Consider the following 49,314-nt stretch of genomic DNA (forward strand, 5'->3'; position numbering starts at 1 on the left):
TCTTTTCCAAAAGTGACCCGCTGTAAAAGCGGAACCAATATCAGCCGTTACCACAGGAATGGATATGTACTCGGTATAACTGTGTTGGCTGTCAGGCCGTCATCGCAGGCAAGCCAGCTCCCACATTTGGATCGCGTCGCATCATTTAGGTAGTCGCTGGCAGTCAAGCCGCCATCGGGAGCAAGCCCCCTCCCACATTGGTACTCGGAGCAGCCAGGATTATTGAGCCGGCCGCAACAGTTGCATCTGCTGGCGATAATCATCAGTCACCTGCCGTGCCTGGCTGCTGCTGGTAATGACTCTTGGCGTAATGAGCACTATCAACTCTGTACGGTCCTTGGACTTGCCAGTATTGCCAAACAACCACCGCAACCCCGGTATCTTCCCCAGATAAGGCACGGCACTGACACTCTCGGCGTTGTCCTGTTTGATCAACCCACCAAGCAATACCGTCTGCCCACTCTGCACCGCCACCTGAGTCGACACCGAGCGTGTGGAAATGCGCGGGTTCACCGGCGTCTCACTGCTGCCCGCCGGGTTCTGGGCATCACTGACCTGCTGCTGGATATCCATGTACACCAGCCCGCCCGGATTGATGCGCGGCACCACATCCAGGATCACCCCGGTCTGCACGTATTCGACACTGCTCAAGGTGGTGTCGGCGTCACCGGTGTTGACGGTGGTCTGGCTGATGGGAATGTTATCCCCCACCTGGATCTGCGCCGGCTGGTTGTTCATCACCACCAGCGACGGCGCCGACAGTACCTGGGTGCGGCCGTTGGTTTCCAGCGCGTGCAAAGCCACTTGCAGGTTGGAGCTGACAAAGGAGTAGAACAACGAATCCGCCGCCCCCAGCCCCGCCCCGCCACCGCCCAGGGCGCCTTGGCTGCCGGAGGCGTTGGCCACCGTGGTGCTGGTGGAATTGCCCGCCAGGCGGCCGAGATACCACTGCACACCCAGGTCCAGTTCACCGGTGAGTTTGACCTCCAGGATGCGGGTCTCGATCTGCACTTGCAGCGGTGGGTTGTCCAGGCGCTTGATCGCCGCTTCGATCTCTTTCCATTGTGCCGGACGGGTGCGCACCAGCAGCTGGTTGCTGCTCTTTTGCGCGGTGATGCGGGTGCCGGCTTCGAGGTCGCTGGTGGGGGGCGCCTGGGTATTTTCGGCAGGTTCGGATTCGGGTTCGTCGGGTGCAGGCGCTGGGACATTGGCCTGCAGCCCAGCGCTGGTGGACGAGGACAAGGTGGTGGTACGCAACCCCGGCGCGACCTTGGCCGGTGCGTCGTCCTTGATCACGCCATTGCCGTAGATCTGCCGCAAATATTTGGCCAGGTCGGCGGCCTTCATATTGCGCACGTCGTACACATACATCTGCGGCTCGTTGCCGCCGCCCTCGTCGATGGTGCGAATCCAGTCACCCACCTCGCTGAGGTACTCGGGCTGAGACGAAATCGCCACCACCGAGTTGGTGCGCTCGACCGGCAAAAATCGCAACATACCCGCCAGGGGCGTGCCGCTGTCGGCGCCGAACATGGCTTGCAGCTCGGGCATCAGTTCGGCCACCGAGGCGCGTTGCAGGCCGAAGACCGCCACGGACATGCCCTTGAGCCAGTCCACATCGAAAGTGTCGATGGTGTCCTGGTAGTTGGCCAGCTCTTCCGGGGTGCCGGCCAGGCTCAGTACATTGCGCTCCGGGTCGACCAGCAGAAACGCATTCTCTCGGGCGAAGGGCTTGAGCAGTTTCTGCATCTCGGTGGCAGAGATGTAGCGCAGCGGGAAGAGTCGCGCCGAGAGCCCGCTGGAGGGCTGCGTCACGCGCATCTGCGGCACCAGCTTGCCCGCCACCGCCTGGCTGGCCGGCAGGATCACGTAGCGGCTGCCCTGCTTGATCATGGCGTTGTCGGTCCAGGACAGCAGGGTTTCGAGGATCGACAGGGCCTGCTGCTTGTCCACCGGTTTTGACGTGGAGAAGCTGACATTGCCCTTCACGCCCTCGGCGATGCTGTAGTTCTCGTGCAGCAAGTCGCCCATTACGCTGTTGATCACCGCTTCGATGGGCTGGCCCTGAAAGTTGAAGACGATGTCGCCGCCCTCCTCCTGGGCTTTCATCGGCGCAGTGGGTTTACGCACGAACGTCTGATTGCCACGAATCAACTGGCGCTGCGGCGGCGACTTCGCCTCGGGCAGAGCGCTTTGCATCGCAGGCGCCGTATTCGGCGGGCGTTGCGAACCGGTGCCTTGCAGCGCCTCGTTCAGCAGCTGGTCGTCCGGATCAAGGCGGTCGGGTAAGGATCCACAACCGCCCAGGGAGACGGCAGTGGCCAGGCAAAACAGCGAAGTGCGCATATCGATCAAGGGAGGGGCTCGCGGGGATGGGAAATCAGGGGTAACCGCTTGCCGTACAGGCTCAGGGTCTGGGTACGCCCGTTGAGGGCGAATCGGGCGTATTGCGGGGTCAGGTGTTCCAGGCGCCAGCCGTTGGGCAGCGTCTGGCCCAGGCGCACCGTCAGGGGTGGGCCGCCGGCTTGCTTGAGCATGGCCATTTGCAGGTTGCCGGTGATCATGATGCCGCTGAGGGTCAGGTTGGCCAGGCTCGCCACCTGGGTCTTGCCGACCACGCTGTCCGGGCGGCGATCGGGGCTGAACAGCGGCGTCTGCCAGGTGCTCGCGAGCTCTTGCAACGCCGGCGCCGGTGCGGCCTGCACAGTGACGGAGGGCTGCGCAGGTGCAGGCGCCTGCGGCAACCATCGCGGTTGATCACCGATGCTGCTGAGGATCACCGCCATCAGTACGCCCAATAGCCCGGCCAAGCCGAGCAAGCCCCACTCCAGGGGGCGCAGTGCACCGATCATGGCGCCACCTGCGCCGGTTGCAGGTAGCCACGCACCAGCAGTTGCACCGCCAGCTTGCCCGCCCCGCCAGTGGCCGGTGCCTGTTTGCTGCGGCGAATGCGCAACTCATCGACAAACAGAAACGGCGGCTGGTATTCCAGCGCGTGCAGGATCGCGGTCAGCGGTTCGATGGCGCAGTTCAGCGTAAGGCTGACCTTGACCTGCCGATAGGGCTCGCTGCTGTCCTGTTCAGTGGTGATGGGTTTGCGCTGGGTGAGGTTGCAGCCGCCGCCCAGGTTGGCGTGGCTGTTGATCAGGTCGGCCAGACGCTGCATCAGATCGGCGGCGACCACATCGGGGTCATCGCCTGGCAACAGGCTGGCGCTGCTGGCCGGGTCTTGCCGCGCCAGCTCAAGCTGTTCGCGCAATGCATCGCCCTGACGCAACACGGCGGCGTAGCGTTGCTGCTGCTCACGCAACTGCTGGGCTTGTTCGCCCATGGTGCGCAGCGGGCCGGCGAACCAGCTGTCGATCAGCAACCAATAGGCCGCACCGAGTACCACGGCCAGGAGCAACAAGGCCCCGCCACGACGTTCACGGGGTGTGAGGGGTCGGCGCATCGGCGGCCTCCGGGCGTAAGTGGGCACGCAAGGCAAACTGGTCCTTGCCGGTGCGCGCATCGGGTTGAATCACCCCTTCGAACTGGGCGTTGTCCAACCGCCGGCAGCCTTTGATGCGGGTGATCAGGCCACTGGCCTTGGCACTTTGCCCGGAGAAGGTCACCTCAGCGTCCTTGACGTCCAATTGGTCGAGCCAAGTGTCGGCGGGCAGACAAGTGGTCAAGTCATTGAGCAGCGCAGCCAGCGGCGGTTGCGCCAGTTTGCGCTGGGTGAGGTACTGCGCCGCGCCGCGGGTATTGAGCAGTTGCTGGCGCAGGGCGTGCACCTGGGCGACCTGGGCTTTTTGCTGCTGCACGGTGGCGTGCATGGCGTCGAGCACACGCTGGCGGTCGTTGAGCCACAGCAACATGGCGGCGATCAGCAAGGCACCGCACAGCCATGGCAGGCTGCGCTGCAAATCCTTGCCCGTTCGGCGTTGGCGCGAGCGTAACGGTGCCGGCAGCAGGTCGATGCCCAGGCCCGCCACATCGACGCGATGGGGATGCAGACCAAGGGCAGCGCAGTCACTCAGAATCCGATCCAGACGCTCGCGCAGGATCGCCACCAGCGTGACCTCAAGGTGGGTGGGTGTGCGCTGCTCCTGACGCGCCACGAAGTACAACTGCTCGGCGTCGAACGGGGTGTAGCGGTCCAGTTCATAGCCGACCACCGCCGTGAGATTGCGCGCGGCCGCCAGGGGCAATTGCAGGCGTTGCTGCAGCACCACGTCAGGGTCGAGCATCAGCACCTGGCAGGCGCTGCCGGGGATAACCGGCGCCGTCAGCGGCCAGTAATGGACCTGTTCAGGCGGCTCTTGCGGGGCCAGCCAGCTCGGCACACAGCCGCGCAGCTCGGTGAGCCACAGGTGCCAGCCTTGTTGCAGCAGGCTGCCGCGCCACTGGCGGGCGATAGGTTCAAGTCGATTCATTCTTGCCACCGCACCACCCGATAGGGTTGTGCACGGTCCTCCGCGGGGCTCAATAAGACGGTGAGTTGCAGGCGTGCCTGATAGCCGCCGGGGCGCTCGGCACGGCTGTCGATTTCCAGCACCTGGCCGGGGTCGGCGCCCTCGGCGTTTTGGCGTGGCAGGTTCAATGCCTTGCGCATCAAGGGGCTGGCAAATGCCGGATCGGGTCGATCCAGGTCGCTCCACAAAGTAATTTCCGGCACTAATTGGCTGTACAGCTCCTGGGTCATACCGGGCAGTTGCCGCACTTCTTCCAGCACCCGAAACGGCGCCAGGCCCTGATGGCGCCGAGCCTCAAGCGCCTGGACCAGCTGATGGGCCTGGGCCGGGGTAGCGCCGCAAGCCAGGGCCAGGTGCAGCAAGTCATCGGGGTCGGCGTTGACCAGGTACAGCTTGCCGCGCTCACTGCGCAGGCGGACCTGTAGGCGGGCGTCGTCGAAGGTCAGCGCGATGGCACGCCCGTCCGCCACCCAGTGCCGATCAGCCATGACCTGGGCAATACCGGCTTCGGCGGCCAACAGCGTCTGGGTGTGCTGGCGGTACCACAGCGCCTGGCGACTTTGCAGTTGCACCCAGGCAGCCAAACCGCCGAGCAATAGGCTGAGTAAAGCCAGCACCCACAGCACCAGCAGCAACGCCGCTCCGCGTTGGCGCTTCATTGTTCACTGCTCGCGCTGCCGAGGTTCAGGCGCAGGGCAATCACTTGCGTCAGCCACGGCACCGGCCCGTTGACGCTGGCGTCGATGCGTACTGCGACGGGCAAGCGCCGGGGCCAGGGCCACGCGCTCAACCAGCCGGTGGGCTGGCCCAAGGGCGATACGCCGCGATAACTCAATTGCAGCGCCTCGACGTTATGCAGCAGCACTTGCGGTTCAGCGCGCTGGGCGTTGGCAGCGGATTGCAACTGCGAAAACGCCACCTGAAAATCCTGTTCTACCCGTTGCAAGGTAAAGCGCTGGATGCCCCCGCCGAGCACGCCGGGCAAGGTCGCCACAAACTGCAAGCGCTCTGCCGTACCGATAAAAAAACCGTCGGCCTGGCTGTCGTCTTCAATGATATTCAAGGGCAACGCCTCGCTGATCGCGGTGCGTAGAAACTGTTGGGCGGTGCGCATTTCATCCAGGCTCACGGTGTAACTTTGGGCCTTGGCCACCGCCCGATTGGCGCCCAGCAACGCAGCGCCCACCAGCAATAACAATATCGAAAGCAGGCTGAGCACCACCAGGATCTCCAGTAAGGTGAAGCCCTGCTCGCGGCGCCTCACAGGCGGGCCTTCAAGGTGCTGAAGCGGGCCTGATGCACGCCTTCGCGCAGGTTCAGGTCGAGACGAAACAGATGGGGCTGTTGCCGGGTACTGGTCAATTGCCAATGGATGCCATCAAGTTCGCCTTGCAAGGTGCCTTCGCTCAGCGGGCCGGCCGCTTCCTGGTCCAGCAGCGTGAGCGCGGCCTGGGTTAGCCGGTCGCTGTGGGCAACCTGGGCCAACGAGCGCGCACTCTGGCCGAAGGCAACCAGCAACACGCTGCTGCACACCGCCATCAACGTCAGGGCCGCGAGCATTTCCAGCAGGGTAAAACCGGCCTGATGCTTCATGGCAGCGCCCTGGACTGCACGCTGCCGGTGAGCCAGCCAATGTCGATACGCCAACGCCGGGCGCCGCTGGCCAGCAGCAGGTTGCCGCCGGTGGAACTGCCATCGGGGTAGAACACCACGGCGGCGCCCGCCTGCTCGGCACTGTGCAACGTCACCTGCAACGGTGCCTGCCACTGTTGCGGGGCACGCCCTGGAGCCCGGAACGTCAGACGTTGCAGGTCGAATTCGGTGCGCGCCGCCTGGCCGCTGACGATCGCCCCCGCCCGCGTGGCGCGCAGTGCCTCGACCATCTGCCCCACCACCCGCCGCTCCTGAGCCACTTGCAGCCCCTGGCGCACACCCAGCCCCAACAACCCGGCGGCGATGCCGATCAATACAATGACCACCAGCATCTCCAGCAAGGTAAAGCCGCGCTGGGCCATGGGCGGGTTACTCCCAGTTACCCAAATCGGCACTGTAGCCCTCGCCGCCCGGTTGACCGTCCTGGCCGTAGAAGATCAGGTCGAAGGCGCCATGCTGCCCGGGGAAGCGATAACCGAACCCGTGGCCGAACGGGTCCTTCAACTCCGAAGGCTTGGCATAGGGGCCCGCCCAGCTGGAGGCATTGGCGGGCTTGTCGAGCAGCTGTTGCAGGGTGCTGGGCGGCGCCCCCACATCCAGGGCGTAGCTGTCGATCTTCATGCTCAAGCTCGCCAACTGCGCCTTGCCTGCGCCGTATTTGCCCTTGTCCACATTGCCGCCGACCTGGCGCACGACAATGGTTGCGACGATGCCCAGCAGCACGATCACCGCGAGCATTTCCAGCAGGGTGAAGCCGTTTTGGCGGTGCCGGGTTCTCATTGATTCCACTCCATGAAGGTTCATATATGGCTGGTGAGGCTCATCAGCGGCAGCATGATCGCGAGCATGATTACCGCCACCAGCACCGCCATGATCACGGTCAGCGAGGGCACCAGCGCAGCGAGCAGGCGGTCGATCGCACGCTTGGCCTCGACGTCGAAGATGTCGGCGACCTTGAGCAACATGCCGGGCAGTTCACCGGCGTGTTCGCCGACCTCGATCATTTGCAGGGCCAACTGCGGCAACAGCGGTTGACTGCCAAACGCCTCGGCCAGGGTGCCGCCGCCTTTGACCTGTTGCGCCGCCAGAGCCACTTGCGCCTGCAATGCATGGTTGCTGCAGACCTGCCGGGCGATCACCAGCGCGGGCAGCAATGCCACGCCATTGCAGAGCAAGGTGCCGAGGGTGCGAGTCAGGCGTGCGGCTTGCACCCGTTGCAGCAGCGGGCCGACCACACGGATGCCCAGCAGGTGACGGTCGTAGCGTTCGCGGCGGCTGGGGTCGCGCAGGCGCGTCGCCAGGAGCCCGGCACTGATCGCCAACCCGGCCAACAGCACCAGGCCATAGGCCGACAAAAACTCGCCAAGCCCCAGGATCACTTGGGTGATCAACGGAATCGGCACGCCCAGATCCTGAAAAATCGGCACGAATTGCGGCACCACATAGGCCAGCAACAGCGCCAGGGAACCCAGTACGCCCACCACCAGGAACGCCGGGTAGATCAGCGCGTTGATCACCTCGCCACGCAGTCGCTGGCTGCGCTCCAGGTAGTCGCTGAGCTGGCGCAGGGTGTCTTCCAGCGCACCACCGGCTTCGCCCGCGCGCACCATGCTCAGGTACAGCGCAGAAAACGTATCGTCCTCTTCCTCAAGCGCAGCCGACAGCGGCTTGCCGGCCTTGACCTGGTCACGGATGCGCTCGATCAAGGCCCGCACCTGGGGTTGGCCGGGTTGCTTGAGCAGCAGGTTCAACGAGCGTTCAAGGGGCTGACCGGCGCCGAGCAGCGTCGCCAGTTGCTGGGTGAAACTCACCAGCGCGGCCCCCTTCAACGGCCCGCGTACACGACGTAACGAGGCACTGCCCGTCGTTTCAATATGCAGCAGCAACCAGCCACGCTTGTGCAAGATGGCGACGGCGGCGGCCTGGTCGGCAGCTTGCAGCGTGCCGCTCTGGGCGGCGCCCTGGCTGTCCAGGGCACGGAACTTGAACAGGCTCACGCATCCTCTCCACGGGTGACGCGCAACACTTCTTCCAGGGACGTGACGCCCGCCAGCGCCTGACGCAGGCCGTCTTCATACAAGGTGCGCAAACCGCCGCGGCGGGCGGCTTGCTCAAGGGTGGCGGCGTCGGCGTGGGCCATCAGCAGGCCACGCAACTCGTCGTTCATCACCAGCAATTCGGTGAGGGCGCTGCGGCCGTGGTAGGCGCCGTGATACAGCAGGATCGGGCGCTGCTCGGTGAGGCGATCCAGCCCGTGTTCCTTGATCAACGCCGGCGGCGCCTGGAACGCGACCCGTGTGGCCGGGTCCAGGCGCCGCACCAGGCGTTGGGCGAGAATGCCGCTGACGGTGGAGGCGATCAGGTAGCTTTCCACGCCCATGTCCAGCAAGCGTGTGATGCTGGCGGCGGCGCTGTTGGTGTGCAGGGTTGAGAGCACCAGATGGCCGGTGAGTGAAGATTGGACGGCGATGCGGCACGTTTCCAGGTCGCGGATTTCACCGATCATGATCACGTCCGGGTCCTGGCGCACGATGGCGCGCAGCGCTCCGGCAAAGTCCAGGCCGATGGCGGGCTTGACCTGGATCTGGTTGATGCCCTCAAGCTGGTACTCCACCGGGTCTTCCACGGTGATGATCTTGCGTTCGGCGGTGTTGAGCCGCGCCAAGGCGGTGTACAGCGTGGTGGTTTTACCCGAGCCTGTGGGCCCGGTGACCAGCAGGATGCCGTGGGGCCGCTCGAGCAAATCAAGGAAGGCTGCCAGGCGCTGGCCATTAAAACCCAGGCTTGGAAAGTCGAACTGCACGGTTTGCCGGTCCAACAGGCGCATCACCACCGACTCGCCGAAGCTGGTGGGCACCGTGGACACGCGCAAATCCAACGCCTTGCCCTGGATGCGCAGCATGATGCGCCCATCCTGGGGCAGGCGCCGCTCGGCGATGTCCAGGCGCGCCATGATCTTGACCCGCGAGATCACCGCCGCCGACGAACTGGCGGGCGGTGCTTCGGCGTCGTGCAGCACGCCATCGATGCGGTAGCGCACCTTGAGCTGGTTTTCGAAGGGTTCGATATGGATATCCGACGCCCGTTGTTCCACGGCGCGTTGCAGGATCAGGTTGACCAGGCGAATCACCGGCGCTTCGGAAGCCATGTCCTTGAGGTGCTCGATATCTTCGAGGGCACCACTCTGCTCATCTAGGTTTTCGATCAGCGTGCCCATGGCCGAACGGCCCTGGCCGTAGTAACGCTCGATCAGGCCCTCTACGTCGGTATGTGCACCGATGGCCAGCCAGACAGGAACTTGGCAGGCATACGCCAGGGCTTGGAACGGGTACAGCTGCGTCGGGTTGGCGGCCAGCACGCGCAGACCGCCCTCGTCCCAGCCCATGGGCACCAGGTGGTAGTGACGCAGGAAACGCTCGGTAACGGCGGGTAATGGGTCGAGCAACGGCGGCGCAGCGTCGGCCGCCAGCAATGGTGCAACCAGCAGATCGGCCCAGGCGCGGGCCAGTTCGATTTCGGACACCAGGCCCAGGCGCGTGAGTAAACCCAGCAGGTCGCGAGGGTCATCGGATAAGCGCCGGGCGCGTTCCAGATCCAGCGTTTTAAGCCCGGCGTGCTGCATCAGCCACGCACACACCTGGTCGGTGTGCGGGATGTGCATCTTGCAAGCATCGATGGGGGCTGAAGACATCATTGAGGAATATCTAACGTTGCGAAAAGTATGGCTATTTGGAACTACCGAACAATGCCATTAGTTCGCCACAGCCGATGCAGGAGTTAGCCGGGGGTATCGACTGGAAGTTATAGCTCTAGTTCCGGCTGGCGGGAAATTAAATACAAAACATTGCCAAGTGCACTGATTTAGAGCGTTAGCAGCCAATAGCCACTAGTTGCACTTAGCCATACCCCGTAATGACTAGGTACTTTCCCTTTCAATTAACTGACAGTGCAAAAGATTCAAGCGTGCAACTTCACCCTCGATCGGTAATACACCCAGACTTTGCAGAACGCGGGTGGCGGCTAATACACCAATCTGCAGGGCCGGTGGCTGGATCGTGCTGAGGCTGGGCAGCAACATCTGTGCGAAGGGGTAATCGCCAAAGCCTAATACGGCGCAGTCCTGCGGGATGTTCAGCCCCGCTCGTTGACCGGCGAGCAAACCACCGGCAGCCAGGTTGTCGTTGGCAAAGAAAATCGCGTCGGGCCTGGTCACCGCCCCCATCAGCGCCTCCATGGCCTGCTTGCCCGCCTCGAAAGGCGCACGGTCGGCGTCGGGGACGAAGACCCACGGCTGCACACCTAGCTCGCTGAGGGTCGCAGTAAACTATCACGGCGCTCCGGCACGTAGTCCCAGGTTTCCACCACCGGGATGTCCACCTCGGCGATCATCTTTTCGATGCCTGGGCTATGGAAGCGACTGGTCAGCACCAGCGCGGCCGCCAGCAACTGCGGAGCGAACTGGCCCAGCGCGAACAGCTGACACTGGCGCAACTGGGCCGACGCATTGCCGGCGGACGCGGTCATTACAGCTTGATCGGCACGCCTGTGCAGATCGCCGATGAGCTGCAGCGCTGGTTCGAAGAAGGCGCGGCGGATGGCTTCAATATTCTGGTGCCACACCTGCCGGGCGGGCTGGAGGATTTCGCCCGCCTGGTCGTTCCCGAGTTACAGCGGCGTGGCTTGTTTCGGCGCGAATACACCGGCACCACACTGCGTGAAAACCTTGGTTTGGCGCGCCCGGCCAACCGTTACAAGGCGGCTCGATCATGAAGAACACGGTCCGCTCGCCGAGCAAAGGTGGCCTGAGCGACTACTGTTTTGTCGCCAACACGAACCGGTGCACCAGCCCACCAAACACGCCACCGAGTAAAGGCACCACCCAGAACACCCACAACTGAGCCATCGCCCAATCGCCTTGAAACAGTGCTACGCCCGTACTGCGCGCCGGGTTAACCGATGTATTGCTCACTGGAATACTGATCAGGTGAATCAAGACCAGGGCAAAACCGATGGCCAGCGGCGCAAAACCGGCCGGTGCCTATTTGTCGGTGACGCCCAGGATGATCAACAGGAAAAACGCCGTGAGTACAAACTCGGTGACCACTACCGAAAGCAGCGAGAAGCCCCCGGGTGAATGCTCGCCATAACCATTGGTGGCAAACCCCGCCGTCACATCGAACCCGGCCTTGCCGCTGGCGATCAGGTACAGCACGCCGGCCGCCGCAATCGCGCCCAGAACCTGAGTGAAGATGTAGGGCACCACATCCTTGCCGTCAATACGCCCGGCGGCGAGCAAACCCAGGGTGACCGCCGGATTGAAATGCCCGCCGGAAATATGCCCGACCGCGTAGGCCATGGTTAATACCGTCAAGCCAAATGCCAATGCCACACCGGCAAAACCAATGCCCAACTCAGGGAATGCGGCCGCCAACACGGCACTGCCGCAACCGCCCAGTACCAGCCAGAACGTGCCGAAGAACTCGGCGGCGAGACGTTTTGTCATCAGGAAACTCCTTGAAGTCAGGTCAAAGAGTTGGAGCCTAACAACAGGGTACGGGCATTGGATGTGGGAAATTTCCTTAGCGCGTAACTAATGAGCAGGTGTGATTCGCGATGAAGATTGTTCACGCGGGAAGGCATTTATTCCCGGCATGAAAAAGCCATAATTAGCAACAACAGTGGCGCATCAAGACAAAGCCGGCCTCTTGCTGCTCAGCGTGGCGCCCCTCTGGATACTCTCACCGTAGCGCGCCCGCCTTGGCGATCAACTCACGCAATCGGGAATCCTTAGGCTCAAACACGTCGAGGAGCCCGATCGCCTTAAGAGCGGGCAGAGATTGAATAATTTCTCGCTCAGCCAGCAGTTGATCATCCATGCTCGCGCCTGGATTACTCCAAACTCGTACGTTTGCCAAAAAGGCACCCACCGTCCCTTTACGTACGGTCACTCCCTCAAATGTTGCTTCGTTTGTGTCGTCGGCAAGAACGTCTTCGGCACGCATATCCGTCTCCGCAGTTGGGTTGCTTTAACTTCTCGGCCTTTCGGAAAAGGGCATCACGCCGACAATAACGTAATTATCTTGCGCTGACATTTAAATGAAAACCCGGCGCTTGGCCGGGTCCGTTGATGCTCAGTTGTCAGGATGCTCACTGGCTACTGAATCGGCAGCGTCCACGTCCGACATATCTTCCTCGAGGGGTGCCTCGTCGTCCGGTGGCAGCGGGATATGATCCTCATCGCGCTTTGGATCATGACCGGCCTCATTGTCCGTTCCACGCGTTACTGCCTGCTGTGAAATATTGCCTGGGGCGTTCTCGTTGATTTCCATGCTGTCTCTCCGCTCTAAAGCGCGACAAATACGCACTTAAACATTGGAGCAGGCGTGTAACAGGGAGTGCCGAACTTTGGACGAACGGAAAATCCCGAGACGGTGTTGGGCGTAAGGACGCCAGCACCAGCAGCCATAACGGCGACTGAGGATCCCGCCAAGGGCTCACGCAGTAGCCCTGTATGTCATCCGCCATGGCCTGATTGAGTAGTTTCAGCCAATCAATGACTTCCTTGTCGAGGCCCCTTATGGCACTTCCTCACACCGCCTGCATCTTCCTGTATTTCCTGTTGCTCAGCACTGTCTGGCCCAGCCATGCCAGAGATCTGGCCGAGGGCCTTACCGAGCAGTCACCGTCTGTGGCCCTTGAAAATAAAAACCACCGTTATCCGCAATGGACCGGCATCGGTTCACTGGAAAACGCCTTAGGCCAGACCTGCAATGCCGTTCTGCTCGACACGCGCAATCGCCAAGGTAAGGCCATCGGGCCGGCTTATGTGCTGACCGCCGGGCATTGTGTGTTCTACAGCTACGGTACAGCGTGCGTCCACCAGACGCTCACCGCCGACGTGACCTTCAACTACTTTCATGACACACCCGAACGGCGTATCACCTACGCCGTCAAGACGGCGCATTGGAGCAGCATGGCGGGCACTGACCTGGCCGTGCTCGAACTGGATACGTCACTGGCGGTGCTGGTGGCCAAGGCGATCATGCCACTCAAGCTGGCCTCCCAGCGTCATACATCGGATCGAGAGGTGATCAACGTGGGAGCGCCGACTGGCTTTCTGAAAAAGGGCCTACGCATGAGCGCCTGCGTGGAGTCGACCCTCAACAGTTTTGCCGAACATCCCGGCGTGTTCCCCAGCGCCTTGCGCAACCGCTGCAACGGTCTGCGCCCAGGCAGCTCCGGCAGTCCGATGCTGGACCGGAACACCAATGAAATCACCAGCATCATCAGCAAGGTCGCGTCTGCCATTCAGAAAGACATTCTCAATAGCTGCCAGAACAACTCGGCGTGCGAAGCCGCCAAATTCAACTACAGCTACCCCGTCAACGACTTGTACTACTGCTTTGTAGACGGTGTTTTCCGTAACGACACCCCAACCTGTCAGCTCAAGGCGGTTGAAATCACGCTGGATGAGCCGTGGAACCTGAAGCCCTATGTGCATTTAAAACGTGACGCCACCGACCAAATTACCCGTCCGACTTGGAACCTGAGGTTCTCGATCCAGGAACCGTTCTACCGATTCAAAGCCGTGAATCACATCAGCGATTGCGCACGCACACACGGCTACCAAGTCGCTGCCGCTTCTGACGAGGCCTACATCAACCAGCCCATCGGTCCAGTGCTGGGGCCGCATGTGTTATGCATACTCGGGGTGCAAACGGCCGAACAGCCGCTGACCGAAGCGCTGCTGCGCAATGCGTTCACCCATTCGGTATTCCTGACCAACCCGGCACCGGCACCGCAGCTCAAGCACCGCTATCACATCGCCTGGGAAAACCAGCAGGACGGTTTTAGCCAGCATTATTACTACAGCGTGAACTCGGCGATCAGCACCATCTGCGAAGATATTGACGACGATCGCTACATCTTGGCCATTGACGGCATATTCCTTGATATAGCAGAGCTGCCGGTCACGTTATGCAGTTATGCACGCAACAACGCCGGGCAACCGTCGGCCATTCGCACAGACATGATCACAGGCGCAACGGTTCGCTCGCAGCGTCAGGCCAGGTGAGGCAGGAAGATGTTTTAAGCAAATGTTGATGAGTCAAGTCAGCGCAATCGACGGCAATGCCTGAAAGGCACGACTTGAGCGGGATCACTGGGGCTCTCCCCCGCCGAACCGCAGCGGGGGCGACCCGATTACCATTGACCAGAGAGCAAACAGGTTGCTGCCTCAATCATGCTGAAGTGGTACCACGGCTGAGAATCCTGGCAACTGGTGGCGAAAGACGCATGCGCACTTGAGGTCGCTAACAGGCAGGCTGCAGCCGTCATATAGACGTATTTTTTTATAGTCATCTTCACTCCCCTTCCCATCGTTAATACATTGGCTTGCGCTTCAAACTCTACTGCCGGGTTCGTGCAAGGATCAATTAGGGCAGGTGTGCTAGTGGCGTATCGACATGCGCGCGACAATGCCTATCGACGTCACGCCAGTCATTTCAGGGGAGTGTCGTAGCGATTGCATGTTCGCTGTACCCCACCGGCAGATCACAGAGGTGAAACAGGCTCTCGGGCCCATAACAGCCCACGGCGCGGTAGGGGGTAGGGGGTATTTTTCAGACATGAAAAAGCCCAATCTTTTCAGATTGGGCTAAGCCATTGATAAATATGGTCGGGACGGAGTGATTCGAACACTCGACCCCTAGCACCCCATGCTAGTGCGCTACCGGACTGCGCTACGCCCCGACTAGGCGTGTTACTGGGTTCGCTTCTTAACGAAGCGAACCAGAATATACCGCAAGCTTTTGAAATGTGGAAGTATTTTTAAAGCTTGAATCATTTCTTCAGCACCACCAGCACATCTTCCAGTTCGGAGATCATCTGGCGGATCAGTTGCTTGTATTGGGTGGTGTCGTCTTTGGCTTCATCACCGGACATACGCTGGCGTGCGCCGCTGATGGTGAACCCCTGGTCGTACAGCAATGCACGGATCTGTCGGATCATCAGTACGTCCTGGCGCTGATAATACCGACGGTTCCCGGTGCGTTTGACGGGGTTGAGTTGAGGAAACTCCTGCTCCCAATAGCGCAGCACGTGCGGTTTTACCGCACACAGCTCGCTGACTTCACCAATGGTGAAGTAGCGTTTGCCTGGGATGACGGGTAGTTCGTCGTTATGACTTGGTTCCAGCATAAGCCTCAACTCGGGCCTTCAACTTCTGCCCTGGACGAAAGGTGACCACACGGCGAGCCGTGATCGGGATTTCTTCTCCCGTTTTTGGATTGCGGCCAGGCCGCTGGCGTTTGTCCCGCAGGTCAAAATTGCCGAAACCGGACAATTTGACCTGTTCGTTGTCTTCCAGAGCGTGGCGGATCTCTTCAAAAAACAGCTCGACCAATTCCTTGGCCTCGCGCTTGTTCAGACCCAACTCTTCGTACAGACGTTCCGCCATCTCAGCTTTCGTCAAAGCCCCCATACGTCACTTCCTTAACGTGGCGTTCAACCTTTGTTCGAGCGAGGTGAGGATATTTTGTGTCGTGGTATTCACCTCATCGTCATTAAGAGTGCGCGATGGATGCTGCCAGGTCAAGCCGACTGCGAGGCTTTTTCTATGCGGATCAATGCCTTTACCCTGATAGACGTCAAATAGCCTGAGGTCTGTCAGCCATTCCCCTGCATTTTCACGGATTACATCCAGAACGGCAGTGGCGGCGACGTCACGGTCGGCGATCAGCGCCAGGTCGCGACGCACTTCAGGAAAGCGCGACAACTCGCTGAATTTAGGCATCTTGCCCGACGCCACTTCAGCCAAGACTAGCTCAAACACGAAGACTGGACGGTCCAGCCCCAACGTTTTCGACAGTTCCGGGTGAATGGCGCCCACAAAACCTACCAGGCGACCTTCGCGCTCGATACGCGCAGTCTGGCCTGGATGCAAGGCTGGGTGACTGCCCGGCACAAACGTAAAGGCATCCAGCGCGCCGGCAAAGCCCAGTACCGCTTCCACGTCAGCCTTGACGTCGAAGAAGTCTACGACGTCGCGGCCCTGCGCCCAGCCTTCCGGCAGGCGGCTACCGCAGACCACGCCAGCCAGCATCGGCTCTTGCTTGAGGCCATCGAGCTGACCCACGAAACGCAGGCCGCTTTCGAACAGGCGCACGCGGTCTTGCTGGCGGTTCAAGTTGTGGGAAAGCGCTTTCACCAGACCCGGCCACAGCGAAGAACGCATGGCGGCCATGTCGTTGGAGATCGGGTTGGCCAACAACAGCGGTTCAACACCCGGGTTGAACAGCTCAAATTGTTTTGGATCGATGAAGCTATACGTCACGGCTTCCTGGTAACCACGAGCAACCAGCAGGCGGCGCAGCTCAGGCAGGTGCGCACGCGCTTCGGCCTTGGGTTGCGGCGCGAGGCGCGCTTGCGGGTAGCGAACCGGCAGGCGGTTGTAGCCATACAGACGTGCCAGCTCTTCGATCAGGTCGACTTCCAGGCTGATGTCGAAGCGATGGCTAGGAACTGCAACCTGCCACTGCCCTTCCCCACCTGCAGAAATACCCAGGCCGAGCGCGGACAGCAGTTGCTCGATTTCAGCCGGCTCGATGACTAAGCCGAGCATCTGCTCAACGCTTTTGGCACGCAAGGTGATCGGCGCAATCGACGGCAGGTACTGTTCGCTGACGGTTTCGGTGATCGGGCCGGCTTCGCCACCGGTGATTTCCAGCAGCAGGCCGGTGGCGCGCTCCATGGCTTCACGGGCGAGATTCCAGTCCACGCCACGCTCATAGCGGTGCGAAGCATCGGTGTGCAGGCCATAGGAACGGGCCTTGCCTGCGATGGCGATCTGGTCAAAGAACGCGCTTTCAAGGAATACGTCACGAGTGGTCGCGGATACACCGCTGTGCTCGCCCCCCATCACGCCGGCAATTGCCAGGGCGCGAGAGTGGTCGGCGATAACCAGGGTGTCGGCACGCAGGCTGACTTCCTGACCGTCGAGCAGCACCAGCTTTTCGCCTTCCTCGGCCATGCGCACGCGGATGCCACCGTTGATTTCGGCGAGATCGAAGGCGTGCAGCGGCTGACCCAGCTCCAACATCACATAGTTGGTGATGTCGACGGCGGCGTCGATGCTGCGCACGTCGGCGCGACGCAGGCGCTCGACCATCCACAGCGGGGTCGGCCTGGACAGGTCGACGTTACGGACCACACGCCCCAGGTAACGTGGGCAGGCGTTCGGCGCGAGCACTTCGATGGAGCGAACTTCGTCATGCACCGGCGGCACAACAGCAACCGCCGGACGGGTGACAGGAGCGTTGTACAGCGCGCCCACTTCACGGGCCAGACCGGCCAGGGACAGGCAGTCGCCGCGGTTCGGGGTCAGGTCGACCTCGATGCTGGCGTCTTCCAGTTCCAGGTAAACCCGGATGTCCTGACCCACAGGCGCGTCGGCCGGCAGCTCCATCAGGCCATCATTGCCCTCGCCTACCTGCAACTCAGCCTGAGAGCACAACATGCCGTTGGACTCGACACCACGCAGCTTGGCCTTCTTGATCTTGAAGTCGCCAGGCAGTTGGGCACCGATCATGGCAAACGGGATCTTCAGGCCCGGGCGCACATTAGGCGCTCCGCACACGACCTGAAAGGTTTCCGAACCGTTACTGACCTGGCACACACGCAATTTATCGGCATCAGGGTGTTGCTCGGTGCTCAGCACCTCGCCCACTACCACGCCGCTGAAAACACCGGCGGCCGGGGTAACGCTATCGACCTCAAGACCGGCCATCGACAGACGCGCAACCAGCGCGTCGCGATCTACCTGCGGGCTTACCCAGCCACGCAGCCATTGTTCACTGAATTTCATCCTGCTCTCCTAAAGATTCGTTACGACTAGCGAAATTGCGCGAGGAACCGCAAGTCGTTGTCGAAGAACAGACGCAAGTCGTTCACGCCGTAACGCAGCATGGCCAGACGCTCAACGCCCATGCCGAAGGCAAAGCCCGAGAACTCTTCCGGATCGATCCCGGACATGCGCAGCACGTTAGGGTGGACCATGCCGCAACCCATGACTTCCAGCCAACCGGTCTGCTTGCAGACGCGGCAACCTTTACCGCTACACATCACGCATTCCATGTCGACTTCAGCGGACGGCTCGGTGAACGGGAAGAACGATGGACGGAAACGCACCGCCAGCTCTTTCTCGAAGAACACCCGCAGGAATTCTTCGATGGTGCCCTTGAGGTCGGCAAAATTGATATCGCGATCCACCAGCAGGCCTTCGACCTGGTGGAACATCGGCGAGTGGGTGATATCCGAGTCGCTACGGTACACACGGCCTGGGCAGACAATGCGGATCGGCGGCTTGTTCGCTTCCATGGTGCGGACCTGTACCGGCGAGGTATGGGTGCGCAACAGCATGTTCGCGTTGAAATAGAAGGTGTCGTGCATCGACCGGGCCGGGTGATGGCCTGGGATGTTGAGCGCCTCGAAGTTGTGATAATCGTCTTCTACCTCAGGGCCTTCGGCAATGCCGTAGCCGATGTGGGTGAAGAACTGCTCGATACGTTCCAGAGTCCGGGTAATCGGATGCAGGCCGCCCGAGGCCTGACCACGGCCAGGCAAGGTCACGTCAATGGACTCGGCGGCGAGCTTGGCCGCTAGATCGGCCTCCTCGAGCGACGCCTTGCGCGCATTGAGCACCTCTGTGACACGTTCCTTGGCAACGTTGATCAACGCACCGACTTGCGGACGTTCTTCAGCGGGCAAATTTCCCAGGGTCTTCATCACCTGAGTCAATTCACCTTTCTTGCCAAGGTAGTGAACCCGGATTTGCTCCAGGGCATTTACATCTTCAGCGCTTTGCACGGCCTCAAGGGCTTGGGCAACGAGCGCGTCCAGGTTTTCCATGTACAGACTCCAGATACAAAATAGGGGAAGAGCTTGAAGGCTCTTCCCCTATTTATGACGTTTACCACCTTGGGCTACAGGAGTAACCCAGGATGACTGTCGGGGGTACTTAAGCCAAGGAGGCTTTAGCTTTCTCGACAATCGCAGCAAACACCGCTTTTTCGTTCACGGCCAGTTCAGCCAGAACCTTACGGTCGATTTCGATGGACGCTTTCTTCAGGCCAGCGATGAAACGGCTGTAGGACAGACCGTTAACACGTGCACCAGCGTTGATACGAGCGATCCACAGAGCGCGGAACTGACGTTTTTTCTGACGACGGTCACGGTAGGCGTACTGGCCTGCCTTGATTACCGCTTGCTTGGCAACACGGAATACGCGTGAACGCGCGCCGTAGTAGCCTTTAGCAAGTTTCAGAATTTTTTTGTGACGTTTACGGGCAATGACGCCACGCTTTACACGAGCCATGAGTTACTTCCTCTAGTCTTGATCCAAAAATTAACGAAGGCGCAGCATGCGCTCGACTTTTGCCACGTCAGACGGGTGCAGCAAGCTGCTACCGCGCAGTTGACGCTTACGCTTGGTCGACATTTTGGTCAGGATGTGGCTCTTGAAAGCGTGCTTGTGCTTGATACCGTTAGCAGTTTTCAGAAACCGCTTAGCAGCACCACTTTTAGTCTTCATCTTTGGCATGTTCGGATACTCCGCATTCAGTTGATAAACATAATCAGAAGGCCTGCCGTGCCCTGTTGATTACTTCTTCTTTTTCGGGGCGATGACCATGATCAGTTGGCGTCCTTCCATCTTAGGATGCTGTTCGACCGAACCGTACTCGAGCAGGTCAGCTTCAACCCGCTTGAGGAGTTCCATCCCCAGCTCCTGGTGGGCCATCTCACGGCCGCGGAATCGCAAGGATACCTTGGCCCTGTCCCCATCACTCAGGAAACGTACCAGGTTGCGCAGTTTTACCTGGTAATCCCCTTCCTCCGTCCCTGGACGAAACTTGATTTCTTTAACCTGGATCTGCTTCTGGTTTTTCTTGGCTGCGGCAATCTGCTTCTTCTTCTCGAAGATCGATTTGCCGTAGTCCATCAGCTTGCAGACAGGTGGTACAGCATCGGCGGAAATTTCCACCAAATCGAGCTTGGCTTCTTCAGCCTTAAGAAGCGCGTCTTCAATTGACACAATCCCAAGCTGCTCACCCTCAGCCCCAATTAACCGAACCTCGCGTGCCGAGATATTCTCGTTGATCGGGGCTTTCGGTGCAGCTCGTTTATCTTGTCTCATTTCACGCTTAATAATAATTACTCCGAATCTGGGCGACCACGCCGGGAAACCGCTTGCGCGAGGAACTCAGCGAACTGGGCGACGGGCATCGAGCCCAGGTCAGCACCTTCACGAGTACGCACAGCGACAGTCTGCATCTCGACTTCCCGATCTCCGATAACCAAAAGATAGGGAACCTTGAGCAAAGTATGCTCGCGGATTTTAAAGCCGATCTTTTCATTTCTCAAGTCGGACTTGGCACGAAATCCGCTTTCGTTGAGAGTTTTTTCAACTTCGGCGGCAAAATCTGCCTGTTTATCAGTGATATTCATGATCACTGCCTGGGTCGGAGCCAGCCACGCAGGGAACGCTCCCTCGTAGTGCTCGATCAGGATACCGACGAACCGCTCGAACGAACCGAGGATCGCCCGGTGCAGCATAACCGGGTGTTTACGGCTGTTGTCTTCGGAGACGTATTCGGCTCCCAGACGGATCGGCAGGTTAAAATCGAGCTGCAGGGTACCACACTGCCAGACACGGCCAAGGCAATCTTTGAGAGAGAACTCGATCTTCGGACCGTAGAACGCGCCCTCCCCCGGCTGCAGGTCGTACGCAAGGCCCGCACTGTCGAGTGCTGCGGCCAGTGCCGCTTCGGCGCGATCCCACAGCTCGTCGGAACCAACGCGCTTTTCCGGACGAGTGGACAGCTTCATTTCAACTTCGGTAAACCCGAAATCGCGATAAACGTCCATGGTCAGCTTGATGAACGCGGCGGATTCAGCCTGCATCTGCTCTTCGGTGCAGAAGATGTGGGCGTCGTCCTGAGTAAAACCGCGCACACGCATGATGCCGTGCAGTGCACCGGATGGCTCGTTGCGGTGGCAGGCACCGAACTCGGCCAGGCGCATCGGCAACTCGCGGTAGCTCTTCAGGCCTTGATTGAACACCTGCACGTGGCATGGGCAGTTCATCGGCTTGATGGCGTAGTCGCGGTTTTCCGACTGAGTGGTGAACATGTTGTCGGCGTAGTTGGCCCAGTGCCCGGATTTCTCCCACAGGCTGCGATCAACGACCTGCGGGGTCTTGATCTCCAGGTAACCGTTGTCGCGCTGAACCTTGCGCATGTACTGCTCAAGCACCTGGTACAGGGTCCAGCCATTCGGGTGCCAGAACACCATGCCCGGCGCTTCTTCCTGAAGGTGGAACAGGTTCAGACGCTTGCCGATCTTGCGGTGGTCGCGCTTTTCAGCTTCTTCAATGCGCTGGATGTAGGCGGCCAGCTGTTTCTTGTCAGCCCAGGCCGTGCCGTAGATCCGTTGCAGCTGTTCGTTCTTGGCATCACCGCGCCAGTAGGCACCGGACAGCTTGGTCAGCTTGAACGACTTGAGGAAACGCGTGTTCGGCACGTGTGGGCCACGGCACATGTCGACGTATTCTTCGTGGTAGTACAAGCCCATGGCCTGCTCGTCCGGCATGTCTTCCACCAGGCGCAGCTTGTAATCTTCACCACGCGCGGTAAACACGTCGATCACTTCGGCACGCGGGGTGACTTTCTTGATGACGTCGTAATCTTTTTCAATCAGCGCGTGCATGCGCTGCTCGATGGCCGCCAGGTCGTCCGGTGTAAAAGGACGCTCATAGGCGATGTCGTAATAGAAGCCTTCTTCGATTACCGGGCCGATCACCATCTTGGCGGTTGGGTACAGCTGCTTGACCGCATGGCCAATCAGGTGCGCGCAAGAGTGGCGAATGATCTCCAGCCCCTCTTGATCCTTGGGCGTGATGATTTGCAGGCTGGCATCGCAAGTGATCAGGTCACTGGCGTCGACCAGTTTGCCGTCGACCTTGCCGGCCACGGTGGCCTTGGCCAAGCCTGCACCAATGGATGCGGCGACTTCGGCTACGGAAACCGAATGATCGAATGAACGTTGACTGCCGTCGGGTAGAGTAATAGTTGGCATGGCGCCTCCTCTCCTAGTGGTGACCCCTACCAAAGGTCACGTGGGTTGGGATGAGCCAGTACAAGATCCAACACCAGGCCGTTCAGTGATGAACGCCTGCCTTACAGCGGCAGGAGCCTTTCGGCCAACCGATAATCGAACCAGAGTGACTGGATTGAGCTAAAAAGAAACATGGCAAGGCGGTAATTGACGCGCCTGAAACTAGCCAAGCCCACGATGCTAGCACAGATGAACGGTCATCGCGCCGACGAAGCTTTGTGTATAGCGCAATTCAAGGCTTTATAGCTGCAAAGTGAACTTGAGCTGTACGTCGGGCCTCCAACCCACTGAGAATCGCCGTTCGTCCTCGACCCAAAGGAGCATCCCATGATGCGTTTCACCTCTACCCTCGCTGTCGCCGCTACCCTGAGCCTCCTTTCCCTTGGCGCGCAGGCTGCAGCCCCTTCCAACTGGCCAGCCGGCGCCCGTGACAGCTTTGTGAGCGACTGCAGTGCCGCCGCGAGTCAGAACGTAGACGCCAAAACTGCCAAAGCTCACTGCGAATGTGGTGCTGACAAGATCAATGCCGAATTGAGCACTGCCGAGATCAAGGAACTGATGACCAATCAGAACGCCAGCCCTGAGCTTAAGAACAAAGCGGTAGCGGCTATTTCGTCCTGCAAAGTCGTGAAGAAAAAGTAAGATTGACCACTGATCTGACGACCATATCGCTGGAAAAATGGCCTGAAAACTGCCATTTCACACAAATTATGCAGGTTTTACGGCTTTTTTTAACAGTTGATATTTCAGCGCAAAGCCCCGTAGATCGGGGCTTTGCGCCGAGCCAGGGATCAGATGCAACGCGATTGATTAGCAAACAATGCCTTGGGGGGGCTCCCAAGTCGAACATTTCGACTATGATAGCCCAGTGTGCCCAGTTGGCCTGAGCAGCACAGCACTACTGAAAATATATGTTTCTTGGAGATACACCATGTCTAATCGCCAAACCGGCACCGTTAAATGGTTCAACGATGAAAAAGGCTTCGGCTTCATCACTCCTCAAGGTGGCGGTGACGACCTGTTCGTACACTTCAAAGCTATCGAAAGCGACGGTTTCAAAAGCCTGAAAGAAGGCCAAACCGTTTCCTTCGTGGCTGAGAAAGGCCAAAAGGGTATGCAAGCTGCACAGGTTCGCGGCGAGTAATTCTCCGCTGAGCTAAAAAAACCCCGTCCATGTGACGGGGTTTTTTATGGGCGATGCAAAAGCCGAAGCTGTCAGCCGCAATTGACCCGCGTGATCACCAGGTTGTTGTCAGTGTTGAGGTTCAGGCGGTCAGAACGATATTCCAGGGTAATCATATCGTTGGGCTTGAGGATGCGTGCATTCTGCGCGCCAGCACGGGTACGAGCCTGCTCCAGCAACTGCGGCGAGGCTTTCTGGCCGATTGCGAACTCGGCGGCCTTCGACTCACAGCGGCTATGACCGGCATCGGTCACGGTGGCGTCTTTGCCTGGCTCAGAGGCACCCGGGGTGCTGCAACCCGCCAATGCGAGTGCTGCCAACAAAGTACCGAATGAAGCGAGCTTCCAAGGCATGAAGCCTCCTATGATAAAAAATGGACAGAGATCGTGCGACAGCGATATGAACGATTGGTTTCAAGACGTTAATCGCCTGCGCGCAAGTCTGCCTGACTCGCGCGGGGCAATCGCCCAGTCAATCGTGACTAGATATGAACGCACTCAGTAGATGTCGATGTAGTCAGATGGTGGGTATGGCCAGTTCTGTTTCAGCGCGTTGAAGATCTGCATGACCCAGACCTCATCGCTGGCCGCCACAATACCGACATAGCCAGAACCCTTGGCCCAGGTCTCCAGACGAAACAGCAGGCCATCTATCTGAGCTCCACCGACTACGCCGGAAGAAATATAGGCAATACCAGCCCTGGTTACCCGAAGCTGGGTATGTACGTCGTCACTGGCGTGGGCAAGCAGTTGGCGCACGGCATCCAGCGTCAGGTTCTCAGGCTTGTTCAGATCGATCTGCACGCGGTGTTTCCCGGCTGTTAAACAAGCCAACAGTGTCGCATACCCCCTCCTTCATGCCTAAGTAGCAGTGCCAAAAGCCGCGCAAAATGGTTAACTGCGCCGCTGGAACCGCGTTCCAGCGCATTGCCCAGTACTTTCAGCCGTGAGATTTCCATGACCACCGTAACGCTCCAAGCCGATATCAAAGCCAAGTGGCCCCAGGGGCAAAGCTCCTATAGCCCCGGCAGCCCCGAAGAACTGGCGATCATTGGTATCGATCTGTTGGTCAAGGAACTGGGAACCCAGGCGGCACAAGCGTTCATCGGCCAGGTATTCGAGAAATACCCGGCCGACTACATGGGCGCACAAGAATAAGAGCCGGCCGACGAACGCCGACCGGTAAAACGTATTACTTCAAACGCGCCAGACGCTCGGTCAGCAGATCGAAGAAGCCCTGGGCGTCGCCGTTCTCGACCCAGTACACATTCTTCTCCTGCTTGAGGCCGTCGTACCAATCGACGATGGTCTGGCCAAAGGTTGGGCCTTCGCGGCTGTCGACGACCATATTGGCCTGACGACCGCTGAACAGCGATGGTTTGAGCAGGTAGGCAACCACGGTAGCGTCGTGGACCGGGCCACCCGGAATGCCGTAATGCTCCATGTCGCCTTTGACGTACTCGTTCAGGATACTGCTGACGACCTTGCTTGCGTTGTTGTTCAGGTCCGCAATCTTCTTCAGGCGGGCGTCGCTGGTGAGGACTTTATGGGTCACGTCCAACGGCAGGTAGGGCAACTTCACTCCACTTTTGAGCACGATCTCAGCCGCCACCGGATCGGCGAACAGGTTGAACTCGGCCACGGGCGTGATATTACCGCCATTGAAGTGCGCACCACCCATCACCACCACTTCCTTGATGCCCTGGGTGATTTCGGGCGCCTGGGTCAGTGCCAGCGCGAGGTTGGTCTGCGGACCGAGCATGGCGATGGTGATGCTGTGCGGTTTGGCGGTGCTCAGCGTTTTGATCAGGTAATCAACGGCATTACCTTCGGCCAGGCCTTTTTTCGGCTCGTGCACGGTGACGCCGGAGATGCCCTCTTTGCCATGGATATTCTCGGCGTAGATCGGCTTGCGCAACAGAGGCGCCGGCGCACCTGCGTACACCGGAATGTCCTCACGCCCTGCCCACTCGCGCGCCAGACGCGCATTGCGGGAGGTCTTGTCCAGACGCACATTACCGGCGACGGTGGTCAGCGCACGAATGCTCAGCTCCTCCGGCGAGGCCATGGCGAACAGCAGCGCCACCACGTCATCGGCCCCAGGGTCGGTATCGATGATCAGGTCGATTTTTTCCGCCGCCTGGGCGCTTGCAGCTGTGAGTGCGGACAAAAGCAGAACACTCCGGAACAGGTTTTTCAGGATGGGTAGACCACGTTGCATAAAGCACTCCTTGTCATTGGGGGGACGCTAAAACGTTACACCGGATACCAGCGCGATATTGCAGTAAGGCTGGCACTCGCCGGTACGCACAACCGCGCGTGCTGTGCGGCTCAGTTGCTTGAATTCTTCATGGCTGAGCAGCCGCCGCTCACCCAGCGCTGCCTGCTCTGTCAGCGCATTGAGCGCGCTCAGCGCCGGCGGTTGCTTGAGCAGGATTTCTTCCGCGAGCACGTGGCTTTCAACCTGCATCTCACTGAGCACAATGCGCAACGTGCTGATGAAATCCGGAATGCCCTGGGTCAGTGCCAGGTCGATCAACTCCACGCCGGGCGGCACCGGCAAACCGGCATCGCCGATGACCAGCACATCACCATGGCCCAGGGACGCGATCACGCGTGACAGGGCGATATTGAGCAAAGGTGTCTTTTTCATGAGGGCACAAAACCTTGTACGTCGTGCAGCGTAGGAATGGAAGGCTGAGCGCCGGCGCGGGTCACAGACAACGCCGCCGCTACCTGGCCAAAACGGATCGCCTCGGCTTCGCTCTTGCCCGCGGCCAGTGCAGCGGCAAAGCCACCGACGAAGGTATCGCCAGCGGCTGTGGTGTCCACCGCCTTGACCTTCGGCGCCAACAGATGCTCGAAGCTGCTACCGTCGGCGAACAGTGCCCCCTGGGCGCCAAGCGTAATGATGACTTTACCCGCCCCCGCCTTGATCAGCGCTGTCGCGGCGACCTTGGCGCTGTCGAGCGAGTCGACGGTGACACCGCTCAGGGCGGTGGCTTCACTTTCATTGGGGATCAGGTAATCGATCGAGGCATACCACTGAGCGGGCAAAGGCCCACTCGCGGGCGCCGGATTGAGGATGACTGTCTTGCCCAGTTCGCGGCCGCGCTTGAGCGCATGACCAACGGTGTCCATCGGCACTTCAAGCTGGCAGATGATCACGTCTGCCGCCTGCAGCACAGCGTCGCACGCTTGCAGAGACGCGGGCGTCAACTCACCGTTGCTGCCGGCCACAATGACAATCGCATTCTGGCTGCTGTCATCCACCACGATCAATGCCACACCACTGGAGCCCTCTACGGTGCTGACCGCCTGGCAATCGATCCCTTCCACCAGCAGTGCATCACGCAACTGACTGCCATAGGCATCGGTGCCCACGCATCCGATCATCGCAACACTGGCCCCCAGCCGCGCCGATGCCACCGCCTGGTTGGCGCCCTTGCCACCCGCAACGGTGGAAAAGCTCTGGCCGATCAGGGTTTCACCGGCACGCGGCAAGCGACTGGCCCGGGTGACCAGGTCCATGTTCAAGCTGCCTACTACCACTACTTTTGCTGGCATACATCAGTACTCATCAATTCGGTTCAGCGGTATTGGGCGAACACACCAGCCAATGGCGCCGTCGACTCACGCAAAACGATACTTGGCGTCACGATGCGTTGATCGATCGACCGTTGGGGTGTTGCTATTCGTTGCAATAATAATTCGGCCGCCGTCTCGCCCAATTGCAGGATCGACTGCCCAACCGTGGTCAGCGCAGGATAGACGTAGCGTCCCATCTGGATGTCATCGAAACCGATCACCGACAACTCGGCCGGCACGCGGATGCTGCGTTCTGCGGCTGCGCGCAGCACGCCGAAACCAATCATATCGTTGCTGGCGAAAATCGCGCTGGGCGGGTTTTGCGCTAACAATTGCACGGCTGCGGCATACCCCCCCGTGCTGGTGAAATCGCTTTCCAGGATCCGGCTGGCCAACACCTCGACACCCGCTTCGCGCAATGCACGCTGGTAACCCGCCAGGCGCATTTGTGCCACGCGGGTATGCCCCGGGCCGCCGATACAGGCGATATCCCGATGGCCCAACTCCAGCAAGTGCCGGGTCGCGAGGTAGCCGCCCTGTTCGTGGTCGATGCGCACCAGGTCGACATCGATGCCATCCAGGGCCCTGTCGACAATCACCATGGGCGTGCGCACTGCACTCAAGCCCGCCGCCAGGCCGCTGTCATCGCCGCCCACCGACGTCACGATCAAGCCGTCGACGCGTTTTTCGAGCAACACGCGCAAATAATTGCGCTGTTTTTCCGCGTCGTCGTCGGAGTTGCAGAGGATCACGCAGTAACCATTACGCTCGCAGTAATCCTCGATGCCCCGCGCAAGCTCGGCAAAATACGGGTTGAGGCTATTGGGCACCAACAGGCCAATGGTGGCGGTGGTCTTGGCCTTGAGCGAACGCGCCACGGCGCTGGGCACGTAGTCCAGCTGTTTGATCGCCGCCTCGACCTTGATGCGGACCGGCTCGCTGACCGGACGCGTCTTGTTCACCACATGGGACACGGTGGTGTAGGAAATACCTGCAAGCGCTGCCACATCCTTGATCGTTGCCATGACTCAGCCCCGCCGACTGGCGCGCTGGCTGCGGTAAGTATCGAGGACCACGGCGATCACGATCACAGCACCGGTAATGATGCGTTTGGTGGGTTCCGTAGCGCCGATCTGCGCAAGCCCCGCCGCCAATACCGAAATGATCAATACACCGAAGAACGTACTGATGACCGAACCGCGCCCGCCCATCAGACTGGTGCCGCCGATTACCACCGCGGCGATTACCTGCAGCTCCAGGCCTGAACCAGCATTCGGGTCTGCCGCCTCCAGGCGCGAGATCTGGAACAGCGCAGCTACACCGGCCAACAGGCCCATCAGACTGAACACCAGAATCTTGTATGGCTTGGGATTAATGCCAGCCAGGCGCACTGCTTCTTCGTTAGTGCCGATGCCGATCAGGTAGCGCCCGAAGACAGTGCGGGTCAGCACCAACTGAGCCGCAATGATCACCAATAGCGCAATGATGAACGACGGGGAAATACCGAAAGCAATCGGGTTGGACAGCCAGGCAAACGAGTCACCGATATAAGCGGTGCGCGAGCCCGTCATTTGATAGGCCACGCCCCGGGCCATCTCCAGCACCCCCAAAGACACGATAAATGACGGGATACGCCAGGCCACGGTGATGGAGCCGGTGATGGTCCCGGCCAATGCAGCGCAGCCCATGCCCAGTAGCGCAGCCGGTAACACGCTCCAGCCCCAGCCCAGGATTGCCACGCTGACCGCCGATGCCGCCAATGCCAGCACCGAACCTACCGACAGGTCGATACCGCCGATGATCAGGATGAAGGTCATGCCCACCGCCAGCACCATCAGGTCCGGAATCTGGTTGGCCAGGGTGCTGAAGGTGTCGTAGGACAGGAAGTGGTCGCTGAGTACCGAGAACAGCGCAATCATCGCCAGCAAGGCACCCGCCAGCCCCAGGTAAGTACCCAGGCCATAGAAGTTGCCGCCAGTTTTACCGGGGGAAATGCTTGTTTTCATGGGGTATTCCTAGGCGCTGCCTCATTGAGCAGCGCATCACGTTTCTGATAGCCGGCAAAGGCGGCGGCGAGCAATTCGTCCTGGGTCCAGCTGTCACGCTCGAAGGTCTCGATCAGGCGCCCCGCGGACAACACCCCGATGCGATCACAGATCAGCATCAGTTCACGCAGGTCGCTGGACACCACCACCAAGGCTTTGCCCTGGCGAGTCAGTTCGCCAAGCAACGCATAGATATCGAATTTGGCGCCGACGTCGATGCCTCGGGTGGGCTCATCGAACAGCATTACTGCGCAATCGCGCTCCAGCCAGCGGCCAATCACTACTTTTTGCTGGTTGCCACCCGACAACTCGGACACCAATTGCCCCGGGCTGGAACTGCGGATACGCATGGCGTCGATCTGGCGTTTGGCCAGGGCGGTTTCGTTGCGGCTATTGACGACGCCACCACCGGAAATTTCCGGCATGTTGCCCAGGGCGATATTGGCGCTGATCGATTGGGTCAGCAGCAGGCCCTCGCCCTTGCGGTCCTCGGTGATCAGGGCGATACCATGACCAACCGCATCCACTGGCGAGCGAATACTGACCACCCTGGCCGGCGATCCCAGGGCCACGGTGCCGCTGTCGGCCTGGTCGGCACCGAAGATCAGGCGCAGCAACTCAGTGCGGCCGGCGCCGATCAGTCCGGAAATACCGTAGATCTCACCGGCGCGCACTTCAAAGGACACGTCGCGAACCTTGTCCGAACGGCTCAGGCCCTTCACCGTCAGGGCCGGTTCGCCGATGGTGCGCGGGCCCAGGTCAATGTGTTCGCCCAGCTCGCGACCGACCATCAAGGTCACCAGTTGCTCACTGTTGTAATTGGCCATCGGCTCGACGCAGACCAGCTTGCCGTCGCGCAGTACCGCAATGCGCTGGGCGACACGGGCCAGTTCTTCCAGCCGGTGTGAAATATAAATGATCGCCACGCCCCGGGCCTGCAGACGGGTAATTTGCTCAAACAGCATCTCGACTTCACGGGCGGTGAGCATGGCCGTGGGTTCGTCGAGAATCAGGACGTGGCAGTCGCCGATCAGGTTGCGCGCAATCTCGACCATTTGCTGGTGGCCAATGCCCAGGCTGCCAACCAAGGTGTCGGGGTCGATCGCATCCAGGCCAACTTGAGCCATGGCCTCGATCGCGGCTTTGCGCAGTTGCTTGCGGCTGATCCAGCCACAGTTGCTCGGCAGGTTATCCAGAAACAGGTTTTCAGCCACCGTCAGGGTCGGCAGCAGGTTGAGTTCCTGCATGACCATGCGCACGCCCAAGGCTTCGGCCTGGGTGCGGCTGGCGGGGCAGTACTCCTGACCGTTGAACTGCATGTGCCCGGTAGTCGGTGTGACCAGGCCGCCGATGATCTTCGACAAGGTACTTTTGCCTGCGCCGTTCTCACCGGTCAGCGCGAGCACTTCCCCGCGATTGAGCGTCAGGGTGATGTCGGACAGAACCGGCTGAGCATAGGTCTTGCCGATACCGCTGACCGAGAGGACAGCGTTCGGGGCGGAAGATGACATAGGAAAATCTCCAGGCGCCCGCTCAGGACGAGCGAGCGCTGTTGGGTACTGCCGGGATTACTGCTTGATGACGAGTTCGACCGGGGTTTCGATCACGCCATCTTTGGCATCGACCTTCTCACCCTTGACCAGCTTCAGTGCGTTCTGGATACCGAATACCGCTTGTTGCGCGGCAGCCTGGTCAGCGGTGGCCAGCACACGACCATCCTTGAGCATTGGCTTGATCGCATCAATGTTGTCGTAGCCCACCACCAATACCTTGCCGGCCTTGCCTGCCGCACGCACGGCGGAGACAGCGCCCAGGGCCATGTTGTCGTTACCGGCCAGCAGAGCCTTGATATCCGGCGTTTCGCTCAGCATCGCTGCAGCAATCTTGTTGCCCTGGTCGATTTCCCAGTTGCCGGATTGGGTGGAAACAATCTTCATGCCTGCAGCGTCCATCGCATCCTTGAAGCCTGCGGTGCGCTGCTGGGCGTTAGTCGTGGTGGGTACGCCTTCGATGATGCCAACCTTGTCACCCGCGGCCAGTTGCTTGGCCAGGTAGTCGCCCACCAGCTTGGAGCCTTTGCGGTTGTCCGGACCTACGAACGGGATATCGAGGTTTTTGCTTTTGAGTACCTCCGGGTCCAGGCGATTGTCGATGTTGACGACCTTGATACCGGCATCAGAAGCCTTCTTCAGCACACTGGCGAGCGCCTTGGAGTCGGCGGGAGCAATGACAAGCGCGTCTACCTTGGAGTTGATCATCTCGTTGACGATGGCGATCTGCGCACTGGTGTCTGTTTCGTTCTTGATCCCGTTGGAGATCAGCTTGAACTCTGCTGGGTGCGCTTTCTGGTAGTCCTTGGCACCGTCGGTCATGGTGACGAAGAACTCATTGGCCAGGGACTTCATGACCAAACCAACAGTAGGTGTTTTGGCAGCGTCATCAGCAAGTGCAGAAGAGAGAGGCAAAGCAGCGGATGCGGCAAGCACAGCGACAGCAAGAAGACGTCCAGCGAATGGCAGCTTCATGGGTTCACTCCGATCTTATGATTATTGTGAGCAACGCTTGCACCGAAGACCTCTTCGGCGGCCCTCCCACCCGGGCGGCTGATGCGAGCTGTCACGATACTCCTGGAGCGCTCGTGAAACATCTCGCAAACGTTTGCGTTGAGCAAACTATGAGAACCTTGTCGGGATTTGTCAACGGTAGAAACTGGCCTTTCAATCCCATGCCCGCGACCTGGTCCAACCAACCTTGGGGACTGAAACGTTTAAGGCCACCTCTTTCTCGCACTCTCTAAAACGACAGGTGTTGACGCTAATCGCACTCGAATTTTGTGACAGGGCTGTCGGACAACCGAACACACTACCCCTCAACCGTTCGGAAAGCCGGACGCCACTCACTCAAAACAAGTTTAAAAAATCTCATAAGTTGTTTTAAATCAATACGTTAATTTAAGAAGAACCACACACTCGGCCTGGTACAAATCCTGCTTTTCCCCTGCACCTCGCGGCGTTCAGAACCGCCCGGGTGTTCTAGATGAACCGGCTACAGCACTCATCAAAAACCAGAGAGAAAAATAATGAAATCTGCATTGAAGAACTTTGTCCCGGGCGCCATGGCCCTGCTGCTGCTGTTCCCCCTTGCCGCACAGGCAAAAGAAGTCGAAAACAAAACCAAACTGTCCAACGTAGTGATCCTTGCCACAGGCGGCACCATTGCTGGCGCCGGTGCCAGTGCGGCCAACAGTGCTACGTACCAGGCAGCCAAAGTCGGCATCGAACAACTGATCGCCGGCGTTCCTGAGCTTAGCCAGATCGCCAACGTACGCGGCGAACAAGTGATGCAAATTGCTTCGGAAAGCATCAACAACGAAAACCTGCTGCAACTGGGTCGCCGCGTCGCAGAACTGGCTGACAGCAAAGACGTGGATGGCATCGTGATCACTCACGGCACCGACACCCTTGAAGAAACTGCCTACTTCCTGAACCTGGTAGAAAAAACCGACAAGCCTATCGTCGTGGTCGGCTCCATGCGTCCAGGTACCGCCATGTCGGCTGACGGTATGCTCAACCTGTATAACGCAGTCGCTGTCGCAGGTAGCAAGGATGCGCGGGGCAAAGGCGTGCTGGTGACCATGAACGACGAAATCCAATCGGGTCGCGACGTCAGCAAGATGATCAACATCAAGACCGAGGCATTCAAGAGCCCGTGGGGCCCGCTGGGCATGGTCGTTGAAGGCAAATCCTACTGGTTCCGCCTGCCGGCCAAGCGTCACACCATGGATTCGGAATTCGACATCAAGACCATCAAGAGCCTGCCTGACGTTGAAATTGCCTACGGCTATGGCAACGTGAGCGACACTGCCTACAAAGCACTGGCCCAAGCTGGCGCCAAGGCCATCATCCACGCCGGTACCGGTAACGGTTCGGTATCCTCGAAAGTCGTTCCCGCGCTGGTCGAATTGCGCAAGCAAGGCGTACAGATCATTCGCTCCTCCCACGTCAACGCCGGCGGTATGGTTCTGCGTAACGCTGAACAACCAGACGACAAATACGACTGGGTTGCGGCTCTGGACCTGAACCCGCAGAAAGCTCGCATCCTGGCCATGGTAGCCCTGACCAAGACCCAGGACAGCAAAGAACTGCAACGCATGTTCTGGGAATACTGATTACTGCTGATCGACCTGTGGGAGCGAGCTTGCTCGCTCCCACAATTGCTCCCCCTTCTCAACAAACTTCCCGAATCGCTGTCAGACGAACTTCTTGAAATTTAAGCAGTTGCGAAATCGCCTACAGTTAAATACTGTATGTGCGTACAGCAAATTAAGGAATGCTCCGTGGCAAAGCCCTCTTCCGCAGCACCTGCGGCGCCTGACGCCTATCAGCGCCTGGCTATTCGCGTGCAAAAGATCATCAATTCGACCAACGCACAGAAAGCCAAGGCAGCCTTGCTCTTCCGTTTACCCGATGAGCCGGAAGACGTGTGGCAACGTCTACTGGAAGAAATTGCAGAAAACGACAACGTCACCCTCGCCTATCGGGATGACGGTGGCGTGCAGATTTTTTGGGTTGTGCCGAAGGAAGATTGATTGTGAGTGCCCGTTTTATTGCTGTGTGCTGTCTGTTTTTAAGCGTAACCGCCAACGCCCAAGCCCCTCGGACCTTTAGCGAAGCCAAGAAAATCGCCTGGAAGCTTTACGCCCCCCAATCGACCGAATTCTATTGCGGCTGCAAATACACCGGTAACCGCGTGAATTTGAAAGCCTGCGGTTACATCCCGCGCAAAAACGCCAATCGCGCCGCGCGCATCGAGTGGGAACACATCGTGCCGGCCTGGCAAATCGGGCATCAGCGCCAATGCTGGCAAAACGGCGGGCGAAAGAACTGCACGCGCCACGACGATGTGTTCAAGCGCGCCGAGGCGGACCTGCACAATCTGGTGCCGAGCATCGGCGAAGTGAATGGCGACCGTAACAACTTCAGCTTTGGCTGGCTGCCCGTGCAAAGTGGGCAGTACGGCTCGTGCCTGACCCAAGTGGATTTCAAGGCCAAGAAGGTCATGCCACGCCCGTCCATTCGCGGCATGATCGCACGCACGTATTTTTATATGAGCAAGCAATACGGCCTGCGCCTGTCGAAGCAGGATCGCCAGCTGTATGAAGCCTGGAACAAGACTTACCCGGTGCAAACCTGGGAGCGCCAGCGCAACCAGACCGTGGCTTGCGTGATGGGACGGGGCAACGAGTTTGTCGGCCCGGTGAATCTCAAGGCCTGCGGTTGAACGTGGGCGGGGTTGCCGCCCACTTGGTACGTCACTGCGCGGCGTTGTGTTCGATAATTTCAGACACGGTGTCGGTTTTCTTCGCGCGGGCCATCTTTTCGTTGAGCAAGGCTTGTTTGGCCTCCGCCTCGGCCTTGGTTGCGAACGGACCCAACAGCACCTCATCCTTGCCGTCGACCTTCACGATATAAAAATTGAAACCATGCTCCAGCAACCAGGCGGTCAGGTCGGTGATCGCCTGCAGCTTGTGGTCTGGCGGGCCGACGCGCACATCCCATTCCTGAGCGGCAATCGCGCCGGTTTGTGGCAGGCTTTCGGTCACGGCAGGCTTGGCCTTGGGCGCATCGACCGATTTACCTTCACCGCATCCGGCCAACGCCAACACCACAATTGCCATCGCTACTTTACGCACTGCCCTGCTCCTTTGAGGATAAAGAGGCGACTTTACCATTCACTGTCTATTCTGGCCGTCATAAACGTTGGCTTAAACAATGCGAATGATGTATCGCGACCTGTATGATGCCGCCATGGGAATTAATGTCGCCTCTATGCGTCCTAAAAGAGGCAGCCACAGGGAAGCGCTTCGCAGTAAGCTACACACATCCGACACCTGCCCTGTCTGACACATGTGTCCTTAAAAGTAATCAAGGAGAAGTCCATGCTTATACTCACCCGCAAAGTTGGTGAAAGCATAAACATCGGTGATGACATTACGATCACCATTCTGGGCGTTAGCGGCCAGCAAGTACGAATCGGCATCAACGCACCCAAGGACGTTGCCGTGCATCGCGAGGAGATTTACCAGCGCATCCAGGCCGGCCTGACTGCACCCGACAAAAACCAGACGCCTTGAAACGCCTCCAGTAGCCAGCCCTTTCGTTCACTGTAATGGCTGGCGAAAACCCAATCGGCCTGCTCGCGTCTTCCAGCCTGACCAGTGCGCTTTGAGCATGCCCCTTCGCTGCAAGATGAAACTATCTGGGCATCTGGAACTTGTTGAAGTATTCGCAGCCCAATTTCTGACATTTTATCCTGCCATCCGTGTGCATTCAGGAATACGTCGATGAGGCCAGTCGCGACGCCACCTCTTGTTTCCAGATCCTGGATGATCGCCCTGCTGATCGGGGTGGCCTTCCTGGCGCTTGGGTATGGGCTGAGAGTCGAAGTCGAGGGCGCCGATCCCGACGCCCATTCCTGGCTGGACCTGGCGCTCCTTCTCTGCGGCTACCTGCTGGTGTTCTGCCTCAAACCCATCCAAAAAGTTATCTTGCGCAAGCTATGCCAGCGCGCAGCGCATCGTGCCCATCAGAAAACCACACGCTGAGGACCTGCTGCGTATCACGGCGCCAGCTTGCGCAAAGACAACAAGCCATCAGCGCCATGCTCGGTGCATAAATCGCCGTAGTCGTTGATGCAAGCGTGTGCAGTCACCATGGGCTCCAAGTGTGCCGAGGTGACAACCACAACATCCGCCCCCGCTGCTTCACCCGCTCGAATGCCAACCGTGGCGTCTTCGAACACCAGGCTGTCCTCAACCGACACCCCCAGGCGTTTCGCGCCCAATAAATAGCACGCAGGGTCGGGTTTACCGTTGGCCACATCTTCGGCCGTCACCCACACGGCCGGCACGGGAATGCCTGCCGCTTGCAGTCGACGTAACGCCAGCGCCTTGGGGGCAGACGTGACCAGTGCCCATTGATCCGCGGGCAAGCCTTTCAAAAACGCCACTGCGCCGGGAATCGCTACAACGCCGTCGACATCGTTGAGCTCCGCGTCGGTAATCCACTGGGCTTCAACTTCTGGATCGACACCCGGCAACGCCTGGCGGGTGATCGTATCAATCGCGCGCGCGCCATGAATGGTAGGCAGAAACGCTTCCACATCCAGACCATGGCGCTCGGCCCAGATGCTCCATACACGTTCGGCCGCAGCGATGGAGTTGAGCAGGGTCCCATCCATATCGAACAGGAAAGCGCGGTAACGCCGGTTGAACACGGATGAAGTTGGGATGGACACTGCGCGGCTTCCTCATGAGCTGGACCCCTGCAATCTACGGATCACCTCGGCGCTTGTAAACGTAGAGCCTCCTCGACCGGACACTCATTGCCCACGCGCCAGGCTCGAACCAAGAATGACGAACTTGTCATGATCCTGTTGGTTGGCTGTTGGGGTCGCCTGGTTACTGTGAACTCACTGCTAACCCGGCAGCCCCCAGCCACGAGAGAGACCGCCATGAAACTGTTCGCCCTGGGCTTTGCCGCCTTGCTCGCCACCGGTACTGCCTTCGCTGCCGACGTAACGTCTGCCAGCGATGTCATCCACGACAAAACCGGCTTCTTCCTACACCTGGATGTCGACAAGGTGCTATCGAGCACCGACATCTCTGGCCAATGCGGGATTGTCCCGGCGCACTTGCGCTACCTGGACCATCAGGGCCGCGAACACCTACTCGATTACCAGGTCCAGGGCGTCGGTTGCGCCAGTGACAATTGATCGGGCTACACTTGCGCCACTTATTGAAGCAGGACACTTTCCATGAACATCCTCGTAGTCGAAGACGAACCCAAGGCCGGCAATTACCTGCTCAATGGCTTGCAGGAGTTGGGCCACTCGGTGAGCCTGGCGCGCGACGGCGTAGAGGGTTTGCACTTGGCCCTGGAAACACCATTCGACGTGATCGTGCTGGACGTGATGATGCCGAAAATGGATGGTTGGGAAGTGCTGCGTCGCCTGCGCAAAGAGGCCGATACACCGGTGCTGTTCCTCACCGCTCGCGATGACATCGCCGACCGCATCAAGGGCCTTGAACTGGGTGCCGACGACTACCTGATCAAACCCTTCTCCTTCGCCGAACTGGTCGCACGCCTGCGCACCCTCAACCGACGTGGCCCGAGCCGCGAAGAAGAACAGCTGCACATCGCCGACCTGCACATTGACGTGCTCAAGCGCCGTGTGACCCGCGCCGGTACGCGCATTACCCTGACCAACAAGGAGTTCGCCTTGCTGCACCTGTTCGCCACCCACCAGGACCAGGTGCTGTCCCGCTCGCTGATCGCTTCACGCGTATGGGACATGAACTTCGACAGCGACACCAATGTGGTCGATGTTGCCGTACGCCGCCTGCGCCTGAAGATCGATGACCCGTTCCAGCTCAAACTGATCCACAGCGTGCGGGGCATTGGCTACCGCTTCGATACCCAACCATGAAGCTCGATCGCCATTATTCCCTGACCCTGCGCCTGGCATTGATCTTTGCCCTGCTCGCCTTCGCCCTGCTGGCCACCCTGGGCGTGACGCTATACCACGAGCTGGAGCGTGAGCTGATCAAGCGTGACGACGCCGCGCTGATCTCGCGCGCCAACCAACTGCGCAACGTGCTCAATGACGGCAATACCCGCGAGCTGATCAAGACCAAGCCCCAGCTGTTCCAGAACATGCTGGGCAACAGTGAGTCGGTACTGAGCATCGCTGCACCTGGGCAGACTCCGTTATTGCTCGTCAACCCGGGCAACATTCAAATACCGGCCGTGCCGGCCGTGGCAAAAGACCACGCCCTTGGACTCGCCGACGTACACCATTTGCCCGGCGTAGATGGCGTGCCCTTCGCCACCGTGGCGGCTTTCATCGACACCGGTGACCTGGGGAGCCTGCAAGTCACCGTCGGGCGCCTGATGGCTGAACGCACAGCCATGCTTGCCAGTTATCGCTTGAGTGTTTTTATCCTGGCCAGCATCGCGGCGGTCATTCTCGCCTTGGTTGGTTATGTGCTGGTACACCGTGGGCTGGTGCCCTTGCGGCGCCTGGCCGGACACGCACAGGGCATCGGCGTGAACAACCTGGCCGAGCGCCTGGGCAGCCAAGGCGCGCCCAAGGAGCTGCTGCCGATGATTGACGCCTTCAACACCATGCTTGAACGGCTGGCCAAAGGTTTTATTCAACTGGGCCAGGTGTCCACCGATATGGCCCATGAACTGCGCACCCCCATCAATAACTTGCTCGGTGAAACCCAGGTCGCGCTGCAACAGAGCCGCACTATTGAAGACTATCAGCAACTGCTGGCCTCAAACGTTGAAGAGCTTGAACGCCTGGCACGGATGCTCGACAACATGCTGTTCCTGGCCCGCACCGACCCTGCCAGCGCCTTGCGCCAACGTCAGGCGCTGGACGCAGCCGATGAAGTGGAGCGCATCGCCGATTATTTCGAGGGCTTGGCCGGTGATGTGGGTATGCACATCGTTGGCGTGGGCGAAGGTGTGATCTGGGCGGAACCGATGCTGCTGCGCCGGGCACTGGCGAACCTGTGTGCCAATGCCATCAAGTATGGCGCGCCGAACACCGAGCTGAGCATCCAGGCCATCCCGACAGTCGAGGGCACTTGCATCAAGGTCAGCAACCAGGGTGCAACCATTGCCGCGGAGCATTTGCCCAGGCTGTTCGAACGCTTTTACCGGGTGGATGAATCCCGTGAATGTTCATCCCAGTCCAATGGACTGGGATTGTCGATTGTGGCGACCATCATGCAACTGCATAACGGTCGGTATGGCGTCAGCAGTGAAGACGGCGTGACGTGCTTTGAATTGTTTTTCCCCGCGCAGGAGACGTGAGGGGTTTTCCGCTCAATCAAAGGCGCCATTGAGTACTTCGTAGATGATGCCGCTGGCGATGGCGACCAGAATCAAATCGGTTCCCACTTGCTGCCATTCATAACCGTCGTAGTGAGGCAGCCGCCCCAGCAGGCGACCATCGAGTTTCTTGGCGATACCGGGTGGCAGCGGCTTGCCGCGCGCCAGGTTCTTCTGGATCCCCGGCGGCAATGCAGGCCCTGGGCTCCAGTAATCGCGATAACCGCCGAGCACATTCAATACGCTCCCTCGGTCAACGCTGGGGCCGTGACCACCTGAGCCGCCCTTGCCCTTGGGCTTGTCGTAGGCCTGCCCTGCGGGGTTATTGCCTTTGTTATTGCCCTGCCCCTGACCGCCCTTGTTACCCTGGCCCTGCCCCCCTTGGTTATTACCCTGCCCCTTGCCATTACCGGGATCGGCCAAGGCAAGACCGCTACCCGCAAACAGCGCGAGGGACAACACGACAGATACGAACTTCGGGTACTTGATCATGATGGTTTTCCAAGGTGGATACGCCTGTGAACTATAGTCGAAGTTGCCCCACGAATGACTCCATTCACAGCCCGACCGTCAGCTCACCTGCCCGCCTGTTTCCCGCACATCCGCTTGGGTGAGCCAGGCCGTCGAGACCGCCAGTCGCAAGGCCTCAACCAAAGGCGGCTGGTCGGCCGGCGGCGCGCTCGGCACATGGATAAACCCACTGCGCACCCCGGCCTCGACCAGCCGGTGCTGCAAAAGGTAGAACACCTGATTGCACACGAACGTGCCCGCCGTTTGCGAAACGGCAGCCGCCACCCCCGCGTCACGCAGCGCCTTGACCATGGCCTTGATCGGCAATGTCGAGAAGTATGCAGCCGGGCCACCGGCTACCACTGGCGTATCAATCGGTTGCTGCCCGAGGTTGTCGGGGATGCGTGCGTCATTGATATTGATCGCTACACGCTCGATAGACATCTCGCTGCGCCCGGGCGCCAGGCCGGTGGCAATCACCATTGCCGGGTTCAACTCGCTGATCAATCGGGCCAGGTGTTCACCCGCCGTGGCAAATGCACAGGGCAGGCAATGCGCGACAATGCGTACACCCTCGCCCAGTTGCACGCCATCCAACTGGCGTGCAGCTTCCCATGACGGGTTCACCAGGTCGTTATCAAAGGGCTCGAACCCCGTCAGCAGTACAGTTTGCATAGTGACCTCACATCAACAGGTAAAGCAGCACGATATTGACCACCAGCATCATCAGCGCCGTGGGGATCTGCGCCTTGATCACCGCGTTCTTGTCGGGCAACTCCAGCAACGCCGCTGGCACGATATTGAAGTTGGCCGCCATCGGCGTCATCAACGTGCCGCAGTAACCGGAAAACATACCGATCGCCGCCATCACCGCAGGGTTGCCGCCATAAATCCCTACCAGCACCGGCACGCCGACGCCGCCAGTCATCACAGGGAAAGCCGCAAAGCCATTGCCCATGATCACCGTAAACAGGGCCATGCCCAGTACATAGACCATCACCGCCACCAGCTTGTAGTCCAGGTTGATGTAGGTGGTGGTGACGTGGGCGACTGCCGTGCCCACCCCGGCCTCGTTGAACAACAATCCAAGCATCGCCAGCATCTGCGGCAACACCATGGCCCAGCCCAGGGCTTCAGTCAGGCGACGGGATTCGCGCAGGGCTTGTACCGGCGTATCGCGAGTCAGCCAGCAGGCCAGTCCCAGAGCAATCAGGCAGCCGATGCCGAGGGAGACGAAGGTGGTGTTCTTCGGGTCCAGCAACGGCACACCGCCGATTTCGGTGTGTTTGAGCAATACCGAGCCAATCACCGTGGTCAACGGAATCGCCAAGGCCGGGATAAACAACTTGTGGCCCAGGCGCCCGGCGCTGGCGCGGGACGCCTTGACGTGCAATTCGGCGTGCTGGCCGCGACCAACGCCACCCAAGCCGGCGATCAACGCCATCACCACCACACCGATGCCGATGGCCACCGAGGGCAGACGCTCCCCCACCAGGAACGGTATGGCGAACAACAACCAGAACAGCGCGCTGGACCAGCGTTTGGGATGGGTGCGATCGAGCAGGATCATGCCCGCAGTGATCAGCAACAGAACACCGGCGAGCCAATAAAGGTATTGAATGGAAATAATCATTGAGCAGCCTCCACGGACGTGGTGGCCGGGCTCATTTCGCGGGTCAATCGTCGATCAAAGCGATGCAGCCGGATCGCATGAATGATGAACGCACAAATCGCCGTCGGAATGCCCCACACCGCGATGTGCAGCGGCTCCACGTCAATCCCCGAGCCCAACAGGAAGGTGTGCATCAACGCAATTGCACCGAAGGCGACAAAAATATCCTCACCAAAAAACAGCCCGACGTTATCGGTGGCCGCACACATGGCCAAGACCTTGTGGCGCAGCTTGTCTGGCAGCTTGCCGTAGCGTTTTTCCGCTGCACCTTCGGCCATCGGCGCCAACAGTGGCCGCACCATTTGCGGATGCCCACCCAGGCTGGTCAGCCCCATGGCGGCCGTGGATTCACGCACAAACAGATAAATGATCAGTAAACGCCCAACCGTGGCGCGCTCGAAGCGGGCGATCCAGTTCTGCGCGTGCAGGCGCAGGCCATGGCGCTCCAACAGGCCAATCACCGCCAGCGGCAATAAAAGAATCAATTGCAGGGCACGAGTCTGAAGGAAACCATCGCCCATGGTGGCGAGAATTTTTTCCAGCGGGAACTGGGCGGCAAGCCCGGTGGCGATGGCGGCGGCGGTGACCACCAACAGCGGATTGAAGCGCAATACAAAGCCGACCACGATGACAAGCACGCCGATCAGCGGCCATAGGTTCACAACTGTTTGCATGGCACAGAGGTCCTTTAGTGCGCGCTGCGGCGCCATAACAGCAGGATGTGGGCAAAGGGCTCACAGCTTGGAAGTGGCGTGCAGTCGGCTCGGTTTTTTTATTGTTGACCCGGAAGGTCGAGCGTCAGTGGCGGCAACTTTGCTGTCTGGAGACCGGGAGTGTCCAACAAGAAAAATTGTTGCTGCACACCAATAAATTTTGTGGGGGGATGGCGCCGACGGTCGGGCGCTATCAGGAGAAAGCGTCCAGGCCTCAAGGGGAAAGTCGCGCAGCCAACCTGATGAGGAGCTCAAAATCGTTCAACCGTGTAGATTCTCAATCAGAACCTATACTCCATCATGCAGCTGTGTGTACCTGCAGTTCGTTCACGGTGTTATACCGACAGTGAGGGCTCGCGCTATGTATGCCGGACAAATGAGTGATATGGCGACCACGTTTGGCGAAATACGCTGCCAGGTGTTCGTCCAGATAATTTGCCTGCTGTCGGTGGCTACGCTGTTCTGCTGATCGAGCGTTCAAACACCTGAATACACGCCTTGAGTCGTGTAGGGATGGCTATTGCCCAAATTCCAGACAACAAAAAAGGGCCCACCTTTCGGTGAGCCCTTCTAGACCGCCCAGCAGAGCGGATTTTGTTTGGTAGGCGCGATTGGACTCGAACCAACGACCCCCACCATGTCAAGGTGGTGCTCTAACCAACTGAGCTACGTGCCTGCTGTGAGGCGGCATTCTACGGAATTCCGGAGGGGTGTCAACATCTTTTTTGCAGCTAAGCCTATGAATATGCGAATTTTTTATTTATGCCGGGTACACCTGGGATTTCCAGGTGGCTGGCAGGCAATTTTCAACTCAGGTAGGATCGCCGCACTCGTAAAAAATATAAAACAGAGGTTCCAGGATGGCGAACACCCCCTACCCCCAGTCCTATTACGCCGCTTCCGCGAATGCAGCCCCACCTCGCCCGACGCTGCAAGGTGAGGTCGAAACCGATGTCTGTGTGATTGGTGCCGGCTATACCGGGCTTTCCAGCGCGCTGTTTTTGCTGGAGAACGGCTTTCGCGTCACGGTACTGGAAGCCGCCAAGGTGGGTTTTGGTGCCTCGGGTCGTAATGGCGGGCAGATCGTCAATAGCTACAGCCGTGATATCGATGTGATCGAGCGCAGTGTCGGGCCCAGACAGGCTCAGTTGCTGGGGCAGATGGCCTTTGAAGGCGGCAAGATCATTCGTGAGCGCGTGGCTAAATACCAGATCCAGTGCGACTTGAAGGACGGCGGTGTATTTGCCGCACTCAACAGCAAGCACATGGGTCATCTGGAATCGCAGAAGCGCCTGTGGGAGCGCTACGGCCATACGCAGCTGGAATTGCTCGACGAACGCCGCATCCGCGAAGTGGTGGCCTGTGACAACTATGTGGGCGGTTTGCTGGACATGAGCGGCGGGCATATCCACCCGCTCAACCTGGCACTGGGCGAAGCGGCGGCCGTGGAATCCCTGGGCGGTACGATTTATGAGCAATCGGCAGCGGTGCGCATCGAGCGCGGCGCCAACCCTGTGGTACACACCGCCGAAGGCAGGGTCCGGGCCAAATTCATTATCGTTGCCGGTAACGCTTACCTGGGCAACCTGGTGCCGGAGCTGGCGGCCAAGTCGATGCCATGCGGTACCCAAGTGATCACCACCGCACCCCTTGGCGATGAATTGGCCAAGACGCTGTTGCCGCAGGATTACTGTGTCGAAGACTGCAACTACCTGCTCGACTACTACCGCCTCACCAGTGACAAGCGCCTGATCTTCGGCGGCGGCGTGGTGTATGGCGCGCGGGACCCGGCGAATATCGAGGCAATCATCCGGCCAAAAATGCTCAAGGCATTCCCGCAACTCAAAGACGTGAAGATCGACTACGCCTGGACCGGCAATTTCCTGCTGACCCTGTCGCGCCTGCCCCAGGTCGGCCGTCTTGGCGACAACATCTATTACTCACAAGGCTGTAGCGGCCATGGCGTGACGTACACGCACCTGGCAGGCAAAGTACTGGCGGAGGCATTGCGCGGGCAGGCTGAGCGTTTTGATGCGTTTGCGGACTTGCCGCATTACCCGTTCCCGGGCGGGCAGATGTTGCGTACGCCGTTTGCGGCGCTGGGGGCTTGGTACTACGGGCTGCGCGATAAATTCGGAATGTAAACACAACCCGTGTGGGGGCGACTTGCTCGCTCCCACACCAGTTATGCGCTTCACACGCTGCCGTCAATGCGCCTTGTGTTCGACGGAAGGCGCCTCGGCTTGCAGCTTCTGCACATCGCCTACGGCCAGCTCAGCCGATTGGCCGCCCCAACCTTGACGCAGGTAATTGAGCAGATCAGTCAGCTGTTGCGCACTGAGCTTCTCGGAAAACCCCGGCATCGGTTGCATGTGCTCGAACCCGGAAAATTTCTGCTCGCCAATACCGTCCTCGATCACACGCAGCAGGTTGCGCGGGTCTTCCAGTCGCAACGTGGTGTTGCCGCGCATGGCCACCGCGATGTGCGGCTTGCCTTCGCCACCTGCGGCGTGGCATCCGGCGCAGACGTTCAGGTATTCCTGGCGGCCGCGCTGAGCGCTCTGGCTGAGTTTATCCACCGGCACGTCGACCAGCGCTTTGGCGGCCGGCGGGTTATCGCCCAGCAGGAACGTGGCCATCGCGGCCAAGTCCTGATCGCTCAGGCCCTGGGTGCTGTTGTGGAACACCGGGAACATCTCGTTGAACATCGTGCCCTGGGCGCTCATGCCGTGCTTGAGGAATGTGGCCAAGTCCTGTTCATTCCAGCCGCGCGCAGCCAGGTCAGTGGCGAGCAGGCTGGGCGCCAGGTAACCATTGAGGATGCCGCCGGTCAGGCGCTTGTCCAGCTCCATCGCGCCCGGCAGGCCGCGTGGCGTGTGGCATTCGCCGCAGTGACCAAGCACTTCGACCATGTACTGGCCGCGTTTCCAGGCTTCGCTTTTACCTTCGGTCGGCTCCAGTTTCAGCGCTTTGCCGTACAGCACATTCCAGCCCATCAGGCCCAGGCGCACGTTGAACGGAAAGCTCAGGCTCGTCACCGGCCCTGCGCGCTCGATCGGCTCGATGGTTTTGAGGTACGCATGAATCGCATCCGAATCTTCGCGCGGCATCAGGTGGTAGGAGGTGTACGGCATCGCCGGGTACAGATTCGCCCCATCGCGACGCTTGCCTTGCGTCAGCGCAGCGAAGAACTCGTCATCGTTGTACAAGCCGATGCCGTGCTCTTTGCTCGGCGTGATGTTGGTGCCGTAGATCGTGCCGAACGGCGAGACGATCGGCAGCCCGCCCGCAAACGGCGCGCCGCCCGCTGCAGTGTGGCACGCCATGCAGTCGGCGGCGCGGGCCAGGTATTCGCCGCGCTTGACCTGATCATCGGCATGAGCAAACAGCACCGGCGCAGCCAGGCCGACCGCCAGGGTCATTCGGGTCAGAAAAAGCTTCATGCTCAACCCTCCTTGACCAGGCCGAGATCGGTCAGCACGTTGCGAGTAGCGTTGTAATAACGCACGTACCCGGTGCAACGGCAGACGTGATGCCCAAGGCTGTCCTCGATGACTTGTTCCAGTTTGCTGTGTACGGTCGGCTGGCGCTGCAGCTTTTCCACCAGCACGGTCGCTGCGTTGACGAAGCCCGGCGCGCAGTAGCTGCACTGGAACGCAAACTCATCCACGAAGCGCTGCTGGATCGGGTTCAGTTCGATGACCTGCCCCGACTCATCGCGCTTGGCGTGGGATTCGATGGTGCGCACTCGCTTGCCTTCAAAGTAATGCGCGCCGGTGATGCACGTGCGCACTTCTTCGCTGGTGCCGTCCGGGTTGTCGACGATGACCACGCAAGCGTGGCAAATACCCTGGCCGCAGCCAAGACGCGAGCCAGTGAGGTTTTTGTATTCGTGCAGGTAGTCGATCATCGGCAGGTCATCAGGGATGTCCACTGGGCCGACGGATTGACCATTGAGGGTCAGTTGAAGCGGACGGTTAGGCATTGAGGGCTTCCTTGATGCGCGCAGCAGTGATTGGCAGGTCGCGAACACGTTTACCGATGGCGTGCGCCACGGCATTACCGATGGCCCCGACGATCGGGATCATCACCACTTCAGCGATACCCTTGGATGGATCGCTCGGCGACAGCGCCGGCAAAATCTCCGACGTCTGCTTCCACACGGCAACGTGACGCGCCATCGGCAGACGGTAACGGTTGAAGTTCCAGTCACCCTCCCCCGGCCCGCCTTCATACAGCGGCATTTCCTCCATCAATGCGTGGCCGATGCCCATGGCGACACCGCCCTCAAGCTGACCTTTGACCAACTCCTCAACCAACACGCGACCGCACTCGATCCACGAATGGTGATTGAGCACCTCCACCTGCGCCGAGCCCTTATTGACCTTCAGCTCGACCAATGTGGCGACCGGGCTGTAGTAAGTCACGGCAGCGTTGTTCAACTGCGTCGCGGGGTAGCTGATGTTCTGGCGATCCAGCAGATGGAAGCCGGCAGTGCTCATCAGTGCCTGCTTGGCTTTTGGCGCGCCGTCGCCGTACTTCACGGCCAGGCCGTCGAGCGGCAGGCGCTCACGCACGCCGTCGATGCTGTATTCAGCCTCGGCCCAACTCCAGCGGTTGAAACCGTGCACAGTGGCCGCGGTGACCAGGCCGCGCTCGTGGGCACGCTTGGCCAATTCTTCAAAACTGAGCGGCTGCATGCCGTTGGCGGTGAGCTTGCCGTCGACCCAATGCGCATCTTCGCGGCGCACCACATACGGGTTGGCCTGACCGCCGAACGGGCCCTGACGCCAGATCTCCAGCGCCGCCGGCCACAAACCATGGTTGAACAGCACGCGCGCCGCTTCACGGGTGGCGTGGCTGAAGTAGTACGCCGAGTTGGTGGCCGAAGACGCCGAAGCGAGCTTGCCCACCCAGCGCGGGTTGCGCAGCAGGTTGTCCTGCTCGGCCTGGCTCATGATGTAAGGGTTGCCGCTGGTGATCAGCTGCATTTCCTTCCACTCTGTTTCGCCAGTCTTCACTTCGTGTGCCGGGCTGCCAAGGAAATCGGCAACGACCAGCGATTGCGAGGTAGACATACCGGTGCCGATTTCGATACCGATATGACGCAGGCTGATGCGACCGTCAGCGCTGAATTCGATACTGGCCATCGGAGCTTCGGAACCAGTGCCAAAGTCTTTCTGGCAGATAGCAAAACCCACGCCGTACCAGTTATCCGGGTCCGCGGCTTCGCGTTGTTGCTTGATCGCGTCGCGGTTTTTCCAGACCTCGTGCACAGAGGCTTTGTCGAGGATTTCGTGCAGGCGCAACGCACCGGCAGGAATGGCGCCCTGGGTGTTTTTCATGCCCGAACGCAGTGCGTTCTTGCGGCGCAACTCGATAGCATCCACACCGAGACGACCGGCGATTTCGTCGACCATCATTTCCGTCGCGGCCATGCTTTGCAGGGTGCCGTAACCACGCATCGAACCGGCTTCAACGCCCCGCGAGTGATACGCGGTGACTTGCAGGTCGTTCTGCGGCATGTAGTAGATCGACTGTGCGGCCGTGGCGCCTACTGCTGCGACCGAGGGGCTGTAGTTGATCCGGCCACCGCCGTCGACGCTCATGTCGGCGAGGAAGATCTTGAAGCTGTGATCGTTCTTGTCGACAGCCAATTGATAACGAATATCGAACGGATGACGCTTGATGCCGCTCTGGAACTGCTCGTAACGGTCATTGGCCAGACGCACCGGCACGCCGGCACCGTACAACGCCGCGAGGGCGGCGTAGTAGACAAAGATGTTGTGGTCTTTGGAGCCGTACCCCACGGTGTAACCGGGGTGCATGTTCAGGTTGCCCAGGCCGAAGCGCGACGGCGAGATCATTTTCGCAGTCTCGGTGGCCACCTCCAACGGGCACTGGGTGGCCACCACGAAGTGCAGGGTCTTGGTTGCCGGATCGTACCAACCGTTGCCGTTGTCCGGCTCCATGGCGGCCGGCTCGATTGACGGGGTCTTGTAGCGCTCGTCGAACACCAGCCAGTTGTCCGGCGGTGTGTTGATCTGACTCTTCATGCGGTCGGCGTAGAACAGACCGCGCTCGGTCAGGTTGCCGTGCAGATTCGGTTGTGAATTCCATACCGGGCGACGGTTTTTCAGCATCGGAAACAGAATCGAATCCTTGAGGCTGGCAAATTCGTCTTCATCGGCCGAGGTGGGGCCGCCAACGCGCACATAGCGGAAGCTACCGTAAGGGTCGCCTTCGTAGTACGGCACCTTGGCGCCGTAACGAATCGCCTTGTCGTTGAATTTGAGTTTGTTCTTGGCCTGGCGGAAACGCTCGAAATCGTTCCAGATCAGGATCGCCACCGGGTGACCGATAAACATCGGCACCTTGCCTTCAGGCAGCAGCGGGTCCGGAGCATGTTCCTCGGGGAAAACGATACCGTCCTTGTCCAGATCGGCAGCGGTGACGATACGATCCGGCTGCAGATCGGCGCCGAGCCACGCCAGGTCGTAGCCCGCATAAATATGGTCGGCCTTGATGGTTTTCAGCAGCATGGCGTGACCTTGCTGCGCAGGCCAGCCGGGCATGTCCTTGGAGCGGATGTCGCGGGCGAAGACTTTGCTGCCGCACACTTTGGACAACGCATCGTTACGCTGACGCGCCTTGCCGTTATTGCCCAGCCATTTTTCGGACGGCACGGTAACGCTGTTTTCCATCAGGGCAGCCAGCGCCTGGGTGCTCAGCGGTGTCAGCGTGACGCTCACACCCGCCACCAGGCCGCCCTGGAGGAACGAGCGCCGGGTTATTTCACGGTTGGACATGGATCATCCTCTGAGCGGTTATAAATCCGCCCTTATGGTTAAGTACACCGAATATCGAGACTTGCAGAAGCCCTTTTTACGACGAATCAAAAGGCCATGATGACAGTGCAAAGTTGACCGAAGGGTTAACTTTAAAGGTTTCTGCGCCTGCGGCAAATAACCACATTGAAATTTTTTGACACAACAACGCAAAACGGCCGACAAGATCGAGACGATCTGTCAGCCGCTTGCCTATAAATGAGGACGATGTCACAAACACCATGACGTTTTTTCAAACGCCAGACACAAAAAACCCCGATCTTTCGACCAGGGTCTTTGCTATCGGATCAAGTCAGCCAGTGGCTTTCTTGTGCTTCAAGGCGTTCAGTGGGCCTTGAGGCAGATATGGCGCAGCGGACGGGACTCGAACCCGCGACCCCCGGCGTGACAGGCCGGTATTCTAACCGACTGAACTACCGCTGCGTATCGCTTGGCTGATTGAGCGTAAACCCTCAACCACCTTTGAACATCTGATCGATCAACCTGGGTTGTTCAATCTCAAGCCCGACACATCGAACCTGGAAAATATGGCGCAGCGGACGGGACTCGAACCCGCGACCCCCGGCGTGACAGG

At 59.5% G+C, this 49,314-nt stretch carries 52 protein-coding genes, 3 tRNA genes and 3 pseudogenes; 14 read left to right on the forward strand and 44 right to left on the reverse strand.

Features of this window, described 5'->3' with window-relative positions; all coding sequences use genetic code 11:
- Positions 1-219 precede the first annotated feature (219 nt).
- From gspD to E4O97_RS16855, 12 genes and pseudogenes are all read right to left on the reverse strand, one after another.
- Positions 220-2,346 (reverse strand): type II secretion system secretin GspD, encoded by a 2,127-nt coding sequence (gene gspD / locus E4O97_RS16800; RefSeq protein ID WP_216091807.1) that lies wholly within the window; start codon positions 2,344-2,346, stop codon positions 220-222.
- A 5-nt stretch (positions 2,347-2,351) separates the two neighbouring features.
- Positions 2,352-2,852 carry a general secretion pathway protein GspN gene (locus tag E4O97_RS16805; RefSeq protein ID WP_032880312.1) on the reverse strand — a complete coding sequence of 167 codons (501 nt, stop codon included), beginning with the start codon at positions 2,850-2,852 and terminating at the stop codon, positions 2,352-2,354.
- Positions 2,849-3,451 (reverse strand): type II secretion system protein GspM, encoded by a 603-nt coding sequence (gspM, locus tag E4O97_RS16810; protein ID WP_005789622.1) that lies wholly within the window; start codon positions 3,449-3,451, stop codon positions 2,849-2,851. Before gspM ends, E4O97_RS16805 begins: the two co-directional genes overlap by 4 nt.
- Positions 3,426-4,418 carry a PilN domain-containing protein gene (locus tag E4O97_RS16815; RefSeq protein WP_216091808.1) on the reverse strand — a complete coding sequence of 331 codons (993 nt, stop codon included), beginning with the start codon at positions 4,416-4,418 and terminating at the stop codon, positions 3,426-3,428. The genes gspM and E4O97_RS16815 overlap by 26 nt, the downstream gene beginning before the upstream one ends.
- The gene (locus tag E4O97_RS16820; protein ID WP_078821831.1) at positions 4,415-5,116 is read right to left on the reverse strand and encodes a general secretion pathway protein GspK; all 702 of its coding nucleotides are present in this window, start codon (positions 5,114-5,116) and stop codon (positions 4,415-4,417) included. Before E4O97_RS16820 ends, E4O97_RS16815 begins: the two co-directional genes overlap by 4 nt.
- Positions 5,113-5,721, reverse strand: coding sequence for a prepilin-type N-terminal cleavage/methylation domain-containing protein (locus tag E4O97_RS16825; RefSeq protein WP_032880305.1), 609 nt, complete (start codon positions 5,719-5,721; stop codon positions 5,113-5,115). The genes E4O97_RS16820 and E4O97_RS16825 overlap by 4 nt, the downstream gene beginning before the upstream one ends.
- Positions 5,718-6,050: a prepilin-type N-terminal cleavage/methylation domain-containing protein gene (locus E4O97_RS16830; RefSeq protein WP_248133197.1), complete on the reverse strand. Its 333-nt coding sequence runs from the start codon at positions 6,048-6,050 to the stop codon at positions 5,718-5,720. Before E4O97_RS16830 ends, E4O97_RS16825 begins: the two co-directional genes overlap by 4 nt.
- The gene (locus E4O97_RS16835; RefSeq protein ID WP_078821833.1) at positions 6,047-6,472 is read right to left on the reverse strand and encodes a GspH/FimT family pseudopilin; all 426 of its coding nucleotides are present in this window, start codon (positions 6,470-6,472) and stop codon (positions 6,047-6,049) included. Before E4O97_RS16835 ends, E4O97_RS16830 begins: the two co-directional genes overlap by 4 nt.
- A 7-nt stretch (positions 6,473-6,479) precedes the next feature.
- Positions 6,480-6,890, reverse strand: coding sequence for a type II secretion system major pseudopilin GspG (gene gspG, locus E4O97_RS16840; RefSeq protein ID WP_103733804.1), 411 nt, complete (start codon positions 6,888-6,890; stop codon positions 6,480-6,482).
- 20 nt (positions 6,891-6,910) lie between these two features.
- Positions 6,911-8,107, reverse strand: a complete 1,197-nt coding sequence (gene gspF / locus E4O97_RS16845; RefSeq protein ID WP_248161783.1) for a type II secretion system inner membrane protein GspF — start codon at positions 8,105-8,107, stop codon at positions 6,911-6,913.
- Positions 8,104-9,801 carry an ATPase, T2SS/T4P/T4SS family gene (locus tag E4O97_RS16850; RefSeq protein ID WP_248161825.1) on the reverse strand — a complete coding sequence of 566 codons (1,698 nt, stop codon included), beginning with the start codon at positions 9,799-9,801 and terminating at the stop codon, positions 8,104-8,106. Before E4O97_RS16850 ends, gspF begins: the two co-directional genes overlap by 4 nt.
- A gap of 225 nt (positions 9,802-10,026) precedes the next feature.
- Positions 10,027-10,589 (reverse strand): annotated as a pseudogene (locus E4O97_RS16855) (substrate-binding domain-containing protein); the annotation flags it as partial.
- On the opposite strand from E4O97_RS16855, the pseudogene E4O97_RS16860 reads away from it, so the two are divergent.
- Positions 10,539-10,880, forward strand: a pseudogene (locus E4O97_RS16860) (nitrilotriacetate monooxygenase); the annotation flags it as partial. The pseudogenes E4O97_RS16855 and E4O97_RS16860 sit on opposite strands and share 51 nt — an antisense overlap.
- A 40-nt stretch (positions 10,881-10,920) precedes the next feature.
- Here E4O97_RS16860 and aqpZ read toward each other — a convergent pair.
- The 3 genes and pseudogenes from aqpZ to E4O97_RS16875 form a co-directional block, all read right to left on the reverse strand.
- Positions 10,921-11,613: pseudogene (aqpZ, locus tag E4O97_RS16865) on the reverse strand (aquaporin Z).
- Positions 11,614-11,848: 235 nt separating this feature from the next.
- Positions 11,849-12,112 carry a hypothetical protein gene (locus tag E4O97_RS16870; protein WP_078821836.1) on the reverse strand — a complete coding sequence of 88 codons (264 nt, stop codon included), beginning with the start codon at positions 12,110-12,112 and terminating at the stop codon, positions 11,849-11,851.
- Positions 12,113-12,241: 129 nt separating this feature from the next.
- Positions 12,242-12,439: a hypothetical protein gene (locus E4O97_RS16875; RefSeq protein ID WP_032880294.1), complete on the reverse strand. Its 198-nt coding sequence runs from the start codon at positions 12,437-12,439 to the stop codon at positions 12,242-12,244.
- Between the two features lie 248 nt (positions 12,440-12,687).
- Here E4O97_RS16875 and E4O97_RS16880 point away from each other — a divergent pair, with 248 nt between their 5' ends.
- Positions 12,688-14,184, forward strand: coding sequence for a trypsin-like peptidase domain-containing protein (locus E4O97_RS16880; RefSeq protein WP_248161784.1), 1,497 nt, complete (start codon positions 12,688-12,690; stop codon positions 14,182-14,184).
- A gap of 600 nt (positions 14,185-14,784) precedes the next feature.
- Here E4O97_RS16880 and E4O97_RS16885 read toward each other — a convergent pair.
- The 9 genes from E4O97_RS16885 to thrS all read right to left on the reverse strand — a co-directional run bounded on the left by E4O97_RS16885 (position 14,785) and on the right by thrS (position 22,241).
- Positions 14,785-14,861 (reverse strand) — tRNA-Pro (locus E4O97_RS16885).
- A gap of 90 nt (positions 14,862-14,951) precedes the next feature.
- Positions 14,952-15,308, reverse strand: coding sequence for a MerR family transcriptional regulator (locus tag E4O97_RS16890; protein ID WP_003174972.1), 357 nt, complete (start codon positions 15,306-15,308; stop codon positions 14,952-14,954).
- The gene (ihfA, locus tag E4O97_RS16895) at positions 15,289-15,591 is read right to left on the reverse strand and encodes an integration host factor subunit alpha (protein ID WP_002553164.1); all 303 of its coding nucleotides are present in this window, start codon (positions 15,589-15,591) and stop codon (positions 15,289-15,291) included. Before ihfA ends, E4O97_RS16890 begins: the two co-directional genes overlap by 20 nt.
- 3 nt (positions 15,592-15,594) lie before the next feature.
- Positions 15,595-17,973: a phenylalanine--tRNA ligase subunit beta gene (gene pheT / locus E4O97_RS16900; RefSeq protein WP_078821837.1), complete on the reverse strand. Its 2,379-nt coding sequence runs from the start codon at positions 17,971-17,973 to the stop codon at positions 15,595-15,597.
- A 26-nt stretch (positions 17,974-17,999) separates the two neighbouring features.
- Positions 18,000-19,016, reverse strand: a complete 1,017-nt coding sequence (gene pheS, locus E4O97_RS16905) for a phenylalanine--tRNA ligase subunit alpha (protein WP_003192486.1) — start codon at positions 19,014-19,016, stop codon at positions 18,000-18,002.
- 109 nt (positions 19,017-19,125) lie between these two features.
- Complete coding sequence (gene rplT / locus E4O97_RS16910) at positions 19,126-19,482, reverse strand: 50S ribosomal protein L20 (RefSeq protein WP_005789679.1); 357 nt, start codon at positions 19,480-19,482, stop codon at positions 19,126-19,128.
- 30 nt (positions 19,483-19,512) lie between these two features.
- Complete coding sequence (gene rpmI / locus E4O97_RS16915; RefSeq protein ID WP_002553160.1) at positions 19,513-19,707, reverse strand: 50S ribosomal protein L35; 195 nt, start codon at positions 19,705-19,707, stop codon at positions 19,513-19,515.
- A gap of 60 nt (positions 19,708-19,767) precedes the next feature.
- Positions 19,768-20,319 (reverse strand): translation initiation factor IF-3, encoded by a 552-nt coding sequence (gene infC / locus E4O97_RS16920; RefSeq protein WP_169851780.1) that lies wholly within the window; start codon positions 20,317-20,319, stop codon positions 19,768-19,770.
- The gene (gene thrS, locus E4O97_RS16925) at positions 20,319-22,241 is read right to left on the reverse strand and encodes a threonine--tRNA ligase (protein WP_005789682.1); all 1,923 of its coding nucleotides are present in this window, start codon (positions 22,239-22,241) and stop codon (positions 20,319-20,321) included. Before thrS ends, infC begins: the two co-directional genes overlap by 1 nt.
- A gap of 366 nt (positions 22,242-22,607) precedes the next feature.
- Here thrS and E4O97_RS16930 point away from each other — a divergent pair, with 366 nt between their 5' ends.
- Together E4O97_RS16930 and E4O97_RS16935 are read left to right on the forward strand one after the other, a co-directional pair.
- A complete protein-coding gene (locus E4O97_RS16930; protein WP_078821838.1) occupies positions 22,608-22,922 on the forward strand; it encodes a hypothetical protein in 315 nt (104 codons plus the stop codon).
- A 289-nt stretch (positions 22,923-23,211) separates the two neighbouring features.
- Positions 23,212-23,424 (forward strand): cold-shock protein, encoded by a 213-nt coding sequence (locus E4O97_RS16935; protein WP_003234260.1) that lies wholly within the window; start codon positions 23,212-23,214, stop codon positions 23,422-23,424.
- Between the two features lie 71 nt (positions 23,425-23,495).
- On the opposite strand, the gene E4O97_RS16940 is transcribed toward E4O97_RS16935, so the two are convergent.
- Both E4O97_RS16940 and E4O97_RS16945 read right to left on the reverse strand, forming a co-directional pair.
- Positions 23,496-23,816: an I78 family peptidase inhibitor gene (locus tag E4O97_RS16940; RefSeq protein WP_032880290.1), complete on the reverse strand. Its 321-nt coding sequence runs from the start codon at positions 23,814-23,816 to the stop codon at positions 23,496-23,498.
- 144 nt (positions 23,817-23,960) lie between these two features.
- Entirely contained in the window at positions 23,961-24,266 is a 306-nt protein-coding gene (locus tag E4O97_RS16945; protein ID WP_032880289.1) for a hypothetical protein, read from the reverse strand.
- A 153-nt stretch (positions 24,267-24,419) separates the two neighbouring features.
- Here E4O97_RS16945 and E4O97_RS16950 point away from each other — a divergent pair, with 153 nt between their 5' ends.
- Positions 24,420-24,620 (forward strand): hypothetical protein, encoded by a 201-nt coding sequence (locus E4O97_RS16950; RefSeq protein WP_032880288.1) that lies wholly within the window; start codon positions 24,420-24,422, stop codon positions 24,618-24,620.
- A gap of 34 nt (positions 24,621-24,654) precedes the next feature.
- On the opposite strand, the gene E4O97_RS16955 is transcribed toward E4O97_RS16950, so the two are convergent.
- From E4O97_RS16955 to E4O97_RS16985, 7 genes are read right to left on the reverse strand one after another with little or no spacing between them, the layout of a single operon-like run.
- Complete coding sequence (locus tag E4O97_RS16955; protein WP_248161785.1) at positions 24,655-25,683, reverse strand: nucleoside hydrolase; 1,029 nt, start codon at positions 25,681-25,683, stop codon at positions 24,655-24,657.
- A gap of 27 nt (positions 25,684-25,710) precedes the next feature.
- The gene (rbsD, locus tag E4O97_RS16960) at positions 25,711-26,115 is read right to left on the reverse strand and encodes a D-ribose pyranase (protein WP_005789692.1); all 405 of its coding nucleotides are present in this window, start codon (positions 26,113-26,115) and stop codon (positions 25,711-25,713) included.
- The gene (gene rbsK, locus E4O97_RS16965) at positions 26,112-27,029 is read right to left on the reverse strand and encodes a ribokinase (RefSeq protein WP_005789694.1); all 918 of its coding nucleotides are present in this window, start codon (positions 27,027-27,029) and stop codon (positions 26,112-26,114) included. The genes rbsD and rbsK overlap by 4 nt, the downstream gene beginning before the upstream one ends.
- A gap of 23 nt (positions 27,030-27,052) precedes the next feature.
- On the reverse strand, positions 27,053-28,075 hold the full coding sequence (locus tag E4O97_RS16970; protein WP_248133201.1) for a LacI family DNA-binding transcriptional regulator: 1,023 nt from the start codon (positions 28,073-28,075) through the stop codon (positions 27,053-27,055).
- Positions 28,076-28,078: 3 nt separating this feature from the next.
- On the reverse strand, positions 28,079-29,056 hold the full coding sequence (locus E4O97_RS16975; protein ID WP_003192502.1) for an ABC transporter permease: 978 nt from the start codon (positions 29,054-29,056) through the stop codon (positions 28,079-28,081).
- Entirely contained in the window at positions 29,053-30,606 is a 1,554-nt protein-coding gene (locus E4O97_RS16980; protein WP_005789698.1) for a sugar ABC transporter ATP-binding protein, read from the reverse strand. The genes E4O97_RS16975 and E4O97_RS16980 overlap by 4 nt, the downstream gene beginning before the upstream one ends.
- 57 nt (positions 30,607-30,663) lie before the next feature.
- Positions 30,664-31,620 (reverse strand): sugar ABC transporter substrate-binding protein, encoded by a 957-nt coding sequence (locus E4O97_RS16985; RefSeq protein ID WP_005789700.1) that lies wholly within the window; start codon positions 31,618-31,620, stop codon positions 30,664-30,666.
- 554 nt (positions 31,621-32,174) lie between these two features.
- On the opposite strand from E4O97_RS16985, the gene E4O97_RS16990 reads away from it, so the two are divergent.
- The 3 genes from E4O97_RS16990 to E4O97_RS17000 all read left to right on the forward strand — a co-directional run bounded on the left by E4O97_RS16990 (position 32,175) and on the right by E4O97_RS17000 (position 34,375).
- Positions 32,175-33,263: an asparaginase gene (locus tag E4O97_RS16990; protein WP_005789702.1), complete on the forward strand. Its 1,089-nt coding sequence runs from the start codon at positions 32,175-32,177 to the stop codon at positions 33,261-33,263.
- Positions 33,264-33,431: 168 nt separating this feature from the next.
- Positions 33,432-33,683, forward strand: a complete 252-nt coding sequence (locus tag E4O97_RS16995; RefSeq protein ID WP_005789704.1) for a DUF1654 domain-containing protein — start codon at positions 33,432-33,434, stop codon at positions 33,681-33,683.
- Positions 33,684-33,685: 2 nt separating this feature from the next.
- On the forward strand, positions 33,686-34,375 hold the full coding sequence (locus tag E4O97_RS17000) for an endonuclease I family protein (RefSeq protein WP_005789706.1): 690 nt from the start codon (positions 33,686-33,688) through the stop codon (positions 34,373-34,375).
- A gap of 31 nt (positions 34,376-34,406) precedes the next feature.
- Here the strand turns inward: E4O97_RS17000 and E4O97_RS17005 are convergent, their stop codons facing one another.
- Positions 34,407-34,772 (reverse strand): hypothetical protein, encoded by a 366-nt coding sequence (locus E4O97_RS17005; protein ID WP_032880279.1) that lies wholly within the window; start codon positions 34,770-34,772, stop codon positions 34,407-34,409.
- A 261-nt stretch (positions 34,773-35,033) separates the two neighbouring features.
- Here E4O97_RS17005 and csrA point away from each other — a divergent pair, with 261 nt between their 5' ends.
- Positions 35,034-35,228 carry a carbon storage regulator CsrA gene (gene csrA / locus E4O97_RS17010; RefSeq protein WP_003192511.1) on the forward strand — a complete coding sequence of 65 codons (195 nt, stop codon included), beginning with the start codon at positions 35,034-35,036 and terminating at the stop codon, positions 35,226-35,228.
- Positions 35,229-35,438: 210 nt separating this feature from the next.
- Positions 35,439-35,699, forward strand: a complete 261-nt coding sequence (locus E4O97_RS17015; protein WP_078821843.1) for a hypothetical protein — start codon at positions 35,439-35,441, stop codon at positions 35,697-35,699.
- Positions 35,700-35,713: 14 nt separating this feature from the next.
- On the opposite strand, the gene E4O97_RS17020 is transcribed toward E4O97_RS17015, so the two are convergent.
- Positions 35,714-36,391 carry an HAD-IA family hydrolase gene (locus tag E4O97_RS17020; RefSeq protein WP_078821844.1) on the reverse strand — a complete coding sequence of 226 codons (678 nt, stop codon included), beginning with the start codon at positions 36,389-36,391 and terminating at the stop codon, positions 35,714-35,716.
- A gap of 216 nt (positions 36,392-36,607) precedes the next feature.
- Here E4O97_RS17020 and E4O97_RS17025 point away from each other — a divergent pair, with 216 nt between their 5' ends.
- Genes E4O97_RS17025 through E4O97_RS17035 form a run of 3 tightly spaced genes read left to right on the forward strand, consistent with a single transcriptional unit; the run spans position 36,608 to position 38,979 of the window.
- Positions 36,608-36,868 carry a DUF2790 domain-containing protein gene (locus tag E4O97_RS17025; protein ID WP_032880274.1) on the forward strand — a complete coding sequence of 87 codons (261 nt, stop codon included), beginning with the start codon at positions 36,608-36,610 and terminating at the stop codon, positions 36,866-36,868.
- 42 nt (positions 36,869-36,910) lie between these two features.
- Positions 36,911-37,582, forward strand: a complete 672-nt coding sequence (locus E4O97_RS17030) for a heavy metal response regulator transcription factor (protein ID WP_032880272.1) — start codon at positions 36,911-36,913, stop codon at positions 37,580-37,582.
- Positions 37,579-38,979 (forward strand): heavy metal sensor histidine kinase, encoded by a 1,401-nt coding sequence (locus E4O97_RS17035; RefSeq protein WP_248161786.1) that lies wholly within the window; start codon positions 37,579-37,581, stop codon positions 38,977-38,979. The genes E4O97_RS17030 and E4O97_RS17035 overlap by 4 nt, the downstream gene beginning before the upstream one ends.
- A 12-nt stretch (positions 38,980-38,991) precedes the next feature.
- Here E4O97_RS17035 and E4O97_RS17040 read toward each other — a convergent pair whose 3' ends face one another.
- The 5 genes from E4O97_RS17040 to E4O97_RS17060 form a co-directional block, all read right to left on the reverse strand.
- The gene (locus tag E4O97_RS17040) at positions 38,992-39,489 is read right to left on the reverse strand and encodes an anti-virulence regulator CigR family protein (protein ID WP_248161787.1); all 498 of its coding nucleotides are present in this window, start codon (positions 39,487-39,489) and stop codon (positions 38,992-38,994) included.
- Between the two features lie 78 nt (positions 39,490-39,567).
- Positions 39,568-40,182, reverse strand: coding sequence for a pyroglutamyl-peptidase I (gene pcp, locus E4O97_RS17045; protein ID WP_248161788.1), 615 nt, complete (start codon positions 40,180-40,182; stop codon positions 39,568-39,570).
- A 7-nt stretch (positions 40,183-40,189) separates the two neighbouring features.
- Positions 40,190-41,140, reverse strand: coding sequence for a DUF979 domain-containing protein (locus tag E4O97_RS17050; protein ID WP_032880266.1), 951 nt, complete (start codon positions 41,138-41,140; stop codon positions 40,190-40,192).
- On the reverse strand, positions 41,137-41,853 hold the full coding sequence (locus E4O97_RS17055; RefSeq protein WP_005789724.1) for a DUF969 domain-containing protein: 717 nt from the start codon (positions 41,851-41,853) through the stop codon (positions 41,137-41,139). Before E4O97_RS17055 ends, E4O97_RS17050 begins: the two co-directional genes overlap by 4 nt.
- Positions 41,854-42,491: 638 nt before the next feature.
- Positions 42,492-42,568: transfer RNA gene (locus tag E4O97_RS17060), tRNA-Val, on the reverse strand.
- A 184-nt stretch (positions 42,569-42,752) separates the two neighbouring features.
- Between E4O97_RS17060 and E4O97_RS17065 the strand changes: the two genes are divergently transcribed.
- Positions 42,753-44,036, forward strand: a complete 1,284-nt coding sequence (locus E4O97_RS17065; protein WP_032880262.1) for an FAD-binding oxidoreductase — start codon at positions 42,753-42,755, stop codon at positions 44,034-44,036.
- Between the two features lie 63 nt (positions 44,037-44,099).
- On the opposite strand, the gene E4O97_RS17070 is transcribed toward E4O97_RS17065, so the two are convergent.
- The 4 genes from E4O97_RS17070 to E4O97_RS17085 form a co-directional block, all read right to left on the reverse strand.
- A complete protein-coding gene (locus E4O97_RS17070) occupies positions 44,100-45,335 on the reverse strand; it encodes a cytochrome c (protein WP_078821849.1) in 1,236 nt (411 codons plus the stop codon).
- A 2-nt stretch (positions 45,336-45,337) separates the two neighbouring features.
- Positions 45,338-45,877, reverse strand: coding sequence for a (2Fe-2S)-binding protein (locus tag E4O97_RS17075; protein ID WP_005789732.1), 540 nt, complete (start codon positions 45,875-45,877; stop codon positions 45,338-45,340).
- Positions 45,870-48,701: a xanthine dehydrogenase family protein molybdopterin-binding subunit gene (locus E4O97_RS17080; protein ID WP_248161790.1), complete on the reverse strand. Its 2,832-nt coding sequence runs from the start codon at positions 48,699-48,701 to the stop codon at positions 45,870-45,872. The genes E4O97_RS17075 and E4O97_RS17080 overlap by 8 nt, the downstream gene beginning before the upstream one ends.
- 385 nt (positions 48,702-49,086) lie before the next feature.
- Positions 49,087-49,163, reverse strand: a tRNA-Asp gene (locus E4O97_RS17085).
- Between the last annotated feature and the right edge of the window lie 151 nt (positions 49,164-49,314).

The organism is Pseudomonas sp. W15Feb34, from assembly GCF_023127765.1.
GTDB lineage: Bacteria > Pseudomonadota > Gammaproteobacteria > Pseudomonadales > Pseudomonadaceae > Aquipseudomonas > Aquipseudomonas synxantha_A.

Coding starts and splice junctions, on each gene's coding strand:
- rplT (WP_005789679.1), bottom strand. CDS start 19,482: ATGGCTCGTGTAAAGCGTGGCGTCATTGCCCGTAAACGTCACAAAAAA.
- E4O97_RS17025 (WP_032880274.1), top strand. CDS start 36,608: ATGAAACTGTTCGCCCTGGGCTTTGCCGCCTTGCTCGCCACCGGTACT.
- E4O97_RS16950 (WP_032880288.1), top strand. CDS start 24,420: ATGACCACCGTAACGCTCCAAGCCGATATCAAAGCCAAGTGGCCCCAG.
- E4O97_RS16875 (WP_032880294.1), bottom strand. CDS start 12,439: ATGGAAATCAACGAGAACGCCCCAGGCAATATTTCACAGCAGGCAGTA.
- pheT (WP_078821837.1), bottom strand. CDS start 17,973: ATGAAATTCAGTGAACAATGGCTGCGTGGCTGGGTAAGCCCGCAGGTA.
- gspM (WP_005789622.1), bottom strand. CDS start 3,451: ATGCGCCGACCCCTCACACCCCGTGAACGTCGTGGCGGGGCCTTGTTG.
- E4O97_RS17050 (WP_032880266.1), bottom strand. CDS start 41,140: ATGATTATTTCCATTCAATACCTTTATTGGCTCGCCGGTGTTCTGTTG.
- E4O97_RS16880 (WP_248161784.1), top strand. CDS start 12,688: ATGGCACTTCCTCACACCGCCTGCATCTTCCTGTATTTCCTGTTGCTC.
- ihfA (WP_002553164.1), bottom strand. CDS start 15,591: ATGGGGGCTTTGACGAAAGCTGAGATGGCGGAACGTCTGTACGAAGAG.
- E4O97_RS16835 (WP_078821833.1), bottom strand. CDS start 6,472: ATGGCCCAGCGCGGCTTTACCTTGCTGGAGATGCTGGTGGTCATTGTA.
- E4O97_RS16935 (WP_003234260.1), top strand. CDS start 23,212: ATGTCTAATCGCCAAACCGGCACCGTTAAATGGTTCAACGATGAAAAA.
- E4O97_RS16955 (WP_248161785.1), bottom strand. CDS start 25,683: ATGCAACGTGGTCTACCCATCCTGAAAAACCTGTTCCGGAGTGTTCTG.
- E4O97_RS17030 (WP_032880272.1), top strand. CDS start 36,911: ATGAACATCCTCGTAGTCGAAGACGAACCCAAGGCCGGCAATTACCTG.
- E4O97_RS16970 (WP_248133201.1), bottom strand. CDS start 28,075: ATGGCAACGATCAAGGATGTGGCAGCGCTTGCAGGTATTTCCTACACC.
- E4O97_RS16830 (WP_248133197.1), bottom strand. CDS start 6,050: ATGAAGCATCAGGCCGGTTTTACCCTGCTGGAAATGCTCGCGGCCCTG.
- E4O97_RS17005 (WP_032880279.1), bottom strand. CDS start 34,772: ATGGCAATTGTGGTGTTGGCGTTGGCCGGATGCGGTGAAGGTAAATCG.
- E4O97_RS16890 (WP_003174972.1), bottom strand. CDS start 15,308: ATGCTGGAACCAAGTCATAACGACGAACTACCCGTCATCCCAGGCAAA.
- E4O97_RS17080 (WP_248161790.1), bottom strand. CDS start 48,701: ATGTCCAACCGTGAAATAACCCGGCGCTCGTTCCTCCAGGGCGGCCTG.
- E4O97_RS17015 (WP_078821843.1), top strand. CDS start 35,439: ATGAGGCCAGTCGCGACGCCACCTCTTGTTTCCAGATCCTGGATGATC.
- E4O97_RS16820 (WP_078821831.1), bottom strand. CDS start 5,116: ATGAAGCGCCAACGCGGAGCGGCGTTGCTGCTGGTGCTGTGGGTGCTG.
- E4O97_RS17070 (WP_078821849.1), bottom strand. CDS start 45,335: ATGAAGCTTTTTCTGACCCGAATGACCCTGGCGGTCGGCCTGGCTGCG.
- gspG (WP_103733804.1), bottom strand. CDS start 6,890: ATGAGAACCCGGCACCGCCAAAACGGCTTCACCCTGCTGGAAATGCTC.
- E4O97_RS16985 (WP_005789700.1), bottom strand. CDS start 31,620: ATGAAGCTGCCATTCGCTGGACGTCTTCTTGCTGTCGCTGTGCTTGCC.
- E4O97_RS17040 (WP_248161787.1), bottom strand. CDS start 39,489: ATGATCAAGTACCCGAAGTTCGTATCTGTCGTGTTGTCCCTCGCGCTG.
- E4O97_RS16930 (WP_078821838.1), top strand. CDS start 22,608: ATGATGCGTTTCACCTCTACCCTCGCTGTCGCCGCTACCCTGAGCCTC.
- gspD (WP_216091807.1), bottom strand. CDS start 2,346: ATGCGCACTTCGCTGTTTTGCCTGGCCACTGCCGTCTCCCTGGGCGGT.
- csrA (WP_003192511.1), top strand. CDS start 35,034: ATGCTTATACTCACCCGCAAAGTTGGTGAAAGCATAAACATCGGTGAT.
- rbsK (WP_005789694.1), bottom strand. CDS start 27,029: ATGCCAGCAAAAGTAGTGGTAGTAGGCAGCTTGAACATGGACCTGGTC.
- E4O97_RS16805 (WP_032880312.1), bottom strand. CDS start 2,852: ATGATCGGTGCACTGCGCCCCCTGGAGTGGGGCTTGCTCGGCTTGGCC.
- E4O97_RS16980 (WP_005789698.1), bottom strand. CDS start 30,606: ATGTCATCTTCCGCCCCGAACGCTGTCCTCTCGGTCAGCGGTATCGGC.
- E4O97_RS16975 (WP_003192502.1), bottom strand. CDS start 29,056: ATGAAAACAAGCATTTCCCCCGGTAAAACTGGCGGCAACTTCTATGGC.
- E4O97_RS17055 (WP_005789724.1), bottom strand. CDS start 41,853: ATGCAAACAGTTGTGAACCTATGGCCGCTGATCGGCGTGCTTGTCATC.
- pheS (WP_003192486.1), bottom strand. CDS start 19,016: ATGGAAAACCTGGACGCGCTCGTTGCCCAAGCCCTTGAGGCCGTGCAA.
- pcp (WP_248161788.1), bottom strand. CDS start 40,182: ATGCAAACTGTACTGCTGACGGGGTTCGAGCCCTTTGATAACGACCTG.
- E4O97_RS16990 (WP_005789702.1), top strand. CDS start 32,175: ATGAAATCTGCATTGAAGAACTTTGTCCCGGGCGCCATGGCCCTGCTG.
- E4O97_RS16940 (WP_032880290.1), bottom strand. CDS start 23,816: ATGCCTTGGAAGCTCGCTTCATTCGGTACTTTGTTGGCAGCACTCGCA.
- E4O97_RS16850 (WP_248161825.1), bottom strand. CDS start 9,801: ATGTCTTCAGCCCCCATCGATGCTTGCAAGATGCACATCCCGCACACC.
- rbsD (WP_005789692.1), bottom strand. CDS start 26,115: ATGAAAAAGACACCTTTGCTCAATATCGCCCTGTCACGCGTGATCGCG.
- E4O97_RS16815 (WP_216091808.1), bottom strand. CDS start 4,418: ATGAATCGACTTGAACCTATCGCCCGCCAGTGGCGCGGCAGCCTGCTG.
- thrS (WP_005789682.1), bottom strand. CDS start 22,241: ATGCCAACTATTACTCTACCCGACGGCAGTCAACGTTCATTCGATCAT.
- rpmI (WP_002553160.1), bottom strand. CDS start 19,707: ATGCCAAAGATGAAGACTAAAAGTGGTGCTGCTAAGCGGTTTCTGAAA.
- E4O97_RS17075 (WP_005789732.1), bottom strand. CDS start 45,877: ATGCCTAACCGTCCGCTTCAACTGACCCTCAATGGTCAATCCGTCGGC.
- E4O97_RS17035 (WP_248161786.1), top strand. CDS start 37,579: ATGAAGCTCGATCGCCATTATTCCCTGACCCTGCGCCTGGCATTGATC.
- E4O97_RS16870 (WP_078821836.1), bottom strand. CDS start 12,112: ATGCGTGCCGAAGACGTTCTTGCCGACGACACAAACGAAGCAACATTT.
- E4O97_RS17065 (WP_032880262.1), top strand. CDS start 42,753: ATGGCGAACACCCCCTACCCCCAGTCCTATTACGCCGCTTCCGCGAAT.